This window comes from Paracoccus aurantiacus (assembly GCF_007993065.1).
Taxonomy (GTDB): Bacteria; Pseudomonadota; Alphaproteobacteria; order Rhodobacterales; family Rhodobacteraceae; genus Paracoccus; species Paracoccus aurantiacus.
The window spans coordinates 228,206-284,262 of record NZ_VOPL01000001.1 but is presented as its reverse complement, the minus strand read 5'-3'; the positions used below and the strand labels follow the sequence as shown (position 1 = coordinate 284,262).

Annotated in this window: 56 protein-coding genes and 1 tRNA gene (2 of these 57 running past the window's edge); 25 read left to right on the top strand and 32 right to left on the bottom strand. The window is 63.3% G+C overall.

All coding sequences use genetic code 11. The features are described from left to right. From FQV27_RS01405 to FQV27_RS01385, 5 genes are all read right to left on the bottom strand, one after another. Positions 1–340 carry the 5' end (the start) of an NUDIX hydrolase gene (locus tag FQV27_RS01405; protein WP_147096035.1) on the bottom strand. Its footprint begins 356 nt before the window's first position, so only the first 340 of its 696 coding nucleotides appear in the window; its start codon is at positions 338–340; its stop codon lies off the left edge, out of view. Next, positions 337–738 carry a DUF983 domain-containing protein gene (locus tag FQV27_RS01400; protein WP_147096033.1) on the bottom strand — a complete coding sequence of 134 codons (402 nt, stop codon included), beginning with the start codon at positions 736–738 and terminating at the stop codon, positions 337–339. Before FQV27_RS01400 ends, FQV27_RS01405 begins: the two co-directional genes overlap by 4 nt. 110 nt (positions 739–848) lie before the next feature. Further along, the gene (locus FQV27_RS01395) at positions 849–2,582 is read right to left on the bottom strand and encodes a SulP family inorganic anion transporter (RefSeq protein WP_147096032.1); all 1,734 of its coding nucleotides are present in this window, start codon (positions 2,580–2,582) and stop codon (positions 849–851) included. Positions 2,583–2,603: 21 nt separating this feature from the next. Then, entirely contained in the window at positions 2,604–3,488 is an 885-nt protein-coding gene (locus FQV27_RS01390; protein WP_147096029.1) for an MBL fold metallo-hydrolase, read from the bottom strand. Between the two features lie 33 nt (positions 3,489–3,521). Beyond that, on the bottom strand, positions 3,522–4,028 hold the full coding sequence (locus FQV27_RS01385) for a cell wall hydrolase (RefSeq protein ID WP_147096026.1): 507 nt from the start codon (positions 4,026–4,028) through the stop codon (positions 3,522–3,524). Between the two features lie 228 nt (positions 4,029–4,256). Here FQV27_RS01385 and FQV27_RS01380 point away from each other — a divergent pair, with 228 nt between their 5' ends. Beyond that, on the top strand, positions 4,257–6,179 hold the full coding sequence (locus FQV27_RS01380; protein ID WP_147096024.1) for an OmpA family protein: 1,923 nt from the start codon (positions 4,257–4,259) through the stop codon (positions 6,177–6,179). 77 nt (positions 6,180–6,256) lie between these two features. Here the strand turns inward: FQV27_RS01380 and FQV27_RS01375 are convergent, their stop codons facing one another. After that, entirely contained in the window at positions 6,257–6,652 is a 396-nt protein-coding gene (locus tag FQV27_RS01375) for a (R)-mandelonitrile lyase (protein WP_147096022.1), read from the bottom strand. Between the two features lie 146 nt (positions 6,653–6,798). Here FQV27_RS01375 and FQV27_RS01370 point away from each other — a divergent pair. Further along, positions 6,799–6,892, top strand: a tRNA-Sec gene (locus FQV27_RS01370). 137 nt (positions 6,893–7,029) lie between these two features. Here FQV27_RS01370 and FQV27_RS01365 read toward each other — a convergent pair. Genes FQV27_RS01365 through FQV27_RS01355 form a run of 3 tightly spaced genes read right to left on the bottom strand, consistent with a single transcriptional unit; the run spans position 7,030 to position 10,078 of the window. Next, positions 7,030–8,055 (bottom strand): ABC transporter substrate-binding protein, encoded by a 1,026-nt coding sequence (locus FQV27_RS01365; RefSeq protein WP_147096020.1) that lies wholly within the window; start codon positions 8,053–8,055, stop codon positions 7,030–7,032. Then, complete coding sequence (locus FQV27_RS01360) at positions 8,025–9,416, bottom strand: sensor histidine kinase (RefSeq protein WP_147096018.1); 1,392 nt, start codon at positions 9,414–9,416, stop codon at positions 8,025–8,027. The genes FQV27_RS01365 and FQV27_RS01360 overlap by 31 nt, the downstream gene beginning before the upstream one ends. Continuing rightward, positions 9,413–10,078 (bottom strand): response regulator transcription factor, encoded by a 666-nt coding sequence (locus FQV27_RS01355; protein WP_147096016.1) that lies wholly within the window; start codon positions 10,076–10,078, stop codon positions 9,413–9,415. The genes FQV27_RS01360 and FQV27_RS01355 overlap by 4 nt, the downstream gene beginning before the upstream one ends. A gap of 106 nt (positions 10,079–10,184) precedes the next feature. Here FQV27_RS01355 and FQV27_RS01350 point away from each other — a divergent pair, with 106 nt between their 5' ends. The 4 genes from FQV27_RS01350 to FQV27_RS01335 all read left to right on the top strand — a co-directional run bounded on the left by FQV27_RS01350 (position 10,185) and on the right by FQV27_RS01335 (position 14,808). Next, positions 10,185–11,144 carry a Bug family tripartite tricarboxylate transporter substrate binding protein gene (locus FQV27_RS01350; RefSeq protein ID WP_147096014.1) on the top strand — a complete coding sequence of 320 codons (960 nt, stop codon included), beginning with the start codon at positions 10,185–10,187 and terminating at the stop codon, positions 11,142–11,144. Beyond that, the gene (locus FQV27_RS01345; RefSeq protein ID WP_222611649.1) at positions 11,141–11,584 is read left to right on the top strand and encodes a tripartite tricarboxylate transporter TctB family protein; all 444 of its coding nucleotides are present in this window, start codon (positions 11,141–11,143) and stop codon (positions 11,582–11,584) included. Before FQV27_RS01350 ends, FQV27_RS01345 begins: the two co-directional genes overlap by 4 nt. A gap of 3 nt (positions 11,585–11,587) precedes the next feature. Further along, entirely contained in the window at positions 11,588–13,114 is a 1,527-nt protein-coding gene (locus tag FQV27_RS01340) for a tripartite tricarboxylate transporter permease (protein WP_147096012.1), read from the top strand. 266 nt (positions 13,115–13,380) lie between these two features. Beyond that, on the top strand, positions 13,381–14,808 hold the full coding sequence (locus FQV27_RS01335) for an APC family permease (protein WP_147096010.1): 1,428 nt from the start codon (positions 13,381–13,383) through the stop codon (positions 14,806–14,808). 49 nt (positions 14,809–14,857) lie between these two features. On the opposite strand, the gene FQV27_RS01330 is transcribed toward FQV27_RS01335, so the two are convergent. The 7 genes from FQV27_RS01330 to FQV27_RS01300 all read right to left on the bottom strand — a co-directional run bounded on the left by FQV27_RS01330 (position 14,858) and on the right by FQV27_RS01300 (position 22,653). Next, the gene (locus FQV27_RS01330) at positions 14,858–16,024 is read right to left on the bottom strand and encodes an iron-containing alcohol dehydrogenase (protein WP_147096008.1); all 1,167 of its coding nucleotides are present in this window, start codon (positions 16,022–16,024) and stop codon (positions 14,858–14,860) included. Beyond that, the gene (locus FQV27_RS01325; protein WP_147096005.1) at positions 16,021–17,409 is read right to left on the bottom strand and encodes an aldehyde dehydrogenase family protein; all 1,389 of its coding nucleotides are present in this window, start codon (positions 17,407–17,409) and stop codon (positions 16,021–16,023) included. Before FQV27_RS01325 ends, FQV27_RS01330 begins: the two co-directional genes overlap by 4 nt. Positions 17,410–17,420: 11 nt before the next feature. Further along, a complete protein-coding gene (locus FQV27_RS01320) occupies positions 17,421–18,782 on the bottom strand; it encodes a glutamine synthetase family protein (RefSeq protein ID WP_147096004.1) in 1,362 nt (453 codons plus the stop codon). A gap of 52 nt (positions 18,783–18,834) precedes the next feature. Continuing rightward, complete coding sequence (locus tag FQV27_RS01315; protein ID WP_222611663.1) at positions 18,835–19,875, bottom strand: twin-arginine translocation signal domain-containing protein; 1,041 nt, start codon at positions 19,873–19,875, stop codon at positions 18,835–18,837. Between the two features lie 91 nt (positions 19,876–19,966). Further along, entirely contained in the window at positions 19,967–21,304 is a 1,338-nt protein-coding gene (locus tag FQV27_RS01310; RefSeq protein ID WP_147095999.1) for a TRAP transporter large permease, read from the bottom strand. Next, positions 21,301–21,813, bottom strand: a complete 513-nt coding sequence (locus FQV27_RS01305; RefSeq protein ID WP_147095997.1) for a TRAP transporter small permease subunit — start codon at positions 21,811–21,813, stop codon at positions 21,301–21,303. The genes FQV27_RS01310 and FQV27_RS01305 overlap by 4 nt, the downstream gene beginning before the upstream one ends. A gap of 81 nt (positions 21,814–21,894) precedes the next feature. After that, complete coding sequence (locus tag FQV27_RS01300) at positions 21,895–22,653, bottom strand: DeoR/GlpR family DNA-binding transcription regulator (protein ID WP_147095994.1); 759 nt, start codon at positions 22,651–22,653, stop codon at positions 21,895–21,897. 159 nt (positions 22,654–22,812) lie between these two features. On the opposite strand from FQV27_RS01300, the gene FQV27_RS01295 reads away from it, so the two are divergent. The 5 genes from FQV27_RS01295 to FQV27_RS01275 all read left to right on the top strand — a co-directional run bounded on the left by FQV27_RS01295 (position 22,813) and on the right by FQV27_RS01275 (position 29,414). Further along, positions 22,813–24,189 (top strand): NAD(P)/FAD-dependent oxidoreductase, encoded by a 1,377-nt coding sequence (locus FQV27_RS01295; RefSeq protein ID WP_147095992.1) that lies wholly within the window; start codon positions 22,813–22,815, stop codon positions 24,187–24,189. Next, positions 24,179–25,393, top strand: coding sequence for an FAD-dependent oxidoreductase (locus FQV27_RS01290; protein ID WP_147095990.1), 1,215 nt, complete (start codon positions 24,179–24,181; stop codon positions 25,391–25,393). The genes FQV27_RS01295 and FQV27_RS01290 overlap by 11 nt, the downstream gene beginning before the upstream one ends. Further along, a complete protein-coding gene (locus FQV27_RS01285) occupies positions 25,390–26,823 on the top strand; it encodes an FGGY family carbohydrate kinase (RefSeq protein WP_147095987.1) in 1,434 nt (477 codons plus the stop codon). Before FQV27_RS01290 ends, FQV27_RS01285 begins: the two co-directional genes overlap by 4 nt. A gap of 82 nt (positions 26,824–26,905) precedes the next feature. After that, complete coding sequence (locus tag FQV27_RS01280) at positions 26,906–27,460, top strand: LemA family protein (protein ID WP_147095985.1); 555 nt, start codon at positions 26,906–26,908, stop codon at positions 27,458–27,460. Between the two features lies 1 nt (position 27,461). Continuing rightward, complete coding sequence (locus FQV27_RS01275; RefSeq protein ID WP_186827181.1) at positions 27,462–29,414, top strand: DUF2207 domain-containing protein; 1,953 nt, start codon at positions 27,462–27,464, stop codon at positions 29,412–29,414. 26 nt (positions 29,415–29,440) lie between these two features. On the opposite strand, the gene FQV27_RS01270 is transcribed toward FQV27_RS01275, so the two are convergent. The 4 genes from FQV27_RS01270 to FQV27_RS01255 form a co-directional block, all read right to left on the bottom strand. Beyond that, positions 29,441–30,310 carry a 50S ribosomal protein L11 methyltransferase gene (locus tag FQV27_RS01270; protein ID WP_147095980.1) on the bottom strand — a complete coding sequence of 290 codons (870 nt, stop codon included), beginning with the start codon at positions 30,308–30,310 and terminating at the stop codon, positions 29,441–29,443. Next, positions 30,310–30,891: a peptide-methionine (S)-S-oxide reductase MsrA gene (msrA, locus tag FQV27_RS01265; protein WP_147095977.1), complete on the bottom strand. Its 582-nt coding sequence runs from the start codon at positions 30,889–30,891 to the stop codon at positions 30,310–30,312. The genes FQV27_RS01270 and msrA overlap by 1 nt, the downstream gene beginning before the upstream one ends. Before the next feature lie 237 nt (positions 30,892–31,128). After that, a complete protein-coding gene (locus tag FQV27_RS01260) occupies positions 31,129–31,329 on the bottom strand; it encodes a DUF1127 domain-containing protein (protein ID WP_246132956.1) in 201 nt (66 codons plus the stop codon). Between the two features lie 216 nt (positions 31,330–31,545). Next, complete coding sequence (locus tag FQV27_RS01255; protein WP_147095974.1) at positions 31,546–32,262, bottom strand: 16S rRNA (uracil(1498)-N(3))-methyltransferase; 717 nt, start codon at positions 32,260–32,262, stop codon at positions 31,546–31,548. An 11-nt stretch (positions 32,263–32,273) separates the two neighbouring features. Here FQV27_RS01255 and ubiA point away from each other — a divergent pair, with 11 nt between their 5' ends. From ubiA to FQV27_RS01240, 3 genes are all read left to right on the top strand, one after another. Next, positions 32,274–33,236, top strand: coding sequence for a 4-hydroxybenzoate octaprenyltransferase (gene ubiA / locus FQV27_RS01250; RefSeq protein ID WP_147095971.1), 963 nt, complete (start codon positions 32,274–32,276; stop codon positions 33,234–33,236). Between the two features lie 82 nt (positions 33,237–33,318). Further along, positions 33,319–35,490 (top strand): OmpA family protein, encoded by a 2,172-nt coding sequence (locus FQV27_RS01245; protein ID WP_147095969.1) that lies wholly within the window; start codon positions 33,319–33,321, stop codon positions 35,488–35,490. Next, positions 35,487–35,822 (top strand): hypothetical protein, encoded by a 336-nt coding sequence (locus FQV27_RS01240; protein ID WP_147095966.1) that lies wholly within the window; start codon positions 35,487–35,489, stop codon positions 35,820–35,822. Before FQV27_RS01245 ends, FQV27_RS01240 begins: the two co-directional genes overlap by 4 nt. 79 nt (positions 35,823–35,901) lie before the next feature. Here the strand turns inward: FQV27_RS01240 and FQV27_RS01235 are convergent, their stop codons facing one another. The 4 genes from FQV27_RS01235 to FQV27_RS01220 all read right to left on the bottom strand — a co-directional run bounded on the left by FQV27_RS01235 (position 35,902) and on the right by FQV27_RS01220 (position 40,150). Beyond that, a complete protein-coding gene (locus FQV27_RS01235) occupies positions 35,902–37,083 on the bottom strand; it encodes an amino acid aminotransferase (protein ID WP_147095964.1) in 1,182 nt (393 codons plus the stop codon). Then, positions 37,083–37,943 carry a 3-mercaptopyruvate sulfurtransferase gene (gene sseA / locus FQV27_RS01230; RefSeq protein WP_186827180.1) on the bottom strand — a complete coding sequence of 287 codons (861 nt, stop codon included), beginning with the start codon at positions 37,941–37,943 and terminating at the stop codon, positions 37,083–37,085. Before sseA ends, FQV27_RS01235 begins: the two co-directional genes overlap by 1 nt. Positions 37,944–38,006: 63 nt before the next feature. Continuing rightward, the gene (locus FQV27_RS01225) at positions 38,007–39,659 is read right to left on the bottom strand and encodes a thiamine pyrophosphate-binding protein (RefSeq protein ID WP_147095960.1); all 1,653 of its coding nucleotides are present in this window, start codon (positions 39,657–39,659) and stop codon (positions 38,007–38,009) included. A 71-nt stretch (positions 39,660–39,730) separates the two neighbouring features. After that, positions 39,731–40,150: an ion channel gene (locus FQV27_RS01220; protein ID WP_147095958.1), complete on the bottom strand. Its 420-nt coding sequence runs from the start codon at positions 40,148–40,150 to the stop codon at positions 39,731–39,733. A gap of 117 nt (positions 40,151–40,267) precedes the next feature. On the opposite strand from FQV27_RS01220, the gene FQV27_RS01215 reads away from it, so the two are divergent. Further along, a complete protein-coding gene (locus FQV27_RS01215; protein ID WP_147095956.1) occupies positions 40,268–40,759 on the top strand; it encodes a low molecular weight protein-tyrosine-phosphatase in 492 nt (163 codons plus the stop codon). A 37-nt stretch (positions 40,760–40,796) separates the two neighbouring features. Here the strand turns inward: FQV27_RS01215 and FQV27_RS01210 are convergent, their stop codons facing one another. Then, entirely contained in the window at positions 40,797–41,276 is a 480-nt protein-coding gene (locus FQV27_RS01210; protein WP_147095954.1) for a DUF1579 domain-containing protein, read from the bottom strand. 206 nt (positions 41,277–41,482) lie between these two features. Here FQV27_RS01210 and smpB point away from each other — a divergent pair, with 206 nt between their 5' ends. After that, a complete protein-coding gene (gene smpB, locus FQV27_RS01205; RefSeq protein ID WP_147096813.1) occupies positions 41,483–41,956 on the top strand; it encodes an SsrA-binding protein SmpB in 474 nt (157 codons plus the stop codon). An 18-nt stretch (positions 41,957–41,974) separates the two neighbouring features. On the opposite strand, the gene FQV27_RS01200 is transcribed toward smpB, so the two are convergent. The 3 genes from FQV27_RS01200 to FQV27_RS01190 all read right to left on the bottom strand — a co-directional run bounded on the left by FQV27_RS01200 (position 41,975) and on the right by FQV27_RS01190 (position 43,903). After that, positions 41,975–42,313, bottom strand: a complete 339-nt coding sequence (locus FQV27_RS01200; RefSeq protein ID WP_147095951.1) for a hypothetical protein — start codon at positions 42,311–42,313, stop codon at positions 41,975–41,977. 3 nt (positions 42,314–42,316) lie between these two features. Then, positions 42,317–43,258: a DnaJ C-terminal domain-containing protein gene (locus FQV27_RS01195; protein ID WP_147095949.1), complete on the bottom strand. Its 942-nt coding sequence runs from the start codon at positions 43,256–43,258 to the stop codon at positions 42,317–42,319. A gap of 75 nt (positions 43,259–43,333) precedes the next feature. Further along, on the bottom strand, positions 43,334–43,903 hold the full coding sequence (locus FQV27_RS01190) for a DUF4202 domain-containing protein (protein ID WP_147095947.1): 570 nt from the start codon (positions 43,901–43,903) through the stop codon (positions 43,334–43,336). Between the two features lie 44 nt (positions 43,904–43,947). Between FQV27_RS01190 and FQV27_RS01185 the strand changes: the two genes are divergently transcribed. Further along, positions 43,948–45,087: an amidohydrolase gene (locus FQV27_RS01185; protein ID WP_147095946.1), complete on the top strand. Its 1,140-nt coding sequence runs from the start codon at positions 43,948–43,950 to the stop codon at positions 45,085–45,087. On the opposite strand, the gene FQV27_RS01180 is transcribed toward FQV27_RS01185, so the two are convergent. Further along, a complete protein-coding gene (locus FQV27_RS01180; protein ID WP_186827179.1) occupies positions 45,077–46,402 on the bottom strand; it encodes a GH1 family beta-glucosidase in 1,326 nt (441 codons plus the stop codon). The genes FQV27_RS01185 and FQV27_RS01180 overlap by 11 nt on opposite strands. A gap of 113 nt (positions 46,403–46,515) precedes the next feature. Here FQV27_RS01180 and trpA point away from each other — a divergent pair, with 113 nt between their 5' ends. The 6 genes from trpA to FQV27_RS01150 all read left to right on the top strand — a co-directional run bounded on the left by trpA (position 46,516) and on the right by FQV27_RS01150 (position 50,374). Next, on the top strand, positions 46,516–47,313 hold the full coding sequence (trpA, locus tag FQV27_RS01175) for a tryptophan synthase subunit alpha (RefSeq protein ID WP_147095944.1): 798 nt from the start codon (positions 46,516–46,518) through the stop codon (positions 47,311–47,313). A gap of 2 nt (positions 47,314–47,315) precedes the next feature. After that, entirely contained in the window at positions 47,316–47,897 is a 582-nt protein-coding gene (locus FQV27_RS01170; RefSeq protein WP_186827178.1) for a VOC family protein, read from the top strand. Then, entirely contained in the window at positions 47,894–48,385 is a 492-nt protein-coding gene (locus FQV27_RS01165; RefSeq protein WP_147095940.1) for a GNAT family N-acetyltransferase, read from the top strand. The genes FQV27_RS01170 and FQV27_RS01165 overlap by 4 nt, the downstream gene beginning before the upstream one ends. Then, the gene (locus FQV27_RS01160) at positions 48,382–48,999 is read left to right on the top strand and encodes a lysoplasmalogenase family protein (RefSeq protein ID WP_147095938.1); all 618 of its coding nucleotides are present in this window, start codon (positions 48,382–48,384) and stop codon (positions 48,997–48,999) included. The genes FQV27_RS01165 and FQV27_RS01160 overlap by 4 nt, the downstream gene beginning before the upstream one ends. A gap of 58 nt (positions 49,000–49,057) precedes the next feature. Then, positions 49,058–49,789, top strand: a complete 732-nt coding sequence (locus FQV27_RS01155) for a TerB family tellurite resistance protein (protein ID WP_147095936.1) — start codon at positions 49,058–49,060, stop codon at positions 49,787–49,789. An 84-nt stretch (positions 49,790–49,873) separates the two neighbouring features. After that, positions 49,874–50,374, top strand: coding sequence for a hypothetical protein (locus FQV27_RS01150; protein WP_147095934.1), 501 nt, complete (start codon positions 49,874–49,876; stop codon positions 50,372–50,374). Positions 50,375–50,441: 67 nt separating this feature from the next. Here the strand turns inward: FQV27_RS01150 and FQV27_RS01145 are convergent, their stop codons facing one another. From FQV27_RS01145 to FQV27_RS01135, 3 genes are all read right to left on the bottom strand, one after another. Beyond that, positions 50,442–50,867, bottom strand: coding sequence for a universal stress protein (locus FQV27_RS01145; protein ID WP_147095932.1), 426 nt, complete (start codon positions 50,865–50,867; stop codon positions 50,442–50,444). A 14-nt stretch (positions 50,868–50,881) separates the two neighbouring features. Then, positions 50,882–53,725 carry a TRAP transporter permease gene (locus FQV27_RS01140; RefSeq protein WP_147095930.1) on the bottom strand — a complete coding sequence of 948 codons (2,844 nt, stop codon included), beginning with the start codon at positions 53,723–53,725 and terminating at the stop codon, positions 50,882–50,884. A 139-nt stretch (positions 53,726–53,864) separates the two neighbouring features. Beyond that, entirely contained in the window at positions 53,865–54,845 is a 981-nt protein-coding gene (locus tag FQV27_RS01135) for a TAXI family TRAP transporter solute-binding subunit (protein WP_147095928.1), read from the bottom strand. 253 nt (positions 54,846–55,098) lie between these two features. Between FQV27_RS01135 and FQV27_RS01130 the strand changes: the two genes are divergently transcribed. Both FQV27_RS01130 and FQV27_RS01125 read left to right on the top strand, forming a co-directional pair. Next, a complete protein-coding gene (locus FQV27_RS01130; RefSeq protein WP_147095926.1) occupies positions 55,099–55,641 on the top strand; it encodes a carboxymuconolactone decarboxylase family protein in 543 nt (180 codons plus the stop codon). Beyond that, positions 55,638–56,057: the 5' end (the start) of an NAD(P)/FAD-dependent oxidoreductase gene (locus FQV27_RS01125; protein ID WP_147095924.1), read on the top strand. It continues 687 nt past the right edge of the window; 420 of the gene's 1,107 nt are visible here — the first part of the coding sequence; the start codon lies at positions 55,638–55,640; its stop codon lies off the right edge, out of view. The genes FQV27_RS01130 and FQV27_RS01125 overlap by 4 nt, the downstream gene beginning before the upstream one ends.

The following is a 56,057-nucleotide window of genomic DNA, read 5'->3' as shown; positions in this document are numbered from 1 at the left end:
CATAGCCAGTCATTCGGCTTTTTCCCGGCGCGCCGATCAGAAGCCCCGTTTCTTCGGACAACTCACGAAGCGCCGCGACCAGCAATTGACGGGCTTCCGTATCGCTTTCGGGCCGCGGCTCCAGCTCCAGCCGCGCCATCGTTATGGGATCGGCGAGGCCCGCGAGTTCTACGTCGCGATCCTCCGCATCAACAGCGCCGCCCGGAAACACATATTTCGACGGCATGAAGGCCGCATTGGCACCGCGCATTCCCATCAGGACCGCAGGCTGCGGGCCGTCACGCCGCACGAGGATCACTGTCGCCGCATCGCGCAGCGTTGCGGGGTCGCGCACGCTCATTGCGGGTCGGCCCCGACCGGACTTGCAGAGAACCCGTGCATGCGCCTTGCCCATTGCGCGCCGACCATCGCGCCCTTTATCAGCGGCAGCAGCGCAAGCGAAAGCACCACTGCGCCAATGGAAAACCCGATCAGCATGGATATCGGCGAGGGCTGATAGGTCAGAAACACCCAGAGCAGCAGCGGCGCGCCAAGATGGGACACGAACAGAATCGTCAGATATGCCGGCCCGTCATCTGCACGCTGATGGTAAAGCGCTTCGTTGCAGACCGGGCAGTGGTCGCGGACTTTCAGATAGCCGTCGAACATGCTGCCTTCGCCGCAGGCAGGGCATTTGCGCATCGCGCCACGCCGCATTGCAAGGCCTGTCGGCCGCTCTTGCTGAACTGGCTCGGTCATGGTCTGATTCCCGTATCTCGTATCCTGCCGAAGATAATGAAATGGCGCGCTCATTCCAGCACCGATTGCGCGCCGAATTGTCGCATTGGACCTGCGCGCAAGGCGTTTCCCTATTCCGCCGCTGCGCTCTGCCTTTCGTCCCGAAGGCATCGCCAGGCGTCATATTGCGACAAGAACACCTCGCCGGTCAGTTCGTCCAGAAAATGCGACCGCTTCAGCCGGTCCATGACCGGGCCCTTCACCTCCGAGAGATGCAGCCTGATGCCCATGTCGCGCAGCCTGAAATTTATCGCCTCAAGGCTTTCGAGGGCCGAATAATCGACTGCATTCACCGCCGAAAACATAAGGACGACATCCCGGATCCGGCATCCTTCAGTCACGCGCGCCTGAATCTGCGCCTCCAGAAAGCGCGCATTTGCGAAGTAAAGCGCCTCGTCCACGCGCAGGGTCAGCAGCGTCGGGTCGGTTTCGACCCGATGCCGAAGCACGTTGCGGAAATGCTGCGTGCCGGGAACCAGTCCGACCTCAGCGACATGCGGGCGCGATGTCTTGTAGATCTGCAGCATCACCGACGTCGCCACCCCGGACGCAACGCCGATTTCGACGCCAAGACACAGCGTCAGCACGATTGTCGCGGCGACCGCTGCAAAATCCGAAACCGAATAATTCCATGTCCGCCTGAGGATCGACAGATCGACTAGCCCAAGCACCGCGACGACAATCGTCGCGGCAAGTGTGGCATTGGGCAGGTCGTGGACCAGCGGCGTGAACGCCAACGCAGCAATGCCGAGCCCGATCGCGGTGAACAGCCCGGCTGCGGGCGTCTGCGCGCCGGCATCGAAATTCACCACAGACCGCGCAAATCCACCCGTCACCGGATAACCGCCGGTAAAGGCCGCGCCGACATTCGCCGCACCAAGGCCGATCAGTTCCTGATCGGGGTCGATGCGCTGACGCCGTTTCGCCGCAAGGGTCTGTGCGACCGAGACGCTTTCGACGAACCCGATCACCGAGATCAGGATCGCCGGCATCAAAAGCGCGCCAAGCAGATCGGGCGAAAGCGCGGGCAGCGTCAATGGCGGAAGTCCCTGCGGAACCTCGCCCACGATGTTAACGCCCCTTTCCGCAAGGCCGAAGACCGAAACTGCTGCAGTCGAGGCAGCGACCGCCGCGACCGGCCCCGCCTTCGTCAGGATATCGGCAAACCGCGGCGGCACGCCCATACCAAGCAGAAACGGTTTCATCCCGCGCCGCACCCAGAACAGGAAGCCAATGACGCTCATGCCAATCACAAGTGTCGCGATATTGGTCTCGCGCAGATGGGCAAGGATCGAGGCGACCATCTTGGGCAGCGTATGACCGCCCGCCTCAATTCCCAGAAGATGCTTGATCTGGCTTGTCGCGATCAGAATGCCGGACGCGGTGATGAATCCCGCGATCACAGGATGGCTCAGAAAATTGACCAGAAATCCAAGCCGCAGAAAGCCGAGAAGCAGAAGCATCAGCCCTGACATCAACGCCAGTGAAAGTGCCGCAGCCGCGTAGCCTGCGCTGCCCTGCACCGCGACCTGTCCCACCGCCGAGGCCGTCAGCAACGAGACAACCGCGACCGGCCCGACCGCCAGGGCGCGGCTGGTCCCGAAAATTGCATAAAGCACGAGCGGCGCGATCGAGGCATAAATCCCCGCCTCTGGCGGCAATCCTGCCAGAAGCGCATAGGCCAGAGATTGCGGGATCAGCATGATCGTCACGATCAGCGCCGCCAGCAGATCGCTGCTCAGGGCCGCACGGTCGTAGCGGCGGCCCCAGTCAAAGATGGGGAAATAGCGCCTCAAGCTCAGTATCCGGCACCGCCCTTGCGCTGCCTACAGCCCATTTATCGGCACTTTCAGCATCGGGCGGCCGTCTTTGTCGGTCGGCACCTCGCCTGCACGCATGTTCACCTGCAGGGACGGAATAATCAGCCGGGGCATACCGAGTGTCGCGTCGCGCTCGGTGCGGAATTTCACGAACTCGTCTTTCGTCTTGCCGCCGCCGACATGGATGTTGTGCGCCTTCTCATCTGCGACAGTACTTTCCCAGCGGATCGCACGGCCGTTCGGCGCGTAATCGTGACACATGAACAGCCGCATCTGATCCGGCAGCGAAAGCACTTTCTGAATGCTGTCGTAAAGCGTGGCCGCATCGCCGCCCGGAAAATCGGCGCGTGCGGAACCGCCATCAGGCATGAACAGCGTGTCGCCGACGAAGGCCGCGTCGCCGACAACATGAACCATGCAGGCGGGCGTGTGGCCGGGCGTGAAGATGGCGAAGGCCGGCATATTGCCGATCATATAGCTGTCACCATCCTCGAAAAGTCTGTCGAATTGCGAACCGTCGCGGCTGAACTCTGTGCCCTCGTTGAAGACCTTGCCGAAGGTGTTCTGCACGACCTGGATATTCGCGCCGATGCCGATCTTGCCGCCCAGCCGTTCCTGGATATAGGGCGCGGCTGACAGGTGATCGGCATGGACATGAGTCTCGATGATCCATTGCAGGTCCAGATTGTCAGCCCCGACCTGGCGTATCAGTTCGTCGGCATGATCGTGCATGATGCGCCCGGCGGCATAGTCGATATCCATGACGCTATCGACAATCGCGCAGGCATTCGATGTGGGATCGCGCACGATGTAACTGATCGTGTTCGTGCCCTCATCGAAAAAGGCCTGCACCTCCGGATGGATGTCCATGCGCACGGGATAATCTGACATTTCATCCTCTTTCGTTAGCGTTGGTCGCCCCGCTCAGCGTCCCGTGATGCCTTCCAGTGGCGGCGGCGGAACGGGACGGGTCACCAGATTGCTTTTGCGCTTTTCGTAGAAAGCGTTGCCGCCCGTGACCAGAACGTAGTGCATGTTATCATACGGGAAGCTGTATCCCGCAGTGTGAAAAAACGTCGCGTCCGCGATAAGAGGATGCCGCTCGCCGCGCAGAACGGACCGCGCCGCCTCGCGGACCAGCGGGACCGAGCGGTCGTTCATCTTCTTCGTCATCACGCCGCGCGCGAACTGGTTTTTCTGGCCAACCACCTCGCAAACGGTGTTCGGGAACTTGTCAGAGCGGACGCGGTTCATCACCACGCTGCCCACCGCGATCATCCCGTCCCGGCTGGAGCGGTTCGATTCGAAATACATCGCCCGTTCCATGCAGTCCTGCGCGCTGTGTCGCCGTCCCAGCGAACACCCTGCCAGCACCACCATGACCGAGATCCCGGCAACGGCGCGCCATCGCTTCGCTTGCGGAAATTTCATCCTGTATCCTCTTCACTGCCCGTTATTCTTGTTCTTGCGGCAAGGTTACCAGCAGCGCTTGCCGCCTGACAACACGAAGCGCGCAGCGATCCGGGCGCGCTTCGGTGGGAAAGCGCCGATGACCGCGCCAGAAATACGCGCTGATCACGCAGATGTTGGGAACCGTGTGCCGAACTGGCCGGTTCTGTCGTCAATCCGATCGACGTGATGCCAAACAGAGGAGATGACATGCGCCGGATCATCAACAACACCACCGCAATCGCGGCCTGCCTTTCGCTTATGGCCCCCCATCTGGCCGCGGCTCAAACCACCGCTGCGCCGGAAGCCGGGGCCGAGCAACAGCCCGCAGGGGACGGCGTGACATGTGCCGACGGCACTGCCGCGCCGTGTGAAACCTCGGCTCCGGTCGCTGCACCTGCCGAAGAGACACCTGCCGAAGAGGCACCTGCCGAGGAAGCCGCGCCAGAAGAAGCGCCCGCCGCAGACGCACCCGCAGCCGAAACACCTGCAGAGGCCGCACCTGCTGAGCCCGCCCCCGAGGCGGAAGCCGCGCCTGCGCAGCCGGAGCCGGAGCCCGAGGCTGCGCCAGAAGCTGAAGCAGAAGCTACACCCGAAGCCCCTGACGAAGAGGCTGCTGCCTCCACTGAAGCCGAACCAGAACCTGCGGCGGACGCGCCAGTCGGCGCATCTGACGCTGATGCGGACGCATCGGGTTCCGAAGTCATGGAAGCGATGACGCCGGCTGACGAGTCCACCGATGCAGCCGAGCTGGAAAAGGCGCTGGAAGCCGAGGCAGACAAAACCGACGCGCCCGAAGCAAACAGCGAAGCTCAGGCCGCACCGGCGGCCGATGCCAATGCAGACGCGAACGCGACTGCGACCGAGCCAGAGCCAAAGGCAGAAGCGACCGATGCCGAAGCTTTGAAAAAGGCGATGGAAGCAAAATCCACTGAGACGCAAGCCGAGGTAGAGCCTGCGACGCCTGCCGCTGGTAACAGCGAAGCGAGCAACGAAACCGCAACGGCTGCGCCGGAAGAAGGTGCGAAGGAAACCGAAGCCGCGAAGGAGGCTGCAGAAGTTACCGCAGCGCCCGTCGCCGCCGCCTTGAACGCAAGCGATGCCGATGCCGAAGTGACCGAGGAGACGATCACTGAGGATAACACGCGTTCTTCCGCCGAAGATTTCGCGACAAACCTTCGTGATGCGATGGCCGGAAACGGTGATGGCCAGCCTGCCGAACAGCAGGCGTCGAACGACGATGACGACGACAATAACGATCTGGTGAAGGCATTGCTGATCGGCGGCGCTGGTGTGGCCGTTGGCGCGATGCTGGCCAATAACCGTCAGGTTGCGCTCAGCTCTCCTGACCGTGTCGTCGTCACCCGTGCCGATGGCAGCCAGCAGGTTATCAAGGACGAGGTCGCGCTGCTGCGTCAGCCCGGATCGACCGTGAAGACCGAAAACTTCAGCGACGGCTCGTCGCGCACCATTGTGACGCGCGCCGATGGCAGCCAGGTCGTGACCATCCGCGACGCCGATCTGCGCGTGCTGCAGCGCACGCTGGTATCCGCCGACGGCACCACGCGCCAGCTGATCGACGATACCGCCGCCGAACCGGTCGATATCGCCAACCTTCCTGCGCCCGCGCCGACCTCTCGCGTCACCGCAAGCCAGATGGACGAGGCCGAGCTGCGCGCCGCACTGATGGCACAATCTGCCGCAGACCGCCGGTTCACGCTGGCCCAGGTCCGCGACATTGCGCAGGTCCGCTCGCTGGTTGCGCCGGTCAATATCGACTCGATCACCTTCGACACCGGATCGGCCGCGATCAAGCCCGACCAGGCAGAACAGCTTGCTGCCCTTGGCGACGTGATCCGCGGATCTATCGCGGAAAACCCGAACGAGATGTTCATGATCGAGGGCTATACCGACACCGTCGGTTCAGACGCGGCCAACCTGGCGCTTTCGGACCGCCGCGCGGAATCGGTGGCGCTTGCCCTGACCGAATATTTCGACGTTCCGCCAGAAAACATGGTGGTTCAGGGCTATGGCGAGCAGTTCCTGATGGTCAATCGCGAAGGCGATCTGCGCGAAAACCGCCGTGCATCGGTTCGCCGGATCACCGATCTGCTGCAGACTGCATCAAACTGACACCTCACCGGCAAAAGTTGCCGGACGGCGATAACAAGGAAAGCGGACGGCATCCACGCCGTCCGCTTTTGAATTGATCAGGCCCCGTAATCCGCGTCGGATACATGTTCCAGCCACGTCACTGGCGATCCGTCAACGGACTCCGCGATGGCGATATGGGTCATGGCTGTCCGGTCGGTCGCACCATGCCAATGCTTTTCGCCTGGCTCGAACCACACGATGTCGCCCGGACGAATTTCTTCTTTCGGGCCACCCTCGCGCTGCACCCAGCCAAGGCCGGACGTCACGATCAGCGTCTGTCCAAGCGGATGGGTGTGCCAGGCCGTGCGCGCACCGGGTTCGAACGTAACGGTCGCGCCGCCGGTTCGCGCAGGCTCACTCGTGCTGAACGGTGCGTCAATCCGCACATGTCCGGTGAAATAATCCGACGGGCCTTTCGCGGAATCTGCCGACCCGCCTTTCGTGATCTTCATCGCTTCTCTCCTTCGTCCGACACTGCCCGGACGATAGGCCTGCACCGGCCTGGTGAAAACAGCCGAATATCACTAGGCGATATGAGGCGGATCAATCAATTGAACCGACATTGCCCCTTCACGCCCGACCAACTACTGTCGCCAGTGGAAGAGCAACATCCCCGGTGGGGTGCCCGGACTTCAAATCCGGCGAGAGGCGCGCGGCGTCTTTGGTGGGTTCGACTCCCTCCTCTTCCGCCACGACTCCAAAGCTGCGAATAATCCAGCAAAGGCCGGCGCTATCTTCTGTGTCGAAGGGAACTTCCCGGCATCGCTACGCATCGTGTCTTGCGAAACATCGCGTGCAGCGAGGTTTACCCCGGCAACCTCGCTTCCGCTCAGGGCTGAACCATTGCGGCGTTCCATTCGGCCAGCAGCCCGTCGCGGCGCAACTGGTCGCTGTAAACCAGAAGCCCTGCATCAAGGCGGATCGGGCGCATATATACGGACGGGCGCGGCCCGGTTCCGGGGATCATCGCGACACCTGCACTTGCGGCAATGATCCGTTGCGCCTCGGGTGTCAGCATGAACGAAATCATATCCGTCGCAAGTTTCGGGTCCGGCGCGTTCACGGGAACGAGCGCGGAGCGCAGGATCGCGAAGGTATAATCCTCCAGCACCAGTCGGATCAGGTCGGGATCGTCGGGCGCGTAGCGTGCGGCATAGCTGGCCACGACATTATAGGCGATGGTGATACGCCCTGCCCTGAGATCATCGATCATCTCACCGGAACAGCAGTAAAGCTGTCCGTTCAGCCGCCCCATCACCTCTGCCAGACGCCAGAAACCCTCGGACTGGCCGCTATCCTGCGAGATGAGGAAATAGCCGACGCCAGAGCGTTGCGGGTCATATGTCGCGATACGCCCGTCGAACAGCGCGGGGTTTTCGCGCAGCATTGCGATCAGGTCGCGCCGGGTCCGCGGCGGGGGGAGATCGCCGAGGCCCCGGCGCGATGCGAGCGTCAGGACAGGCTCCAGCCCGATACCGAAAAGCTGATCGCGCCAGCGCGCCCAGTCCGGCAGGCCGCCAGGATCGGGCGAGATGGAGGCGGCATAGCCATCATTCGCAAGCTTCATCTGCAGGTCCATCGCCGAGGACATCACCAGGTCGATCTCGGCCTGTTCGTCATGGATCGCACGATACACCTCGATGCTGGATGCCTGCATATATCGGATGCGTATGTCGGGATTGGCGCTTGCAAAGGCCTCGAGCACCGGGGCAATCGCGGGCACATCGGTCGTGGACAGGATCGTCAGCTCGCGCCCGTCCGGGTCGCCGAAGATACGCTCCTGCTCGACCTCGAATGCCGGGGCGGAAAGCCCCGTCGAAAGGATCAGGCCAATGGCAAGTAGAAGATCGCGCATGCGCCTTTCTCCGCCCGTGATTGCAGGATGAAGCTGCCGCCATGGGCTGTGGCGGCTTCTTCCACGATGGTCAGCCCCAGACCCGATCCGACGACATCGCCGACATTGCTGCCGCGCCTGAACCGACCGCTCAGCCTGTCATCGCCGGGGGCGAGGCCGCGCCCCTCGTCTTCGACAAGAAGCGCCGCGCGTCCATCGCTCTGGCGCAGCGTGACCGTGATGCGGCCCTCGTCATGAGAGTATTTCAGCGCATTGTCGAGAATATTGCGGATTGCCACCTCCAGCATCCGCTCGTCGCCCTGAATCGGGCACGGCAGATCCAGCCCCGAAGAAACGATCTCGATCTCGCGCATCTCGGCAATCGGATCGACGGCGCGCAGCACGCAGGCCGTCAACTGCCCAAGATCGAGCGATGCCGGTTCGAACTGTTCGCTTCGGTAAAGAACGGTCGCATGATCGAGTATCTGGCTGGCCGAGCGGCTGCTTTCGTTAATGGCACGCAGCATCCTGCGAAGGCGGGCGCGGGTCTCTTCCTCGTCGGTTTCTGAAAGCGCGATTTCGGCTTCCACGCGCACCAGCGAAAGCGGCGTGCGAATACGGTGCGCCGCCTCGAAAATGAAGGTTTCGGTCAGTTGCAGCGTTGAATGCAGACGCGAGATGAAGCCATTCAGCGCCGCGACAAGCGGCACCAGTTCGCGCGGTGCCGGGTGACGGACCGGGCGCAGATCGCGAGGGCCGCGCCGCGTCACCGCACCTGCAAGCAGATCCACAGGCCCGATTACGGCGCGCGCCGCCCAAAGTGCCATCGGAACCGCCAGCAGCAGAAAGCCGATGCCGACCCAGGCGGCACTGCGCGCCGTTTCGCGCGCAATCGCGGCCTGTCCGTTACGGGTCTGACCAAGCACCACCGTGACTTCCTGAAGCGAGTCGTCCAGCAGCACGCGGCGCGTCACGGCGGCAAGGCGAAGCTGGCTGTCGTGATAGGGCGCGTCATAAAATACCGGCGACAGATCGCCCGGCGCGACCGGCGGCTGCGGCAGGTTCTCGTAACCCGAAACGAGACGCGGCCCGATCGCGAGGCTGTAGAAAATGCGCTCGCTGCCCATCGCACCAAGCATCGAGAATGCGGCATAGGGCAGATCGACCGACAGCCCTTCTTCGACCGGGCGGATTCCGTCACCGATGGCAATCACAGCAGCGCCCAGAACCGCGTCCTGACTGGCCCGTGACGCACGTTCGGCTGCAAGTCTGACGGCAAAGAACAGCACCACCACAAGCAGCACGGAAAGCGTGGCGAACTGCCAGACCAGACGGCGGCGCAGCGAGAAACCCGCCGGCCGCGCCGTAATCGGCCGTCTCATTCCGGGATCAGCCGATAACCGACGCCGCGCAATGTCTCCAGCTTCGCGCCCGACCCTTCAAGCTTGCGGCGAAGCCTGCCGACGTAAACCTCGATCGCGTTATCGCTGACCTCTTCGTCGAACGAGAACAGGCGGTCGATCAGGTGAGATTTCGAATAGGTCTGGCCGGGGCGCGACAGGAATATTTCCAGCAGGCGCAGCTCTCGCGCGCGAAGTTCGCGGATCTCATCGCCCACCGTCACGGTCGCGGCCAGACCGTCGAAGGTAAAGCCCGCGAAGCGCTGCCGGCTGTCGGCAGCGCCTGCATGACGACGCAGAACGGCGCGACAACGGGCCTGAAGCTCGGCGAAATCGAAGGGTTTGGTAATGTAATCGTCCGCCCCCTGATCCAGCGTGCTGATCCTGTCGCTGAGCGATGCGCTTGCCGTCATCATGATGACGGGTGTGTCGCGGCGGGCCTGCCTTTCCTTCGCCAGAAAATCGCGGCCGTCACCGTCTGGCAGTGAAATATCCAGCAATATCAGATCGTAGGGCGCCGCATCCAGATATCCGCTTGCCTCTGACAGGGTCGCTGCGCGGTCGACGCCATGCCCGTCAAGGCCCAGCCGTGACGCAACGGCCGCGGCCAGTTCGTCGCTATCTTCGACCAGCAGGAATCTCATCCGTGCAACTTTTCAACAATCCGTGACAGGTTCATGTCAGCTTTCCATCAAATTTTGTGCATCGCAAGTCCGCGCGCTTCTTGTGCGGACCCGATGGGAGGATACCATGAATAACTGGAGCCGCGCGGCCATTGCCGCGCTGATGATGACGGCCGCAGCACCCGCGATGGCAGAAGAATGCATCGCCCCCGCAAATCCGGGCGGCGGCTGGGACTTCACCTGCCGCCAGATCGGCCGCATCATGACGGAACTGAAGCTGGTGCCGAACATGGTGCAGGTCACCAACGTGACCGGCGCAGGCGGCGGCGTCGCCTATTCGCAGATCGTCGCGGATCGCAATGATGACCCGACGGTCTTCGTCGCGGCATCCTCGGCCACCACGACCCGCCTGGCTGAAAACGCCTTTGCCGGCGCCACCGCCGATCAGGTCCGCTGGGTCGGCTCGATCGCCGGCGATCCGGGCGTGATCGTCGTCGGCAAGGACAGTGAATTCCAAAGCCTGACCGATCTGGTCGATGCCGTGAAGGCGGACCCGTCAAAGGTCGCATTTGCCGGCGGCTCTGCCGTCGGGGGCTTTGACCACCTCAAGGTGCTGATGATGCTGGACAAGGCCGGCTTCAGCGATGCGCGCGCGGTCAAGTATATCGGTCTTGACGGCGGTGCTGACGCGATCACGCAGACTGTCGGCGGCTTTGCGCAGGCGATGACCGGCGACCTTTCCGAGATCACCGGCTTCATCAAATCCGGCGATGTCCGCCCGCTGGCCGTTCTGGCTGACGAGCGCATTGCGGGGTTCGAGGATGTGCCGACCGCAAAGGAACAGGGCATCGACATCACCGCGATGAACTGGCGTGGCATCTACGTTCCGAAAGGCATCAGCGACGAAGATTACAACAAGTGGGTGGACTGGCTGAAGCAGGTCGGCGACAGCGAGCAGTGGAAGCAGGAAATGGCCGCCAACGGCCTTGCCCCCTATAACGTCTACGGCGCCGATTTCGAGAAATTCGTTGCCGAGAACGTTGCCGAAATCCAGGGCATCGCCAAAGAGATCGGGTTGCTGCAATGATCCGTGGCGACCGCATCTTCGGAGCGGTCATGATCGTCATCGCGCTGGGGTATATCCTCAGCGCGCATGGCATCCAGACCAGCTTCATGTCAGATCCTGTCGGGCCGCGCCTGTTCCCCTACATGATCGCCACCGTGATGATCGTCAGCGCGTTGGTGATGGTCCTGCGCCCCGATCCCGAAGCGGAATGGCCCGCCGGACCGATGGTCCTGCAACTCGGCCTCGCGCTTGTTGTGCTGATTGCATATGCCTACGCGATCACGCCGCTTGGCTTCATCATCCCCACCGCAATCGCATCGGGCATCCTCAGCTGGCAGATCGGCGGCAACCCCATGCGTTCCGCGATCACGGGTGTCGGGCTCGGCATCGGGCTGTGGGTGATGTTCCGCCTGATCCTCGGGTTGAGCCTGCGCGGTTTTCCCGTTGGCTGGGGGTTCTAGATCATGGAAATGCTTTCAAATCTCGCGATGGGCTTCGGCATCGCGTTCACGCCTTTTACGCTTTTGCTCGCGGTGATCGGTGCTTTCGTCGGAACGATCATCGGCGCCCTGCCCGGTCTTGGCCCGTCGAATGGCGTGGCACTGCTTATTCCGATTTCCTTTTCAATGGGTCTTGATGCGATTTCCGCGCTCGTCCTGCTGACCTCGGTCTATTACGGGGCCATGTATGGTGGCCGGATTTCGTCGATTCTGCTGAACATTCCGGGCGATGAGCCTGCGATGATGACGACGCTGGACGGCTATCCCATGGCGCGCCAGGGCCTCGCGGGCGAGGCGCTTGTCGTGTCGGGTGTGGCATCCTTCGCGGGCTCTTTCCTTGCCACAATCGGGCTGATGATCTTTGCACCTTACCTTGCGGGCGTTGCCTACAAGTTCGGCCCGGCAGAATATTTCGCGCTCTACATGCTGGCCTTCTGCACGCTTGGCGGAATGGGATCGAACAACCAGGCCAAGGCCGCGATGTCGGCGGCCATAGGTCTGGCGCTGGCGATGGTCGGGCTGGACAAGTCGACCGGGATGCCGCGGTTCACCTTTGGCGAACTGCATCTGCAGGACGGTATCGACTTTCTCGTCGCGATTGTCGGCCTGTTCGCCGTTGCCGAGGTGTTCTTCTTCATCGAGACGCATGGCAAGGACAGTGCCATCGGTGTGAAACTGGGCAAGCTGACGATCCCCTGGAAGATGCTGAAGCGCACTTTCGGGGCGATGATGCGCGGCACGGGCATCGGCTTCGTCGCAGGCGTCCTGCCGGGCGCGGGTGCCTCGCTTGGCTCCTTCCTGGCCTATATGGCCGAGAAATCGGTCGCGCGTGACAAGGACAGCTTCGGCAAGGGAAACCCGAAAGGCGTCGCCGCACCCGAGGCAGGGAACAATGCCGCCGCAGGTGGCGCGCTTGTCCCGATGCTGACGCTTGGCGTTCCGGGATCGGGCACGACCGCTGTGCTGCTGGCCCTGTTGCTGACGCTGAACATCACGCCGGGTCCGCTGCTGTTCAGCGAACGCCCCGAGATCGTCTGGTCGCTGATCGCCTCGCTTCTGATCGCGAACGTCGTGCTGCTGCTGATGAACGTGCCGATGGTGAAGGTCTTCGTGCATATCCTGTCGGTGCCGGCATGGGTTCTTCTGCCGGGCGTGACCATGATCGCCTTTGTCGGCATCTACTCGTTGACAGGTTCCAGCTTCGACATGCTGATGATGGTCGGCTTCGGTGTCCTTGGCTATGTGATGCGCAAGCTGGACATGCCGACGGTTCCAGTGATCCTTGGCATCCTGCTGGGCAATGCGATGGAGGATAACCTGCGGCGCGCGATGGTGCTGTCGAACGGGGACTGGACCTATCTTTTCTCGACCCCCATCGCGATTGGTCTGTGGATCGCTGCGATCCTTGGTTTCGTTGCACCGATCTTCCTGCGCCGGCTGCTGAAAAAGCCGCCACTGCCGGAAACCGATCCGTCACTGAACGAGGACTGAGGGCGGAACGCCCGCCCCGAAGGCCCCGCCCCGCGCGGGGCCTTGTTCCGTTCCCTATCCCAAGCCGCTTGTCCGCCCCGGCGGGATGCACGAGCGTGCCGTAACGGCAACGCGCCACGGGCATGCGACTGCGACGCGGCATTTTCTGTGCGTCTTTGATCGTTCGGACACTATGATTCATGCCGGGACAGAAAATTATCTGCGGTTATTTCTCAGTAAGACGCGTTTCAAGACCGGCTACGCCACAAATTGGACATGAGGGTGTCATGGCTGACAAAAATTTCGACAGAGTATTGGATTCAAAAGAGGTTCTCGCGCTCGCATTTGGCGCGATGATCGGTTGGGGCTGGGTCGTTCTGGCGGGCGACTGGGTCAATTCGGCAGGCTCGCTCGGTGCGATGGCGGCCTTCGCGATCGGGGGCTTCGCGGTCGTCCTGATCGGGCTGACCTATGCCGAACTCGCCGCCGCCATGCCCCTGACCGGCGGCGAACATGTCTATAGCCACCGGGCTTTCGGAATGACGGGTTCGTTCATATGCACCTGGGCGATCATCCTCGGCTATATTTCGGTCGTCGCCTTCGAGGCCGTCGCCTTGCCAACGGTGATCGAGGAACTTTTCCCCGGCTACAAGCGTGGCCTGATGTGGAGCGTCGCCGGCTGGGACGTCTATTTCACCTGGGCCGCCGTTGGCGTTGCGGGGGCGGTTGTGATGACATGGGTGAACATCACCGGGATCAAGTCATCGGCGCTGCTGCAAAAGGTCGTTACGCTGTTGATCCTTGTCGTCGGAATCATGCTCGTCACCGGCTCGTTTTTCAGCGGTGAGAGCGCACATATGGAGCCGCTTTTCGCCGACGGCTACAAAGGCATCCTCGCCGTGCTGATCATGACCCCGTTCATGTTCGTGGGCTTCGACGTGATCCCGCAGGCGGCGGAAGAGATCAACCTGCCCTACAAGCAGATCGGGCGCATTCTGATTATCTCGGTGCTGATGGCGGTGGCGTGGTATATGGGGATCGTCCTTGCGGTTTCGCTGGCGCTTTCGGCCGAGGAATCTTCGGCTGCAAACCTTCCGACGGTCGATGCGATGAGCGCGGCTTTCGGGTCGCCTTGGGCGGGCAAGCTGCTGATCCTTGCCGGAATTGGCGGCATCATCACAAGCTGGAACGCTTTCCTGATCGGCGGCAGCCGGGCAATCTATGCCATGGCCCACGCCAAAATGCTGCCGCCGTTTCTTGCCAAGCTGCATCCCAGATACAAGACCCCGGTGAACGCGATCCTCATGGTCGGCGCGCTGTCCATCATCGCGCCTCTGTTCGGCCGGCAGGCCCTTGTCTGGCTGGTCGATGCGGGCGGGCTTGGCATCGTCGTTGCATATGCGGCGGTCGCGGGCGCATTCCTCGTGCTGCGTCACCGAGAGCCTGACATGCCGCGCCCGTTTCGTGTTGCGAACGGCAGCCTTGTCGGCTGGGGGGCGCTGATCCTCGCGCTTGGCATCATCGTTCTTTACATGCCCGGCAGCCCCGCCGCGCTCGTCTGGCCCTATGAATGGGCCATCGTCGGTGGCTGGTCGATCCTTGGCCTGTGTTTCTATCTGTGGAGCAGAATTCGCCACCCCGGTGCCTCGGACGCGATGATCGCAGCGGAAATCGCGACCGGGCATACCGACACCGCAGAGATGCCGGCCGAATAGGAACAGCCGCCACCCGCGATGCGGCGGCATCCGTCTCGCTGCTGCCGCTTCAGCCGGTGCCGCGCGGATTCTGCATGGCGGCCTCGAACAGCGCGCGGGTATTCTCGCGCGTCATCTCGATGGGGTTGCCGCCGCAGGACGGGTCTTCCAGCGCCATGGCGGTCAGATCGTCAAGACGGCTGTCCTCGACCCCCATGGCGGTCAGGTTTTGCGGGATGTCCAGAAGCGTGCGCAGTTCCAGCACGCGGGCATAGAAGCCGTCAAAGCCGCCCTTGATGCCAAGGTAATCCGCCGCGCGGGCGATGTGGTCTTCAATTGCGGGGCGGTTGAAATCCAGCACCATCGGCATGACCACGGCATTCGTCGTGCCATGATGCGTGCCGTAAACCGCGCCGACCGGATGGCTGAGGCTGTGGATCGCGCCCAGGCCCTTCTGGAAGGCGACGGCCCCCATGGCCGCCGCGCTCATCATATTGGCGCGGGCTTCAAGATCGGTCGGTTCGGCATAGGCGCGGGGCAGGTTCTCGTTCACGAGCCGCAGCCCTTCCAGCGCGATGCCTTGGCTCATCGGGTGGTAGAATGGGCTGCTGTAAGCCTCCAGACAATGGGCGAAGGCGTCCATGCCGGTGCCTGCAGTAATGGCGCGGGGCATGCCGACGGTCAGTTCGGGGTCGCAGATGGTGACGGTGGGCAGCAGTTTCGGGTGGAAGATGATCTTCTTCTTATGCGTCGCGCTGTTGGTCAGCACGCCTGCGCGCCCGACCTCTGACCCGGTGCCTGCGGTCGTCGGCACTGCGATGATGGGCGCGATGGTGTCGGGATTGGCGCGGGTCCACCAGTCGCCGATATCTTCCAGATCCCAGACGCTGACAGGTTGGTCGATCATCAGCGCGATCATCTTGCCCAGATCCAGCGCAGAGCCGCCGCCAAAGCAGATCACCCCGTCATGGCCACCGTCGCGATAGGCGGTCAGGCCGGCTTCCATATTGCCTTCGTTGGGGTTCGGATCGACCTCGGCAAACATCGCCCGGCCAAGGCCCGCCGCGTCCAGCATTTCCAGAACCTGCGCGGTGATCGGCAGGGTTGCAAGTGCGCGGTCGGTGACCAGCAGCGGCTTCCTGATGCCCGCCGCGCGGCATTGTTCGGGCAGTTCGGCAATGCGGCCCGCGCCGAATTTGATGGCGGTCGGATAGGACCAGTTGGCGCGCAGGCTCATTGTGTCACCTTTTTCAGATGGAAGGATTTGGGCCGCGTGACGGCGTGAAACCCAAGCGAGGACAGGCTGGCGCCCCGGCCCGTATCCTTGACGCCGGTCCAGCAAAGGGCCGGGTCCAGATAATCGCAGCGGTTCATGAAGACGGTGCCGGTCTCAAGCTGGTTGCCGATTTCCGCCGCGCGGTCGGGATCGGCCGTCCAGATGGATGCCGTCAACCCGTAGTCGCTGTCATTCATCAGCGCGATGGCTTCTGCGTCGTCCTTGACTGGCATGATACCGACGACCGGACCGAAGCTTTCCTCGCGCATCACCCGCATATCGTGGGTCACATCGACCAGCACCTGCGGGGCCAGATATGCGCCGCCGTCATCCGCCGGAAATTCGCCCGCGTCGATCAGTGGGCGGGCGCCTGCCGCCACGGCCTCGGCCACCTGATCGCGGACGACCTTGGCGAAACGGGTATTTGCCATCGGTCCCATGGTGGTTGCCGGGTCGGTCGGATCGCCCAGTTTCAGGGTGCGCGCCCAATCGGCGGCCTTGGCAACGAAATCGTCATACAGGCTTTCATGGACATAGATCCGTTCGATCCCGCAGCAGCACTGGCCGGAATTGAACATCGCCCCGTCCATCAGCCCGTTCACCGCCGCATCCAGATCGGCATCCTCGGCGACATAGCCGGGGTCTTTGCCGCCCAGTTCCAGCCCGGTTCCGGTAAAGCCACCCGCGGCTGCGCGTTCAATGGCGCGACCGCCGCCGACCGATCCGGTGAAGTTCACAAAGCCGAAGTTGCGTTCGGCAATCAGCGCCTCGGTCGTCGCATGATCCAGCACGACATTCTGGAACACATCGGCGGGGACGCCCGCCTTGTGCATGGCCTCTGCCAGCCGTTCGCCCGCCAGAAGGGTCTGGCTGGCATGTTTCAGGATGACAGCGTTCCCTGCAATCAGCGCAGGTACAATCGTGTTGATCGCCGTCAGGAATGGATAGTTCCAAGGCGCGATCACGAAGACGACGCCCACCGGGACGCGCCGCAACTCGCGGCGGAAATCGCCGCTGTCTTCGACCACATCGGGGGCGAGCACATCGGCGGCGGTGCGCGCCAGATAGTCGGTGCGTTCGCGCACGCCGCCCATTTCGCCGCCGTAGCGGACGGGGCGGCCCATCATCCGGGCGAGTTCGGGCACGATGTCGTCGTTCATCGCGATCAGCGCGTCGATGCCTGCCACGACCAGCTTGATGCGTTCGTCCAGGGGCCGTGCGGCCCATTCCGGCTGCGCGGCCTTGGCGCGGGCCACGGCATCGCGCGCGGCATCCGGCGACAGCACGTCGCGGGTGACATAGACCTTGCCATCGACCGGCGAGACCAGTTGGATTTGTCCTGACATCTTGATGTTCCCTAAGACCGTTCGAACCCGCGCATCACCTCCCAATCGGTGACAACGCGATTCTGCTCTTCTATCTCCCAAAGTGCTGCGCGGTGATAGTGTTCAACCACATCCGCACCGAAGGCAGCTTTCAGCATGTCCGATTCCATTGCCGCCTGCGCCGCCCCGCCAAGCGTGCGCGGGATTTCCGGCGCGTCCTTCGACTGGTACAGATCGCCCGCGAAGGCGGGGCCAAGGGTCATGCCCTTTTCGATCCCGTCCAGACCCGCCGCCAGCAGCGCCGCGCAGGCCATATAGGGGTTCAGATCGGCACCGCCGATCCGGCATTCGATGCGGACGCCCTTGGTGTTTTCGCCGCACAGACGGAAACCGGCGGTGCGGTTATCCACGCTCCACACCGTGCGGGTAGGGGCGAAGGTGCCTGCGACGAAGCGTTTGTAGCTGTTGATGTTAGGCGCAAGGAAAAGGGTGATTGCAGACGCATGTGCCAATTGCCCCGCGACATAGGATTTCATCACATCCGACATGCCCAGATCGTCGGCCTCATCGACAAAGACGTTCTGGCCGTCCTTCGCCAGCGATTGATGGACATGGGACGAACTGCCGACCTTGTCGTGGTTGTATTTCGCCATGAAGGTCGCCGACCGCCCGGCAGCCCGCGCAATATCCTTCGTCGCCGCCTTGATAAGAATATGCATATCGGCTGCATCCAGAGCATCCGAATACCGCGCGTTGATTTCGTGTTGGCCCCGTTCGGCTTCGCCCTTGCTGCATTCGACGGGGACGCCGGCGGCATAAAGCCCGTTGCGCAGGGCGCGCATCACCACCTCATCCCCCGAGGTTTCGGTCAGCGCATAATCCACGTTGAACCGGGCCGAGGGCGTCATGCCCTGATAACCCTGATCGAACAGGTCCTTGAAGCTTTCCTCGAACATGAAGAACTCAAGCTCGGTCGCCATCATCGGTTCGAACCCCATCTCGCGGGCGCGGGCGACCTGACGCGCCAGCACATTGCGGGGCGCGTGGGGGACGGGTTCATGGCTGTGATGGTCCAGCAGATCGGCCATGCAAAGTGCCGTGCCGGGCGCCCATGGCAGGCGGCGCAGCGTGGACAGATCAGGGCGCATGACGTAATCGCCATAGCCCTTTTCCCAACTGCTGGCCTGATAGCCGGGGACGGTGAACATCTCGTAATCCGTCGCCAACAGATAGTTGCAGCAATGGGTTTCGTCATGCGCATCAAGGAAGTGCTGGACGTGGAAGCGCTTGCCCATCATGCGGCCCTGCATGTCGATCAGGGCGACGGCCACGGTGTCGATCTCGCCCGCATCCCATGCGGCTTTCAGGGCGTCGAGCGTCAGGTTTGCGGGCATCTTGTTCTCCGGTCAGGAAAGCCGGGCGCGACGGCCGCACCCGGCAAGGATATTAGCGGTAGGGGTAGCCCGCCTTTTCCATATTCGCGGCATAGTCCTTGAACGCCTGCACGACGCGGCCCGCACGTTCGCTGGACCCGGCCACTTCGTCCCAGAAACCTTGGGCATCGGTGACGACCTGATCCCATTCCTCGGCCGGAAGGCTGGTCAGTTCCATCTTCTCGCCCTCGACCCGCAGCTTGGCCTCGCCGCCCCAATACCAGACGTTGCGATAGTAATGGGACTGGTCGATGGTCGAACGGAACAGTTGCTGCAGATGCGCGGGCACCTTGTCCCAGCTTGCCGTATTGGCGAAATAGCTGCCGAACCACGCGCCCGTGACCGAGTTCGTCAGCGCATAGTTGCAGACATCGGCCCAGCCGACCTCGTAGGCTTCGGTGAAACCGCACCATGCCACACCGTCAAGCTCGCCGGTCTGCATGGCAACCTCGACGTTATCCCACGGGATCGTCACCGGGATCAGACCATAGCGAGACAGGAAGCGCCCGGCGGTCGGCACGCCAAAGACTCGCAGCCCCTGCATGTCGGCAAGGCTTTTGATCGGTTTGTCGACGGTGAAGATATGCAGCGGGTCCCATGCGCCCGATGACAGCCAGGTGACGTTATCGACCTCGCCATAAGCTTCGGCCCAGATCTCGTTCAGACCATAATAGTTGAACAGGGCTGGCACATCCAAACTGAAGCGGGTGGCAAAGGGGAAATACCCCCCAAAGACCGCGATATCGACGGGCGAGGCCATCGTCGCCTCGTCCGACTGCACGGCGTCGATGGTGCCGTTCTGTAGCGCGCGGAACAGATCGGCGGTGGGGACAAGCTGGTCGGCATAGTAAAGCTCGATCTCCATCTCGCCATTGGCGGCGGCGTTGAAGGCGTCGATCTGCGGCTTGATGACATGGGCACCCAGGGGCGCGCCGGAATAGGTCTGCAGGCGCCACTTGATCGGGCCGCCCTGCGCCAGCACTGCGGGTGCGGCCAGCGTGGATGCCGCAGCACCGATCCCAGCCGTTTGCAGGAACTTGCGCCTGCTGGACAGGATCTTTTCGGACGGGGTTATCAGCTTCTTCGTCATGGTATCCTCTCTGTTGGGTTATGCCCTCTTGCCGGGGCTTGATGGGGTGATGCGCTCAGCCTCTCACATTCATATGCTCGGGCAGCCACAGGGCGATCTGCGGCCAGATCATCACCAGCACGATGGTCACGACCATCATCAGCGCGAAGGGCCAGATTGACCGGTAGATGTCGATCAGCGTGATTTCCTTCGGCGCGAGCGAGCGCATCAGGAACAGATTATACCCGAAAGGCGGCGTGATATACGCAATCTGGCAGGTGATCGTGTAAAGCACCCCGAACCAGATCAACTGGTTGTCAAAGCCCAGATCCAGTGTGCCGACCAGCGGGATATACAGGGGGGCGACGATAACCAGCATGGCGGTATCATCCAGAAAAATGCCCATCAGGATGAACGACAGCTGCATCATGATAAGCACCTGCCAGGGGCCGAGGTCCCACGTATTCAGGAACAGGTTTTCAATCGCCCGCACCGCGCCAAGGCCGTCGAAAACCGCCCCGAATGCCAGGGCCGCAAGGATCAGCCACAGGAACATGCAGCTGACTGAAAGCGTCTTCAGCGAGGTTTCCTTGATCAGCCGCCATGTGAAGCGTCCCTTTAGCAGCGCCGCCAATGTCGCGGCGGTGGCCCCCACGGCAGAGCTTTCGACAAGCGAGGTATAGCCCATCACGAACAGCCCGGTCATCAGGAAGAAGATCAGGAAGGGGATGATGCCCGCCCGCGCCAGTGCCAGCTTTTCCGACAGGGGCATATTCAGTTCCGCCTCGTCCACGACGGGGGCAAGGCTGGGGTTCATGCGCGCGCGGACAAGGATATAGATCACGAACATCGCCGCCATGATCAGCCCCGGCACCAGCCCGGCGAACCACAGCTTCGATACCGGCTGGCGCGCGATCATGCCGTAAAGCACCATTACGACCGAGGGCGGGATCAGGATGCCAAGCGACGATCCGCCCTGCACCACGCCAGAGATCAGGATCTTGTCATAGCCACGGCGCAGCATTTCCGGCAGCGCAATCGTGGCACCGATGGCCATGCCCGCGACCGACAGCCCGTTCATGGCCGAGATGATGACCATCAGCAGGATCGTCCCCACCGCCAGCCCGCCGCGCACCCGTCCGAACCAGACATGCAACATCTTGTACAGGTCTTCGGCGATACCCGATTCCGACAGCACATAGCCCATGTAAATGAACATCGGCAGCGTCAGCATCGCGTACCAGTTGAACAGCTTGAACACCTGATTGAACGGCAGCTCTATCGCGCCCTGCCCATACAGCAGCAGCGCCGCGCCTGATGCGACAAAGCCGATGGCGGCAAAGACCCGCTGCCCGCTGACCAGCAGCAGCACCATGGATGCGAACATCAGAAGGGCAATGGACTCGTAACTCATTCAATCGGCCTCCCGCGCAGCACGGCGACATGCTTGAACACCAACGAGAAAGCCTGCAGCAGCATCAGCACCAGACAGACCACCATCAGCGACTTGATCGGAATGACCGAAGGGTTCCACATCGAAAACCGCTTCTCATTCGTGGCAATCGCGTATTGCAGGCTGCTGATCGACCCGGCCAGCATCACGCACAGATAGAAGATCAGGCACCAGATCGTCACCAGATCCAGCCGCGCCTTGCCACGTTCGGACAGGCTGGCATACAGCAGATCCATCCGAACATGATCGTCATTCTTCAGCGTGAACGGCCCGCCAAGGAAGTAATAGGCGGCCAGCGTGAACTGCGTCAGTTCGATCGCCCAATGGACGGGGATATTCAGGACGTTGCGCGTGACCGCATCCATAAGCAGCGTCGCCACCATCACGAAAATCAGCGACGCGGCCAGCCAGCCCGCCCAGTCACTGATGCGGTCGATAACGCGCACATAGCTTCGGACCCAGTTCGGCATCCACCTCCCCCGTCATTCTTCCGGCCTGACGCCGGTTTGTCATCTCACCCCGGTCTCGCCCGGCCGCGCATTCGGGCCGCCTCAGGTCCAGACCGTGACCTTCTGCGCGATCAGCTTCTCGCGCGTCTGTGCGGTTATACCATCATCGGTAATCAGCAGGGATACCTTCACCGTCGGACAGACGGTGAAGGCGGCACGGCGATCGAGCTTGCTGCTATCGGCCAGAACGATCAGGTTCTGGGCATTGGCGAGCATCGCGCGCGCGATTTCGGCCTCTTCCTGACTGGCGTCCATTGCGCCGATCTCACTCGCGAACGCCGCGACGGTCAAAACGCAATGATCGGCCTGAAAGCCCGATATCTGGGTGATGACGGCGGGGCCAACTGTCTGCGCGTTATCGCCCCCATACCGGCCGCCCAGCAGATAGACCGCAGCATTCGAATTCGCCTGCGCCAGCGCATCGGCCAGACGGCAGGAATTCGTGATGATCGTCAGCCCCGAAATCCGGGCAAGTGCGGGGGCGGCAGCGAGGGTCGTCGATCCGGTGTCGATGAACAGGGTCGCGCCCGGTTCAATCGCGTCGGCAAGGCGACGCCCGATCTGCGACTTCTCCTCGCCAGCGCGGGTGCTGCGGACGCCCATGCTCGGCTCTGCCAGAAGGCGGGCGCTGCGCGCGCCGCCATGCACCTTCATCACCCGCCCGGCCCCGGCAAGCACGAACAGATCGCGGCGGATCGTTTCGGTCGAGACATTGAACCGGCGCGCGAGGGCTTCGACACTGGCCGAGCCTTCGTTCCGGATAATCCCCTCGATCTGCAAACGTCTGTCGCGCGGCTTCATCTGCCTTCCCTTTGTTGAAAGCCAAGCCGCCAAGGATGCCCATGTCAACAAATTTCTGGACTTTCCACGGGGGCAGGCAGCATAAATCCACATATCGTTACGCCATGTTGCCCGTTTGGTCATTTCATGGCTGAACACTCACCGCGCGCAGGAGATGGAATGTCCGGGCCGGTTTACGACATTGCGATCATCGGCGCGGGTATCGTCGGCTGCGCCATTGCGCGGCGCTTTGCGATTGACGGCGCGCGCGTCATCCTGCTGGAGAAGGCGCATGACGTGCTGGACGGCGCATCGAAGGGCAACAGCGCCATCCTTCATACCGGTTTTGACGCGCCGCCGGGGACGCTGGAACTGGACTGCATCCGCGATGGGCGCGCCGAATATCTGGCGATCCACCAGCGAATGAACCTGCCGCTTGATGCGTGCGGCGCGCTCGTCCTCGCCTGGACCGAGGATGAGGAGGCCGCCCTGCCCGCGCTGATGGCACAGGCGCGCGCGAACGGTGTCACCGACGTCGAAGCCCTGGACAAAGCTGCGCTGCTTGCGGCCGAGCCGCAGCTTTCACCGCATGTCCGGGCGGGCTTTCGCGTTCCGGGCGAGGCGTTGATTGATCCGTGGTCAGCAGCCCATGCCTATCTGTATCAGGCAATCGCGCATGGCGCAGAGCTGCGCTGCCGCGCCGAACTGACCGGGGCCGAACGGCACGCCGATCACTGGTCGCTCGCCACGACTGCCGGTCCGATCGAAGCGGGCCTCGTCGTCAACGCCGCGGGTCTGTGGGGCGATCACGTGGACAAGATACTGACGGGCAACGCAAGGTTCGACATCCGGCCGCGCAAGGGTCAGTTCGTGGTGTTCGACAAGCCCGCCGCCAGCCTTGCCCGCCATATCCTTCTGCCGGTGCCGACAAAGACCACGAAGGGCGTCGTCGTCTGCCGCACCGTGTTCGGCAATCTGCTGGTCGGTCCGACCGCAGAAGAACAGCCAGACCGTGACATCGCGGCGCTTGTACCCGAAACCCTTGAGAGGCTGCGCGAGACAGGCGCGCGAATCCTGCCGGCACTGGCCGGTCATGAGGTCACGGCCGCCTATGCCGGATTGCGTCCCGCGACGGAAGAAAAGGGCTACCGCATCGACGCCGATCTCTCTCTGGGGCGGATCACGGTCGGCGGCATCCGGTCCACCGGGCTTTCGGCGGCACTGGGGATCGCGCGCCACCTTGGCCAGCTCTGCGGTATAACGCCGGCAGAGCCGAAGCATTGGCCCGATATGCCGCCGCTGTCGCAGGACGTGACGCGCGACTGGCAGACCGCCGGACATGGCGGGATCGTCTGCCATTGCGAGCTTGTCACATCCCGAGAAATCGAGGCGGCGCTGACGGCACCCGCACCCGCACATTCGCTGGCCGGGCTGAAGCGGCGCACGCGCGTGACAATGGGGCGCTGTCAGGGGTTCGGCTGCATGGCCGCCCTTGCGCGCCTGACCGATGGCCGCTTTACCCAGCCGATGACCTGCGGGGACGGCGATGCAGACTGATGTCGCCATCATCGGTGCCGGCCCCGCTGGTCTGGCAGCTGCGGCCGAGCTTGGACGGCTGGGCGCGGGGCGCGTCGTCGTGATCGAGCGCGATGCGGTGCCGGGCGGCATCCCCCGTCATTGCGGACATTCGCCGTTCGGGATGCGAGAGTTCCGCCGCATCATGGGCGGCAGCGCCTATGCTGCGCGCCTTGCGCATGAGGCGCGCGCAGCCGGGGCCGAAATCCTGTGCAGCATGTCGGCAACCGCCCTGTTCGACGGCCCGCTGCTGGAATTGAGCGGTCCGGAGGGCCGGTTCATGCTGGATGCGCGCTGCGTGCTGCTGGCGACCGGCACCCGCGAGTCGAGCAGAATTCAACGAATGATCGGCGGCACGAAGCCCGGCGGGGTCATGCCCACAGGGGCGCTGCAGGGGATCGTCCATCTGAACCACCAGATCCCGTTCCGCCGCCCTGTCATCCTCGGCACGGAACTTGTCAGCTTTTCCGCCCTGCTGACCTGCCGGCAGGCGGGCGCGCGACCTGCCGCGATGATCGAAGCCGGTCCCGCCATTCTCGCGCGTGCCCCTGCGGCGCTGCTGCCGCGTGTGATGGGCGTGCCGGTTCACCTCGACACCCGGATCGCCGCCATTCACGGTCGGGACCGGGTCGCCGGCGTCACGCTCGACACGCCGCGGGGCATGACCGATCTGGACTGCGATGGGGTGGTTCTGACCGGGGCATTCCGATCGGAAGCCGCGCTTCTGGCGGCGGCGGGCGCGCCCCGCGATGCAGGGACGTCGGGTCCGGTGATCGACAGTTTCGGACGCTGCTTCGCGCCCGGCTACTTCGCCGCTGGCAACCTGCTTCGCCCGGTCGAGACGGCAGGTGCATGCTGGGCCGAAGGGAAACGCGCCGCCCGCGCGATCCATGCGTTTCTTGGTGGCGCGCTGCCTGATCCGGCATCGGCCCACCCCGTCCAGATTGCCAGCGACGCGATCCGCTATGCGCTGCCGCAGCTGCTGCTGGCGCCCGGTCCGGGATCGCATGACCAGCTTCAGCTTCGCGTCAGCAGGCCCGTGCGCGGCATGCTTCAACTTCGTCAGGGCGAAACCATACTGGCCAGCCGCCACATCAATGCCCGGCCAGAGCGGCGCGTCATGCTTCCCTTGCCAGCGCATGCCCTCAACGGCCCGCTGATCCTGACGATAGAGGACAGCACATGAAAGTGCTGGCGATAGACCAGGGCACGACCTCGACGCGTGCGATGATCCATGACGGGCAAGTGCTGCACCCGGTCATGCAGCGCGCGCATCGCCAGATTCTGCCTGCACCCGGCCATGTCGAGCATGATCCGGATGAACTGCTGCAAAGCCTCGATATCGCGCTGCGATGCGAGGCCGACCTTGTGGCCATCGCCAATCAGGGCGAAAGCTGCCTCGGCTGGGATGCGCGCGACGGACGCCCGGTGGGTCCGCTGATTGTCTGGCAGGACGACCGGACGGCGGCCGACTGCGACCGACTGCGACAGGGCGGCGCGGGGCCCGAGGTCATGGCCCGCGCAGGGCTGCCGCTCGACCCGTATTTCTCGGCCTCGAAGCTGGGGTGGATAATGCGGCACGTTCCGGAAGCGCAGCGCCTTGCCCGCGCCGGACACCTGCGTCTGGGAACCACCGACGCCTTTTTCCGTGACCGCCTGACCGGACGGTTCGAAACCGATATCGCGACCGCGTCGCGCACCTCATTGATGAACCTTGAAAAAGGCGAATGGGACGAAACGCTTTGCCGGATCTTCGGGGTGCCGATCAGCGCGCTGCCCGCGATCACGCCGACGGCTGGCGAGTTCGGACGCCTGCCGTCGGGCGCACGGCTGGCGGTCAGTATCGTCGATCAGCAGGCCGCGCTATACGGTCACGGCTGCCGCGCGCCCGGTGACGCGAAGATCACCTTTGGCACCGGTGCCTTCGTGCAATGCCTGACAGACGGACTGATCCGCCCCGAAAGCCCCGGTCCGCTGCCCACAATCGCCTGGCAGTTTCCGGGTGCGCCGCCCTGCCACGCACTTGATGGCGCGGTCTATGCGGCGGCGGCCGCGGTCGATTGGGCGAAATCGCTTGGCCTGTTCTCGGACTATCATGAAATCAACGCCTTTCCCGGCACATCTGCAATAGATCGGGGGCTGCTTTTCCTGCCAGCACTTGCGGGCCTTGGCTGTCCGCACTGGGACCGTGCGGCGCGGGGCGCGTGGTTCGGGATGACGCTTTCGACGGATCGACGCGACATGATGCAGGCGCTTCTGGAAGGCATTGCCCTGCGCGTGGCAGAGGCCGCACGGGCGATTGACGCGCTGCAGCCACTTCGCGCGATCTCGGTCGATGGCGGGCTGGCCCGGAACGCGTATCTGCTGCGCTTCCTGTCCGGGCTGCTGACCCAGCCGATTCGCCCTGCCCGCACGGTTGAGGCGACGGCGCTTGGCCTTGCCGATATGACATTCGCGGCCGAAGGCATTTCGCGGCCGACGACCGCGCCGCCCGACCCCATTCCCCCGATCAGCGGCGATCGCAGCAAGGCCGGGGACCGGATCGCCCGCTTTTCTCGCCTGCGTGACGCAATCGCCGCGCTCAGTGCCGAGACGCTGCCATCGGCAGACGACTAGACCAGCCCCCGTTGCATCCGGCCCTGCAGCCGCTAGGCTGCGCCAAAGTTATATTCCCGACCGCATTCCGAAAGGTTGTTTCATGGTGTGGCTACTGTTGATCCTGGCAATTGCACTGATCCTCGTGATCTGGGCGGTCCTGCTCTACAATGGCCTTGTCGCCGCGCGGCAGCGCAGCAAAGAGGCGTGGAGCGGCATCGACGTGCAGCTGAAGCGTCGCAGCGATCTTGTGCCGAACCTGATCGAGACGGTGAAGGGCTATGTCGCGCATGAAGCGGGTCTGCTGGACGCGCTCACCCGCAGCCGTGCGCAAGCCGCGACCGCCCCCGGCGTCGCCGACCGAGCCCGCGCCGAAGGCCAGCTTGGCGCGGCAATAAGCCGGCTGTTTGCGGTAGCCGAGGCGTATCCCGATCTGAAGGCCAGCAAGAACTTTCAGGACCTGCACGCCTCGCTGGATGAGATCGAAGAAGATATTCAGCATGCCCGGCGCTATTACAACGCCGCCGCGCGCGACCTGAACATCAAGATGGAAAGCTTTCCGTCAACCCTGATCGCGCAGCGTTTCGATTTTGAAAATGCAAGCTATTTCGAGCTTGAGGACCCCAGCGATCGCGCCGTTCCGCAGGTCCGGTTCTGACATGATCCGATTGAAAAGGGTTCTTGCCGCAGCAATTCTGATTGTCATCGCGGCCATACCTGCCCGCGCCGACGAACGCATCCTGAATTATCAAAGCGATGTCACGGTCGCGGCGAACGGCGATTTCACCGTCACCGAAAGCATCCGAGTCCGCGCCGAGGGCGAGCGCATCAGGCGCGGAATCTTTCGCGATTTTCCGCTTCTGTTTCGCGACGACCGGGGCAATCACCGCGTCGGCTTCGATGTCATCTCGGTCACCCGCGACGGCCAGCCCGAGCCGTTCAGCATCGAGCCTCACGCGAAATACGCGCGCCTCTATATCGGCGATGCGAACCACATGCTGTCGCAAGGAGAGCATGACTACGTCATCGAGTACAGAACCGACCGGCAGGTCAGGTTCTTTGACGATCATGACGAGATCTACTGGAACGCGACCGGCACCGAATGGCTTTTCCCGATCGACCGCGCGGTCGCGCGTATCCGCCCGCCAGAGGGCGCCGAGATTACGGGCCTCGGGGCCTGGACCGGCCCTTACGGCGCGACCGAGCGGAATTCGCAGGAATGGCAGACGCCCGACGGCACGGTGACGTTCCAGACCACCCAGCCGCTTGGTCCAAGGGAAGGGCTGACCGTCGCGGTCAGCCTGGCAAAGGGTGCCATTGCCGCGCCTAGCAGCGAACAGCGCCGGACATGGTTCATCCGCGATCATCGCGCCGGGCTTCTTGGCCTTGGCGGTGCGGCCTTGCTGGCGATTTATTTCATCACCGCCTGGTGGCTGAGCGGGCGCGATCCGAAGCCGGGCGTGATCGTGCCGGGCTGGGACCGGCCCGCAGGCATGTCGGCGGCGCTGACACAGACCGTATGGGATGGCAGCCCGCCGAACAGAACGCAGGCGCTGACGCTGTCGATGATCGAACTCGCCTCGCGCGGGCTTCTGCGAATACACCGCAGCGGCAATTCAACCGGGTTCACGCGTCTCGATACACCCGCGCCAGACGATCTTCCCGGCGAACAGCAAGAGATTCTTGCGTTGATGGACACCCATGACGGTAAGCTGAACCTGACCAAGGCCAACGGCAAGACGCTTCTGGCCCTGATGACCCGCGTTCACGACAAGATATGGGAAAGCTACAAGGCGCTGGATCTTTATCGCGCCGGCATCGCCAGCGCGACAGTCGGTGTCCTGCTGAGCGTTCCGCTGCTGATCCTGATACCGGTCATGCTGCGAACGCCGCTTCAGGGCACCATGCTGGGCTTTCTGCTGGCGCTGCTGCTGCTTGTCGTGATGCTTCGTGCGCTGATCTTCAGGGGTCCGCGTCGCCGAACGCCTGTCACGTGGCTGGCGCTGATCCTCGGCATCATCGTGATGTGCCCGCTGGCCCTCACACCGCTTGTTGCGCATTTTGCAGCGGGCGGCGAATACATGGCACCAGCAGCGATTGCCGCGATCATCCTGATGATCGTGATCTTCGTGCCGATCCTTGGCAGACCGACGCCGGAAGGTCGCCGGCGTCTGGACCAGATAGAGGGGCTTCGCCGCTATATCCGGCTCGCCGAAAAGGATCGTCTTCAATTCGGTGCGGATGCGGCGCTGTCGGAAGCGCGGTTTGAAAAGCTGCTGCCCTACGCGATCGCGCTGGATATGGAAGATGTCTGGCTGGACCGCTTTCGGGAATGGCTGTCTGCCGCAGCCGTCGGCGCGGCCGCCGGCACTGCGGCGGAGAGTATTACGCGCCTGCGCGACCGCGACGATCTGTTCAGCTTCTATGAAAGTGGCGGCGTCTCCGGTTCGGGGCTGGAACGCAGCCTGTCATCCAGCCTGACGGCATCGCTTCCCGTCAGCGAATCGTCCTCGTCCGCATTCTCCGGCTCGTCCGGGGGGTCGTCGGGGGGTGGATCTTCAGGCGGCTCGTCCGGTGGGGGCGGCGGAGGTGGCGGCGGGGGCGGCTGGTAATGCCCCCCGCGCGCGGCCTTCCACGGTCAGCCCCGCTGCATCACCAGCGCTGACCACTCGCCCAGATCATCGCGGTGTTCCAGCGCGAAACCTGCTTGTTCGTAAGCCGCGATGACCTCGTCGGCCTGCGTGCTCAGCAGGCCAGACAGCACGGCGCGGCCGCCGTGGTCGATATGGCGCGCCATGTCCGGGGCCAGGTCGATCAGGGGCTGTTTCAGGATATTGGCGAATACCAGATCGAACGGCGCGGCATCATCCAGCATGGGGTGATCGAAGCCCACCGCCTGAATGCAGACAACCCTGCCATCGAGCCCGTTCGCGATCACATTGGCTGCGGCAACATCAACCGCCACCGGGTCGATATCCGAGGCAAGGATCACGCCCGGCCAGACCCGCGCCGCCGCCATTGCCAGAACAGCCGTTCCGGCGCCTATATCGGCGACGCGATGCGGCTGCCAGCCTTCCGCAACCATCCGGTCGAGCGCCAGAAGGCAGCCGCGTGTTGTGTCGTGATGTCCGGTGCCGAATGCCATCGCGGCCTCGATCAGCAAGCCCTCGCGGCCCGGCGGCAGCTTGTCGGCATCGTGGCTGCCATAGACGAAGAAGCGACCGGCCTCGACCGGGGTCAGTTCGCGTTTGACATGGGCCACCCAGTCGACATCCGGCAATTCGCTGACGACGAACGGATTAGCGCCCTGCGCTGCAGCAAGCAGGGCAAGGCCGATTTCGTCCGGGCTTTCGGTAAAATAGACGCCGACTTCCCACCGGTCGCTGCCATCTTCGATCTCGAAAATGCCAGAGCCGACGGGTTCGGGCGTCAGGTCATCGCAAAGCTCTGCCAGGGTTTCGGCGGCATCGCGTCCCGCGATATGGGTCAGGGCGGTCCAGGTCGGCATCAGGGAAGCTCGTGTCCTTCCGGCATCGCGGCTTCGACGCCTGTGCCACGCATGTTGCAATAGCCGTCCGGCACCTTGTGCAGATACTGCTGGTGATCGGGCTCCTGCGCGGGGAAGAACTCGCTTACGGGCAGGATTTCGGTGGTGATCTTGCCTTTGCCGGCCACGGCAAGGCGGTTGTCGTAATCGGTCTTCGACGCCGTTGCCAGCGCCTTCTGGCTGTCGTTGTAATACATGATAAGCGAGCGATACTGATCGCCCACGTCATTATGCTGGCGGTTGCCCTGCGTCGGATCGTGATTGTCCCAGAACAGCTTTAACAGATGGTCATAGCTGATGCGCTCGGGGTCATAGACGATGTGGACAACCTCTGCATGGCCGGTGCCGCCTTCGCAAACCTGCTGGTAAGTCGGGTTCGGCACGGTTCCGCCCGCAAAGCCCACCTGTGTCATCCAGACGCCTTCCTGTTCCCAGAACAGCCGTTCGACACCCCAGTAGCACCCCATCCCGAAAATCGCCTGCTCAAATCCCTTCGGGACGGGCGCATCCATCGGACGGTCGAAAATCGCGTGATTGGCCATAACTTAACCTCCTGAACGTCAGCGACAACGCGGTACAAGCGGGTGTGGTTCGCGCCGGTATCGCATTCATGATGCTCATTAAGGTATTGCGCCCCCGAAAAGCCAGAGCCGTCGCGCAGATCGCATCTGCCCGAGACGGGTCCGATGCGGTCACTGCTGCACTGATGCGGCAAAGAAAAACCCCGGCCGCATTACTGCAAGGCCGGGGTTCGGTTGACAGGCGCCGTGGCGCTTGTGTCAGGCACGGTGGTTCACCACATCTTCGATATCTGCGCGGCACATGCCGATATCAGCCAGTTCACGCTCGCTCAGGCGTTCCAGTTGGGCGCGGGTTTCCATCCGGGCCAGCCAGACGCGCAGGCTTTCGGTGATACGGGCAAACAGGCCGAAGCCTTCATTGGCGGAACCGTTGGTCGCGTTCAGGGTCATCGTGGTCATTTCAACATCCTCACTTCGCTCTGCGCCGGATCAGGCGCGTTTCATCAATGACCCGAATTTAGGACCATGCTGCATCTGCAACCAGCCCCAGTTGTTGCAAAGCCGCTATGCAGTATGGGAATAAATCACGGATTTATCTGTATTTTATTCATTTTTTGACCGAAATTCTGCTTCGAAAGCGTCCGGTTTCGTGACCGCTAACGCTGCGACGCAGCGTCACCAGTCGCCCAGATGCGCCTGAAACAGCGTCAAAGCGGCAACCGCAGCGGTATCGGCGCGCAGGATGCGCGGCCCTAGGCTGACGGGAGTCACGAAATCGCAGCCCGCCAAACGCAACCGCTCGGCTTCGGAAAAGCCGCCCTCCGGCCCGATCAGCACCGCCCAGGGACCGCGCCGAAGATCGGACAACGTGTCGGCAGGCCCGACCCGCGCCTCGTCCGCCCAAAGAATGCGGCGCCCAGGGTCCCAGCCATCCAGAAGCCGCGACAAGGGGACCAGCGGCGCGACGTCCGGAACGAAGGTGCCCCCGCATTGCTCTGCCGCCTCCACCGCATGGGCCTGCAGGCGATCCTGGCGAATACGCTCGGCATTCGTGAATTCAGTCTGGATCGGCAGGATGCGCGCGACCCCCAGCTCGGTAGCCTTCTCGACGATGAAATCGGTGCGTGCCTTCTTGATCGGCGCGAAAAGCAGCCAGAGATCGGGCGGATCTTGCTGCATGGCGGTCTGTTCGCCGATGGACAACGCCCCGCCGCGCTTCGAGGCAGCAGTAATGCTGGCCTGCCACGCCCCGTCGCGACCGTTGAAGACCTCGATCTGCGAACCGGCGGGCAATCGCATGACGCCCGACAGGTAATGCGCCTGATCCGCGTTCAGCGCCACGGCTTGCCCCGAGGCAAGAGGGTGATCTATGAAAAGCCTGACATTCGACATGGGACAGTCCTATGAAACCCGCATTCCAAATACCAGATGCCGTGCGCGATGCCGTCAGCGGAAACTGGGTCGATCACCGTGCGCCTGCGCAATGGCGGCCATTTCTGCGGCTGAGCCGGCTCGACCGCCCGATCGGAACATGGCTGCTGCTTCTGCCCTGCTGGTGGGGTATCGGGCTGGCCATGATGAGCGGTGCGCCGCGCTGGTTCGATCTGTGGATCTATATCGCCTGCGCGATCGGGGCCGTGGCAATGCGCGGGGCCGGATGCACATGGAATGACATCACCGACCGCGACATTGACGGCGCGGTTGATCGCACACGCAACCGGCCGATCCCGTCGGGTCAAGTCAGGCTGCGCGGCGCCTATATCTGGATGGGGCTGCAAACCCTCACCGGGCTGGCGATGCTGCTGACGCTTGGCGGCGCGGCGATCTGGCTTGGCGTGCTGAGCTTGCTGCCGGTCGCGATCTACCCTTTCGCGAAACGCTTTACCTGGTGGCCGCAGGTGTTTCTGGGCATCGCATTCAACTGGGGAGTAATGCTGGCCTATGCCGCACATCGTGGCGGACTTGATGCCGCACCTGTCATCGCCTGGTTTGGCGGAATTGCCTGGACGGTGTTCTATGACACGATCTACGCGCATCAGGATGCCGAATATGACGCCCTGATCGGGGTACGCTCGACCGCGCGGCTGTTCGGCGACGACACCCCGCGCTGGCTTGCCGGTTTCGGGGCGCTGTCGGTCGTGTTGCTTGCCATCGCAATTTCGGCGACCGGCGTTTCCGGCGCACCTTGGGCAATTGCGATGCTCGGCCTGACCGGCTTCGCCGCGCATCTGGTCTGGCAGCTTTACCGACTGGATCTGCATGACGATCAGATTCAGCTTGTGCTGTTCCGGTCCAACCGGGATGCGGGGCTTGTGCTTGCGGTATTTCTCGGGCTGTCAGGGCTTCTGGCGGGCGCGTTGTCGTGATGCAGGCACGGCGGCGGGTTGACACAATTTTGTGTGAAACTCCATGATTTACAACGCCTCCCGCGCTGAGTAACCCGATGCCATGAACGATCAGCCGACAGATGAACAAAGCGCAGAACGCGCGCAGCCCGGCAAGCGCCGCGCGGCCGGCCTTCTTGTGTCAGTTGTTCTGCTGGCGGGTGCAGGGGTCGGCAGCTGGCAGGCGGCGACACGCATCGCCACCGGCATCGAAACCAGCACGGCCCGCCAGGTCCGCGAGGCGCTGAACGTTGAGGGTCAGGGCTGGGCGTCGGTGCGCACGGACGGGCTGAATGTCCGACTGAGCGGCACCGCACCTGACGAGGTTGCGCGCTTTCGGGTCCTGACCACCGCGAGCGGCATCGTCGATGATCGCCGGATCATCGACGAGATGCAGATCGCTCAGCGCGACATGCTCGACCCGCCCGACTTCACGCTTGAAGTGATGCGGCAGGGGAACGATACCTCGCTGATCGGTCTTGTCCCGGCACGCACGGATCGCACGGCGCTGGCGCAAAAGCTGACCTCGGGCGACATAAGCGTCGCCGATCTGACAAGCACTGCGGCTTTCCCCGCGCCCGACGAATGGCAGCCGGCGCTGGATTACGCGGTTCGCGCGGCCCAGATGATCGATCAGGGCACCATATCGGTCACGCCCGGCAGGGTGCGGATCGAGGCGAATGTGCATGGCCCGGATGACAAGACGCGTCTCGATGCCGAGCTTCGAAACTCGGCGCCGGAAGATCTCGCGACCGAAATCACCGTGACCGCCCCCTTGCCGGTTATCGCGCCCTATCTCCTGCGCATCAGCCGCGACGCCGAGGGGGTGGCGGTGCTGGAAACCTGCGCGGCCGACAGTGCGCCGGCGCGCGACACGATTCTGTCGGCTGCCAAAGCTGCCGGTGCGGGCACGGATGCCGAATGCGCGCTTGGCATCGGTGCGCCCGCGGGTTGGGTTCAAGCCGCCAGTGCCGCAATTGCGGCACTGGAACGTCTGGGCGCCGGCACGCTGGAAATCAACGACCGCAGCATTCGTATGACCGCCGCAGCCGAGGTCGCGCCCGACGCGCTGACTGGGGAAATGAACCGCCTGACATCGGCACTGCCGGACGGCTGGACGCTCAGTTCCGCGCAGGCCGAACCGGCGCCAGCAGAGGGTCCGCCGACTTTCACGGCTTCCATCGATTCGGCTGGTCAGGGCACGATTTCGGGCGTCATCCCCGATCCTACCATGCGTGAAACGGTGCAGTCGCTTGCCCGCGCGCAGCTTGGTCCGGTCGAAGGCGAGTTGAGCGTGAACCCCGCGCTGCGCGACGGCTGGGCGCTGCGCGTCATGGCGGGCCTCGACGCGGTGGGCGTGATCGACGAAGGCCTTCTGGAAGTCACCGATCAGATGATCCGTCTGAGCGGTGTCAGCGGCGACCGCGTTGCGCCCGAAAAGGCGATTGCCGCACTGGCCGCGCGGCTTGGCGAGGGTGCAGATTACGAACTCGCCATTGCCTATGACCGCTTCCGCGATCCGACGCTTGAGCTGCCAAGCGGTGCAAGCTGCGTCGACCGCCTGAACGCGGTCATGCTGCAATCCGAAATCGGGTTCGAGCCGGGCGGCGCAATCATCGCCGGCAATATCGAGCCGGTGATCGAGGAAATGCGCCCGATCCTTGCCGAATGCGGCGATTACCGGATGGAAATTGCAGGCCATACCGACGCGCAGGGTGGCGACGAATCGAACCTGCAATTGTCGCGCGCACGGGCTGATTCTGTGCTGAACGCGCTGCGCAATGCGGGCCTTGCAGTGCAGAATATGGTCGCACAGGGCTATGGCGAGACGCGCCCCATCGCCGAAAACGATACTGAGGAAGGCCGCGAGGCAAATCGTCGGATCGAGGTGACGCTGATCTCTCCCGATCCGGTTCGCGTGCCTGTCGCTTCGGTCCCCGTGATCGCGGGCAAGACACCCTCGGCCGAGGCTGCCGCTGAAACGCTGCGTCGCGCCCAACCGGCCGAAGATGCCCCCGAAGCCCTGTCGGCGACCGATCTGACCGGCGAACGCGGCATCCCCGACCCGATGGGCGACGAGGTGCAGATCCTGTCGAGCCCGCCAAGGATCGAGCCGCCTGCCACGATTCAGGAAGCCACACCCGACACGCCGCGCCCGCCCGATCGCCCCGATGACGTAAGTGCGCTGAACGACGAAACCGGCACCCAGCCACCCCCAGAGGAGGACGCGCAATGAGCCACGACAATCTGACCATTGCGATTGCGCTGACGTTGTTTGCTGCCTTTCTTCTGGGCTGGTTCGCCTGCTGGCTGGTCAGCCGCTTCACACGGCCCGGACGCGCCGAACTTGGCGTTCTCAACCGTCTTGCGGCGGATCTGCATGACGCGGAAGCGGCCCTGCAACGCGCGACCGACGAAAACCAGTCCCGAGAGGCGGCGATGCATGAACGGCTGGCATTCTCGTCTTCTGAACTCGCGACGGCGCGGGGCGCGCTGCAAGAGGCCAGCGAAGAAATCGAGGAACTGCGCGCTTATATCGAGCGGCACATCACGCCCGGCGCGAACTGACTCTGCATGACCGCTTTGTAATGATGAAAGGGGCCGCGCGGGCCCCTTTTTGTTGACTAGACTGATGTGGCGCGCTGTCTCAGACGCCCGCTTCGACAATGGCACGGGCCAGGATCGGCACGGTATCGCGGTTCAGCCCGGCGATGTTCAGTCGCGAATCCCCGACCATATAAATCCCGGCATCCTCTTTCATCCTGGCCACCTGTTCCGGCGTCGCCCCGATCCGAGAGAACATGCCGCGATGGCGCGCGATGAAGTCGAACTTGTCGCTGCCCGACAGGGTGCGCAATTCGTCCGCAAGCTGCGTGCGCAGGCCCAGCATGGTCTGGCGCACCTCTTCCAACTCGGCCTTCCAGTCGGCTTTCAGCGCGTCATCCGTCAGGATGGTGGACACGATCCGCGCGCCATGATCGGGCGGGAAGCTGTAGTTCTGACGGTTCAGATAGGCCATAGCCCCCTGCGACAGATCACGCGACTTCGCGTCATTCGTCAGCGTCATCAGAATGCCGGTGCGTTCGCGATAGATGCCGAAATTCTTGCTGCAGGACGCGGCGATCAGCACTTCCGGCAGACGTTCGGCAATCATGCGGGTGGCGGCGGCATCTTCGTCCAACCCGTCGCCAAAGCCCTGATAGGCAAGGTCGATCAGCGGCGTGGCGCCAGTCTTTTCAAGGCTTTCGGCAATGGCGTCCCACTGTTCGGCCGTCGGGTTCGCGCCGGTCGGGTTGTGACAGCAGCCGTGCAGCAGAACCACATCGCCCTTTTTGGCTTTTCCGATTCCGTCCAGCATCGCTTCGAACGCGATACCACGGGTTTCGTTATCGAAATAGGGATACATTTCATATGCCTGACCCATGAAGTTCAGGATCGAGACATGGTTAGGCCAAGTCGGGTCCGAGACATGGATCACCGCATCCGGGTTCGCCATCCGCACCAGTTCCAGCGCCTGACGGATCGCGCCCGTGCCGCCGACCGTCCCGACCGAGGCGACACGGTCGCCGCCAAGCGCGCCCAGCACCATCGACGACATGGCGTCGCGGTATTCGGGCTCGCCCGCGAGCGCAGTATAGGATTTGGTGTTCTGGGTTTCCCAGATTTTCTGCTCGGCCTTTTTCACCGCGCGCATGACTGGCGTCAGCCCGGTCGGGTCCTTGTAGACCCCGACGCCAAGGTCGATCTTGCCCTGCCGTGTGTCGGCCTTGAACTCGGCCATCAGGGACAGGATCTTGTCGGGGGCTTGCGGCTTCAGATTGCCCAGCATCATGCGTCTCCGGTTGCGATATTTGCGTTGGGTAATGCGCCCCATTCGGTCCAGGAACCGTCATAGAGCGAATGCGTCTTGTGGCCCAGCCGTTCCAGCGCCAGCGAAAGCGAGGCGGCAGTGACGCCCGATCCGCAGCTGGTGATGACAGGGCGCGACAGGTCGATGCCTGCGCCTTCGAAAAGTGCGCGCAGCGTTTTGGTGTCCTTCATGGTGCCGTCACTGTTGTATATCTGACCGAACGGCAGGTTACGCGATCCGGGGATATGCCCGCTGGCCAGCCCCGCGCGGGGTTCGGGTGCGTCACCACGGAAGCGATCGGCTGCACGCGCATCGACGATATGTTCGTCGCCGGTTGCGGATGCCGCTGCCACTTGTGCTGCGTCCCGCACCAGTTCCGCGCGACGGCTCGGGCGATAGTCTGCCGCCTCAACCTCGGTCGGGTCGGTGCTGACGTCGCGCGCCTCTTCCAGCCATTTGGCAAGGCCTCCGTCCAGAACGGCAACCTTGTCATGCCCCATCAGCCGAAAGGTCCACCACGCCCGCGCGGCACTGCGGGTGGCCGACTGGTCATAGATCACGACCTGCTGATCGGCGGAAATTCCAAGCGCCGCCATGTGCCGCGCAAATTCCTGCGCCGAGGGCGCCATATGCGGCAGATCGCTGGCCTGATCGGAAACGGCATCAATGTCGAAGAAGCGCGCGCCGGGGATGTGCCATGCCTCGAATTCAGCCTTCGCGTCGCGGCCAGCGGCGGGCATGTGCCAGCTTGCATCCAGAATGCGCAGATCGGGATCATCCAGATGCGCGGCCAGCCACGCGGTCGATACCAGCGTTTTCGGATCGTCGGTCACGCGCATCTCCTACAGCCAGGTTGCGGCCCGTCTGTAACGCTGCGGCAAACAGGGGGCAACAGAATTGCGTCAGCCTTTCTGCGCGGATGCGCGAATCTGGCTGAGTGTGGCAGAACTGGTCAGCGCCTCGGGGTCAAGCTGCAATTCGATCACCGCAAGCCGTCCAGAGGCGGCAGCGCGCGCGAAGGCATCGGGGAACTGATCCTGCGCTGTCACCACCTCGCCATGCCCACCATAGCTGCGGGCGAGTGCCGCAAAATCAGGGCTGGCAAGTGCGGTGCCCGAAACACGTTCGGGATAATGGCGTTCCTGATGCATGCGGATGGTGCCGTATTGACCGTTATTGCAGGCGATCACGATGACATTTGCGCCATGCTGGGCGGCGGTGGAAAGCTCGTTCACAGTCATCTGCAGGCAGCCGTCGCCCGCCATGCAGATGACGGTGCGATCCGGGAATTGCAGCTTGGCGGCAATCGCGGCCGGCAGGCCATAGCCCATGCTGCCCGAAGTGGGCGCGGCTTGCGTGAAAGGCCGCTTGAACCGGAAATAGCGGTGCAGGAAGGCCGCGTAATTGCCCGCGCCATTGGTAAGAATGGCGTCCTCGGGCAGGTTCGCGGACAGCCATGCCACGACCTCCTCCATCCGCACCGCGCCGGGGGTGGGCTTCGGCTGCTGCCATGCGTCGTAGCGGCTGCGCAGATCGGCGGTCCACGCGCTGAACTGCTTTGCGGCAGGACGCGCGGCCAATGCGGCAATCATTGCCTGCGGATCGGCGCAGATACCGGGATCGGCGCGCCACAGGTGCCCGATCTCATCCGGGTCGGGATGGACCATCACGATCCGCCGCCCCTGCCCCGCCGGGTTCATCAGCGCATAGCCATTGGTCAGGGTATCGCCCATGCGTGAGCCCAGCGAGATCACCAGATCCGCCTCGCGCAGTGCCGCGCCAAGCTGCGGGTTCATGCCGACGCCCAGATCGCCCACATATTGCGGCAGACGGTTGTCCATATGGTCCTGCCGCCGGAAGGGCACCGCGACAGGCGCATCCCAAGCCGCAGCCAAGCGGGCAAGATCATCCGCCGCCTTGTCCGACCAGATCGACCCGCCCGGCACGATCAGCGGACGCTCTGCCGCCGCGAGCGCTGCGATTACAGCATCAATGGCAGCATCCGAAGGCGCGTTCATCACCGGCTGTGCAGGCGGCAGATCGGTGGCATCGGTCGCAGCGCTTAGCATATCTTCGGGAAGGGCCAGCACGACCGGGCCGGGGCGGCCAGACATGGCCAGATGAAAGGCGCGGGCCATGTATTCCGGGATGCGGTCGGTATCGTCGATTTCCGCAACCCACTTCGCCAAGGGGCCGAACATGGCGCGGTAATCTACCTCCTGAAAGGCCTCTCGGTCGCGATCGGTGCGTGCGATCTGGCCGATCAGCAGGATCATCGGCGTGGAATCCTGCATCGCAACATGGACCCCCGCACTGGCATTGGTCGCACCGGGGCCGCGCGTCACGATGGCGATGCCGGGGCGACCGGTCAGCTTGCCCGTGGCCTCTGCCATCATGGCGGCCCCGCCTTCCTGACGGCAGACGACATTCTGGATGCCGCTTTCGTAAAGCCCGTCCAGCACTGCCAGAAAGCTTTCGCCGGGAACAGAAAAGACCCGGCTGACCCCGTTCGCCTTCAGCGCATCGACCAGAACCTGTCCGCCGTGCCGTGCCATTTTCGCCCCCTGCTGAAATCGTTCGCGGTCGACTGGACCAAATGCACCGCATGACTGCAAGCGCAAAGGCATCACTGCTGCTGGCGCAACTGGCGGATGGTTTCCAGCAGGATCGCCGTCAGAATGCCGATATTCAGCATCCCGTTCACTGCGGCCAGCCCGCCCAGAATGCGCAGGCCCTGCGGCAGAACCACATCGCCATAGCCAAGCGTCGTGAAGGTAACCAAGGTGAAATAGGCGGATTCCTCCATCGTGCCGAAAGCGCCGAGATGCAGAAACGTAAAGGCCCACAGCCACACCGCCAGAGTGATCGTGAAAAGTGCCCAGAGCGACATCGCCATGACCCCGAGCATCAGCTTGACGCCCGCGCGACCGCGCCGGAACCAGCCCCCGACGCGACCCATCAGGCATTCCAGCAGCCAGACCGTCAGCCCGGCCAGCACGACCGTGCCCATCATCAGCACGGACCCGAGCGCAATCTGAAACCACATGGCACACCTCGCGTTCTTTGCATCGCAGCCTAAGCCGCAGGGTCTGCCACAACAATCCTTGGCCTTTCCCGCAGCAGCACGCTAGCCTGCCCCCGACCGCGCCGCTGAAAGGAACCCATGTCCACGCCTTCCATCCTGTTTGTCTGCCTTGGCAATATCTGCCGCTCTCCCATGGCCGAGGGCGCGATGCGTGACGCAGCACGGCGCGCGGGCGTGCAGATCCGCACGGATTCGGCAGGCACCGGCAGCTGGCATATCGGCGCGCCACCCGACCGGCGGGCGCAATCGACAGCGGCGAAACATGGAACCGATATTTCTGATCTGCGCGGGCGGCAAATCGACGCTCAGGACTTCTATGATTTTGACCACATCATCGCGATGGATGCCGAAAACATGGCCGATCTGCGCAGTATCGCGCCAAGGAATGCGACCGCGCGACTGTCATTGATCCTCGATCATGTACCCGGACAGGAAGGACGTTCCGTCGCCGATCCCTATCACGGTGGGCTGGCGGAGTTCGCGGCAGCATGGCAGCAGGTCGCAGCGGGGGCAGCAGGCTTACTTGGGAAATTGGGCGAACCTAAGCACAAGAGTTCCGACGAGCCTTAGGACCCGCAAGACCGTCCCAACCAGCGCGGAAGAGTGGTCAGAGGCGCCGGAAATCCATGGTCCAATTCGTCTCCCAACTCGCACCGTTATCCGGCGACATCGCCTGCTCCCATCGAGGCGTTTCGGTATCGGTCCGCAGCCAAAGAAACCTGACAATGATCGGCTTACCGTTCAGCGTCTCGTTCGCGAAGAATGATCCCACACCATCTTCGAATTTTCCAACGACCGGCGTATCGATCTGATGAGGGTCTGTCGCCGACAGCCACCAAATCGCCCAGTTTCGATTGGTCGGATCAAAAGCACGAATGGCGACGGCGCGGTAAGGGCCGCTGGGAAATTCAAGCAGGTTATCTTCGATATTGCCGTTCCCGCCCAGCACAGGTCGGGTCTCGGACGTACCAGCAAATTCGTCCCAGTCGTCGCAGCCGACCAACCGTTCTTTCAGGCGGCGATGATGGACGCGCCATTGGCCGAACTCGAAGTCAAAATCGCGCGAAATTCCTGCCGGGTCTGACATCGATCCATCCTGAGATTGCAATCCGCCAGCCATGGTCAGCACAAGTGCGACGCTGTGGCAACTGGCATCTGCAAGCGTTGCTGCCAGTTGCCCCGGCCGAACCAACTCGAAATCCGAAGGATGCGGCCCACAGGTATATGGACGCCGCACCGCCGCGCCCTGCGCATCTTTACTTCGCCGTCCCCTGCCCCTATCTCTGCCCGACCATGGCACCGAAAACCGATCCGAATTACAAAGTCATCGCCGAGAACCGTCGGGCACGCTTCGATTACGCAATCGAAAGTGATCTGGAGGTCGGCATCATGCTGACCGGGTCCGAGGTCAAGGCCCTGCGCACGGGTCAGGCGAATATCGCCGAAAGCTATGCCAGCATCGAAAATGGCGAGCTGTGGCTGATCAACAGCTATATCTCGACCTATCTGCAGGCAGGCGTGTTCGGCCATGACGAACGCCGTCACCGCAAGCTGCTGGTTTCCAGGAAGGAACTGGCGCGGCTTTGGGCGGCGGTCGGGCGCGAAGGCATGACGCTGGTGCCGCTGGTGATGTATTTCAACCATCGCGGGCTGGTGAAGCTGAAGATCGGCGTCGCCAAGGGCAAGAAACTGGCTGACAAGCGCGAAACCTCGGCCAAGCGCGACTGGAATCGCCAGAAGCAGCGGCTGCTGAAGCAGAACCAGTAACGGCGCGTTCCGCCCCGTTCAGTCCAGCCGGCGCGCGTGACGTATCCGGGCGGCGATGCGTTGGCGGGATTCGTCAGGTTCCTCGGCCAGGGCCGTCATCATTGCCTGCACCTCGCCCCGCAGCCCGTGCATTTCGTCCAGAATCTGCATGACCAGTGACAGCGCATCGCCGTCCAGCCCGTAATCCTCGGTCAGATGACACAGAAGCTGGATGCGGGCGCGGTCGATCTCGCGGAAACTTTCGCCACCGTCGGACAGGACCGGGCGGACGGCGCGCATCTCGACATAATGGGTCAGGCGGGGCGCGGTCAGATCTTCGATCACGGCGATCAGTTCGTCAGCGGTATAGCGTGCCATGTCTTATCCCCCCTTCCGGCCGCGCGCATCATAAGCATGATCCTCGCGCCACTTGCGCATGAACTCGGCCAGTTCGTCATCGACCTGCGGCGGCAGGACCACCTTCAGCTCCACATATTGATTGCCGCCCTTGATCCCCTTACCCTTGAGGCGCAGTTTCTGACCCGAACTCGCGCCGCGCGGCAGGTTCATAGAAACCGCGCCGTCCAGCGTCGGCACCTCGACCTTGCCGCCCAAAACCGCCTCGTCAATCGTGATCGGCAGGGTGGTTGTCACGTCGTTGCCGTCCCGCCGCCAGTCCGGGTGGGGCGACACATGCAGCGTCAGATAAGCGTCGCCAGCCGCCCCCTTGCCGTAGCCGGGACCGCCCTTGCCGCGCAGACGGATGGTCTGCCCATCTTCGGCACCTTCGGGGATCTGCACTTCCAGCGCATCCCCGCCGGGCAGCACGATCCGCGTCGAGCCGCCTTTGGCCGCAGTCATGAAATCGACATCGAGATCAAAGCGCATGTCCTGACCGCGCATGTCAAAGCCCTGCCCGGCCCCGGAACGCCGGAAGCCCTCGAAGCCGCCACTCGTATTGCCGCCCATGCCGCCGCCGGCACGCCCGCCGAACAGGTCGTCGAACACGTCCGAGAAGTCGCCATATCCGGCGCTGGAATACTGGCGATAGGGATTGTCGCCGCGTTCGGCGAAGTCGCGATAGTAGCGCTGCTGCGCACGCTCCTGCCCGGTCGCATCAATCTCGCCCGCGTCAAACCGCGCGCGCTGATCGGGGTCTTTCAGCAGATCGTAAGCCGCAGAGGCCGCCTTGAAACGCTCGGCCGCGGCGGGGTCCGGGTTCAGGTCGGGGTGATCGGTCTTGGCGATCTTGCGATAGGCCTTCTTGATCTCGTCCTGACTGGCTGATTTCGTCAGGCCAAGGGCCTTGTAGGGGTCATCCATCTAAATGCCTTCTTGATTTCGAAGCAAACGCGCGCCGCGTGCAGGGTTTCACAGCGCCGCAAGGCAAGGCCGCCTTCACCCATCATCGCGGAAATAAGCGGCCAGAGGCTCTGGCACCGAAAACACCTCCAGCGCCCGCGCCCGTGCCATCGGGGACATCTTGCGTGCGGTCAGGCGGACGATCCGGTCCATCTCCTCCTCGGTCTGGGTTTCCGAGAACGGGGCCATATAGTGGCGCATGAAGGTGAATACGGCGACATCTTCCATTGCCTGCACCTCGTCATCACGCTTTATGCCTTCCTTGCGAAGCATCTTTTCGGTGTGGTCAGCCTCGGCCTCGTCATAACCGACCTCGCGCATGATTTCTGCCACGCGGGCAGCATGACGGCGGCCCTGCTCGACGCGCCAGGCCAGATAGCCCTTGCGGTCGTCCGGGTAATCCTTGCGCGGCAGCTTCCAGCGTTCGATATGCTGGCCACGGCAGGCGATCTGCAGCGGTTCGGACGCATCAGGATACAGCGCGCGCTGTTCTTCGGTCATGCGCTGACCGTAAAGCAGCTCGGCCGGCTGGCCATCTTCAAGGTGAGGATCTTCGGCATTTGCGGCGTCGATCCGGGCGAAAGCTTGGTCGAGTTTCTGTGTCATGCCCGCATCTTGCCGCGCGTCTGCGGCCGTGTCATGTCCTATTCATGCTGACCAATGCCGATATTGCCGAACTGACCGCGCTGCGCCGCGAAATTCACCAGAACCCGGAACTGTCAGGCGTGGAAGGCGCGACCGCCGCGCGGATGGCAGGTCTGATGCGTGATCTGGGCGCTGATGAGGTGCTGACCGGCATCGGCGGCACAGGTGTTGTCGCAGCCTTTCGCGGTGCCGCGCCCGGCCCGTCGGTGATGTTTCGCGCCGAGCTTGACGCGCTGCCGATCGTTGAGGCGCAGGGTTTGCCCCACCGTTCCACCACCGAAGGCATCGCCCATCTGTGCGGCCATGACGGGCATATGATCGGCCTCGTCGGGCTGGCGCGGATGCTGTCGCGTCAACGTCCCGCGCGCGGCACGGTCTGGCTGCTGTTCCAACCGGCCGAGGAGAACGGCGCGGGTTCTGCCGCGATGCTGGCCGATCCGCGACTGCCAGCGTTCGATTACGGCTTTGCGATCCACAACTATCCCGGCGTGGCGATGGGTCACGCGCTGCTGGCGCCGGGGGCGGTCAACTGCGCCTCGGTCGGGATGCGGGTGCGGCTGGCTGGCGCGACCTCTCATGCGTCAGAGCCGGAGAAGGCGCGCACCCCCACGCTTGCCATCGCGGCGATCCTGCCTGCGCTGCTGGCACTGGCGCAGGGCGGCGTCAGCGATCCCGGTTTTCGGCTGGTCACGATCACCCATCTGAACATGGGAGAGCCGGCCTTCGGCATCACCCCCGGCACCGCTGAAATCTGGGTGACGCTGCGCAGCCAGCGCGACGAGGCGATGGCCGATCTGCGGGATGAGGCGATGCGGATTGTGACCGATGCGGCGGCAATACACGATCTGAATGCAGATTTCGACTGGCAAGACGAATTCGCGGCATCCATCAACCATCCCGAAGCCACAAAGATCATGACGCGCGCCGCCGAAGCCACCGGGATAGACCTGTCCCCTGACGGCCTGCCCATGCGCGCCTCTGAAGATTTCGGCCGCTTCGCCGCTCGGGCAAAAACCGCGATGATCCTTCTGGGTGCAGGCAAGGACAACCCGCCGCTTCACGCGGAAAACTATGATTATCCGGACGATCTGATCGCGCCATCCGTCAGGCTGTTCGAACGGATCGCGCGCGAGCTTACCGGCTAAGCGCGTCCCGCAGCATCAGATACGACCCTTTGGGCGTTCGCTTCTGCGTTTCGTAATCGACATGGACAATGCCGAAGCGCGGGCCATAGCCATGCGACCATTCGTAGTTGTCCAGCAGCGACCACTGGAAAAAGCCGCGCAGATCGACACCTGCCTTGATCGCCCCAAGTGCTGCGGTCAGGTGGTCGCGGATATAGCCCTGCCGGATGTCGTCGCTGACATGGCCGTCCAGCACCCGGTCATCCCAGGCCATGCCGTTTTCCGTGACATAGACCGGCACGCCCTTTGCCTGCTGACCGACGCGCAGCAGGAATTCGAACAACCCCTCGGGGCGAATTTCCCAGCCAAGCTGCGTTTTCGGAAGCGGTCCCGGCACCGCCTCACCCGCAGGCCAGGGACCGTTCGTCGCGCGATAAAGCGCGCGGGTGTAATGGTTGACCCCGATCCAGTCGATGGGCGCGGCGATCAGGTCCATATCCGCCTCCCACCCGTCCGGCATATGCGGGCGCAGCCCTTGCAGCGCGGGACCGGGATAGCCGGCACCGGTCACTGCCTCGATGAACCAGCGGTTATAGATCGCATCCTGCCGCGCTGCCGCCGCCATGTCATCCGCGCTGCGGCTGGCGGGATGCGCGGTTTCGAAATTCAGCACGATGCCGAGGTTCTTGTGCCCATCCGCCCGCAACGCCTGAACTGCGGTGCCATGCGCCAGCAACGTGTGATGCATGGCGTGGGCCGCAGCGCGAATGTCGCGCAGGCCGGGTGCGTGGATGCCCAGAAAATGCGACAGCCAGGCCACGCACCAGGGCTCGTTCAGCGTCGCGGTCATTACCACCCGGTCCCCGATACGCGCCATGACGGCGCGGGCATAATCGGCAAAACGCGCCGCGATATCACGATTGGCCCAACCACCCTGCACCGCCAGTGCAGACGGCAAATCCCAGTGATAGAGCGTCAGCGACGGCACCAGCCCGCGCGCCACCATCCCATCGACCAGCCGGTCATAGAAATCCAGCCCTTCGGGGTTCACCGTCTCCCCATCCGGCATCACCCGCGCCCAACTTGTCGAAAAGCGATAGGCGTCGAAATTGCCATCGCGGATCAGGTCCAGATCCTGTTCCCACAGATGATAATGGTCACAGGCAACGCTGCCGCCTTCGGCATTGGTGACATTGCCGGGGGTGGCTGCGAACGTGTCCCAATGGCTGGACCCCGCACCGCCGAAACGGCTGCCCTCGATCTGATAGGCGGCGGTGGACACGCCGAACAGGAAGCCTTCGGGGAAATCGGCACGGGTGGGCATGGGGCTGGTCATGGCAAACTCCGGTTCTTTCGCCATTCCTACGCCGCGCGCGCAGCCGCGCCAATCCCCGCATTGATCCCGGCCCCCCCACGCGCTACGCCCTTCGCAACGACGGAGAGACTGACATGAGCCGAATCGACGCCACCTTCGCACGCCTTCGGGCAGATCACCGCAAGGCTTTCGTGGCCTATGTCATGGCCTGCGACCCCGACCGCGAAACCTCGGCCCAGATCCTTGCAGGACTGCCGAAAGCGGGCGTCGATATTATCGAGCTGGGCATGCCCTTCACCGATCCGATGGCCGACGGCCCGACAATCGAAGCTGCGGGCCACCGCGCCCTTGCCGCTGGTGGCAGCGTTTCGGAAACGCTGGCGATGGTGCGCGAATTCCGCAAGGGAGACGACAAGACGCCGATCGTGCTGATGGGCTATTACAACCCGATCTATGCCCGCAAGGGCGGGGTAGATCAGTTTCTGACCGATGCGGTTGACGCCGGCATCGACGGGTTGATCGTCGTCGATCTGCCGCCCGAGGAAGACGCGGAGCTGTGCCTGCCCGCGCAGGTGGCGGGGCTGAACTTCATCCGCCTTTCGACACCGACAACAGACGACAAGCGCCTGCCTGCGGTGGTCGCGAACACCTCGGGCTTCGTCTATTACGTCGCCGTCACCGGGGTAACCGGCGGCGCGTCAGCCGACGCCGCGACCGTCGCGCCTGACGTGGCGCGCATCCGCGAAGCGGCGGGGTTGCCGGTCGTGGTGGGCTTCGGCATCTCGACGCCCGAGGCGGCGCAGGCCATCGCATCGGTCGCAGACGGCGCAGTCGTCGGCAGCGCCATCGTCAAGCAGATCGGAGAGGGCCGCCCCGTGGCCGAGGTGCTGGATTTCGTCGCCTCGCTGGCCGAAGGCGCGCATCGGGGCTAGGCGTGGCGCTGTTCTTCGATCACATCGTCGTTGCCGCCCAAACACTGCCCGAAGGCGAGGGATGGCTGGCCGGCCTGCTGGGTGTCGCACCCGAACCCGGCGGCCAGCACGCCTTCATGGGCACGCATAACCGGCTGTGGCGCATGGGTGCTGGCGAATATATCGAACTGATCGCGATTGATCCGCAGGCAGACGCCCCACCCTATCCGCGCTGGTTCGGATTGGACGACTTTCGCGGCCCGCCCCGGCTGGTCGCCTGGGTCTGTCAGGCTAAGCCGCTGAAAGCGCCGCAGGGCAGCAACATCTTGCAGGCATCGCGCGGCGACCTAAACTGGCGTATCGCCATTCCCGACAGCGGGATGTCGGATGCGGGCGGGCTTGATCCCTTGCGCATCGACTGGGGCGACGGGCCGCACCCCGCGAACCGGATGCCGGATCAGGGTTTGCGCTTGCTGCGGCTGGATCTGTCGCATCCGCAGCCGCCGAAACTGCAGGACCTCAAAGACCCGCGCCTGTCGATTCAGAAGGGCGAGCCGGGGATCGCGGCCCATATCTCGACACCAAAGGGCAAGGTGACGCTGTGATCCGCGACGCACGCCCGGAAGATGCCGCAGCCATCGGCGCGATCTGGAACCCCATCGTGCGCGATACCGCCATAACCTTCTGGCCGACCGAGCGGACGGATACCGAAATCCGTGCCTATATCGCCGCTAAGCAGGATGCCGGGCACGGTTGCTTTGTGTCAGAAGATGCAGGAACCATCACCGGATTCGCCGCTTATGGCCAGTTTCGCAATGGCGGCGGCTATGCGCATACGATGGAGCATACGCTTTATACCGCACCCGATGCGCGCGGCACGGGTCTTGGCGCTGCCCTGCTGAGGCATGTCGAATCTCATGCGCGCGACGGCGGGGCGAGGTTGATGATCGGGGCCGTGACGGGATCGAACGCGTCGTCGATCGTCTTTCACCTGCGCCACGACTATCAGGAATGGGGGCGCATTCCGGCTGCAGGATACAAGTTCGGCGCATGGCATGACCTCGTGCTGTTGGGGAAGGATCTGACGGGGTGAGCGTCCTGCTGGGCCTCGCCGCGATGCTGGCGCTTGGCTACGAGATTTGGGGCGCGGCGAGCGAGCGGCCCGGTCCCCGCGCGAGCGCGGCGAAGACGGGGGCCACTGCCTTGCTTGGTCTTGCGGGACTGGCCAATGGCGCGCCGGCGCTGGTGGTGCTGGGGCTTTTCTGCGGTGCGCTTGGCGATTTCTTCCTGACCCGGCGCGGCGATCGCGCCTTTCTGGCCGGCATGGCGGCCTTTGCTGCAGGTCATCTGCTTTACACGATGTGGATGTTCACGCCCGCGAACGCCGCCCATGCGCTGTGGGCAGCGCCGCTTCTGGCGCTTGCACTCTCGACCGAGCGCTGGTTGCTGCCCCGCACCGGCGATCTGACGGGCGCGGTGCGCGCCTATATCTGGATCATCGCGGCGATGGGCGCTGCCGCCATGACGCTTTCGCCTGTGCATATACCAGCCTTGACCGGCGCCGTTCTGTTCGTCATGTCCGATCTTTTGCTGGCGCTGCGACTGTTTGTCGCAAGCGCGGTGCGCGCGCAGCGGATGCTGTCGCTGGCGCTCTGGCCGCTTTACTGGCTTGGGCAGGCGCTGATCCTGATCGGCGCATCGGGCTGACCGTGGCAGCGACCGGCCCGCCTAGCGTCCGGCACGGAAAGCCGCTAGCATTCCGCGCATGACGGATGCCCGCCTCGCCCCCGCCGCAGCGCAAGAAACGCCCGAACTTCCGCCGCCGCGCAGCTTCTGGCGGCGCATTGTCGATCGTATGGCCGCCTTTATCGGCGCGCGCCATCCCGCAAGCCCGCCGGAAAAGTCGGTAGCCTTCACCATCGCCGTCATCGCGCTTGGTGCCAAGATGGCCAAGGCGGACGGGCGCGTGGACCGCGCCGAAGTCGCGGCCTTCCGCCGTGTTTTCAGCATTCCGCGCGCCGAGGAGAAGAATGCCGCGCGCGTGTTCGACCTGGCACGGCAGGATGTCGCGGGCTTCGACGCCTGGGCGCGGCGGATCGCGCGCATGTTCAGGGCGGGCGATCCGGTGCTTGAAAACGTGATCGAGGGGCTGGTCATCGTCGGGACAGCCGATGGCGCGTTGGATCAGGCCGAACGCATGATGCTGGATGAGATTGCGCGAATCTTCGGCATAGACCCAGCGCGCATGTCCGTCATCATCGCGCGCCACGACCCCGAAAACGGCGAGGCACCGCATATCGTTCTGGGCCTGCCCCCCGGCACCCCGCTGGAGGAGGCGCGCGCACGCTGGCGCGCCCTGATCCGCGAGAACCACCCTGACCGCGCCATTGCCGCCGGCCTGCCCCGCGAGGCGATCCGTCTGGCAGAGACCCGCACGCGCATCATCAACGAGGCCTGGCAGCGTTTCCGCGAATTCCACGCCCCACAGGGCCACTGACAGCCGCAGCCTGGCCGGGAACCGATCGGGACGGCTGTTGGTTTCTGTTGGGAATGCCAGTCGTCAATGTCAGTTGGAACGCCCATGATACGCAGCAAAACGACACTCGTCGCCGCCCTCTCGCTGATGTTGAGCACGCCACTTGCCGCTCAGGAATGGCAGATGCCGCGCGCCGATGACGCCCCGCTGCCCGACCGTTCGGAGGGCAGTGACCCCTACACCACCCCCGATGACGGGGGCGATGGCGGGCTTGATGACCTCGGCCGCGATCTGGAAGGAATGATGGAAGGCATGTTCAATCGCCTGCAGCCGCATCTGGAGGATCTCGGCAACGAACTTGCCGGGACCGTCGACGAATACCGCCCGGCGCTTGGCGAATTGTCAAAGCTGATCGACGATATGTCCAATTACGAACGGCCCGAGCGCTTGCCGAATGGTGATATCGTGATCCGCCGTCGCGCCGACGCGCCGCCACCACCCCCAGTCGATGAATTGCAGCGTCTGCTGCCGAATGATCGACCGGGACGCCCGTCACCTCGTGACGGCACCACACCGACCTTTGACCTGCCACAGACGGAATTGTGACGCAGAGAACCGCGTGACGCAAAAAGGGCGGCCATGATGGCCGCCCCTTGACGTCAGTTCAGCGGGTTCAGCGCACGATCATCACGCTGACCGGCGAATGTCGGACAACGCGGTCAGCCTGACTGCTGATGCGGAAGGTCCGCAGCTCGTCAGGTGCCTGCGAGGCCATGACAATCAGGCTGGCATCGACCTTGCCGGCCATGTCGATGATCGTTTCAGCGACATGGCCATAGCCGACATGCGTGACCACATTCGCCGCGTCCGGCATTTCCCGGCGCGCGAATTCACCAAGCCGGGCCTTCATCTCTTCCAGCGCGCGCTTCTCATAGCCTTTCGGCAGATAGCTCGCGACCCAGGCATTGCCGACATCATGGACGATGCCCAGCAGATGCAATGTGCCACCCTCGGCCAGCAGATCGCGTGCGACCGGCAATGCCTTTTCCCAGCTTTCGCTGTGCTGCGTGTCGATGGGCAGAAGGATTGTACTGAACATGATTGTCTCCTTCCTCAGGTCATTGCCGGGCTGGCGGGAACGCGGTCATCCGGCTCTGCCCGGCGACGCTGCAGCCATATGACGAAGGCGAGGACCGCGAATGCCGGGATATACATCCAGTATTTCGACGGGGCAGAGGCCGGCGCACGCACGAGCAGGACCTTCTGATCCCAGTCGAGCCCTGCGGCCTGTGCCGGGCTGTCGAAGGCAACGTTGTCGATCAGCACCTCGTCACCGTTCTGGATCGTTTCCAGCCCCAATGCGGCCATCCGGTCTTCGCCGGTGGCACCTTCGGGCACCGCCATCTCGACACGGAACTCCACGGGCTGGCCGACATCGTCAAGCCCCGCAATGACCAGCCGGAACGGCTCTCCCGGTGTGCTGTCGCCAAGCGCCTGCACAAGCTCGGTCGGGGGACGGTCGTCCCACGGGGGCGAGATCATGTCCATCCAGTATCCGGGACGGAAGATCGTGAATGCCACCAGCAGCAGCAGGAAGCTTTCCACGATATTGCTGCGCGTGATGAACCAGCCCTGTGTTGCGGCCGCGAACAGAAGCATGGCCAGGGTCGCGGTGATGAACACGAATATCCCGTGCACCCAGCCCACATCAATCAGCAGCAGATCCGTGTTGAAGATGAACAGGAAGGGCAGCGCCGCCGTCCGCAGGCTGTAGAAGAAGGCCACGACCCCGGTCTTGATCGGATCGCCGCCCGACACAGCCGCGGCCGCAAAGGATGCGAGCCCGACGGGCGGCGTCACATCGGCCATGATGCCGAAGTAGAAGACGAACAGATGCACCGCGATCAGCGGCACGATCAGCCCGTTCTGCTGCCCGAGGGTCACGATGACAGGGGCAAGAAGTGCCGAGACGACGATATAGTTTGCGGTGGTCGGCAGGCCCATCCCAAGGATCAGCGACAGAACCGCCGTCAGGAACAGGATCGCCAGCAAGTGACCGCCCGACAGCACCTCGACCACATCCGCCAGCGCAGAGCCGACGCCGGTCTGGCTGACGACACCCACGATGATCCCGGCGGTCGCCGTGGCGATGCCGATCCCGATCATGTTCCGCGCGCCAGAGATCATGCCGTCGACAAGGTCATTCACGCCTGCGCGGAATGCGGTCGGGATGGTCTTGTTGCCGCCATAATCCTCGCCCCGCATCATCATCATCAGCGGACGCTGGGTCAGCAGGATGAAGATCATGAAGGCGGTTGCCCAGAAAGCCGACAGGCCGGGCGACAGACGATCGACCATCAGCGCCCAGACCAGCACCACGACCGGCAGGATATAATAGAGGCCCGAGCGCACGGTCGGACCGGGCAGCGGAAGCTCTTTCACCTCGGCATTCGGATCGTCCAGCTTCAGCGGCTCTTCGCGCGAGCCGACCCAAAGCAGTGCGATATAGACCGCGACCAGAAGCGCGAAGATCACGTAACCCGCCGCCGCGCCAAAGACCGGGCGTATCCAGCCCATGCCGTAATAGACGACCACGGAAAGGATGCACAGCACCATGACCCCGAAGACGAAACCGACCAGACGGCGCAGAAGCGGCGGCGGCTCATAGGCGCGCGGCAGCCCGCGCATGCCTGCCTTCATCGCCTCAAGATGGACGATATAGACAAGCGCAATATAGGAAATCGTCGCCGGAATAACGGCGTGCTTCACGACCTCGAAATACGGGATGCCGACATATTCGACCATCAGGAAGGCGGCAGCGCCCATCACGGGTGGCATGATCTGCCCGTTGACCGATGACGCAACCTCGACCGCGCCGGCCTTTTCAGACGAGAACCCGACCTTCTTCATCAGGGGGATGGTGAACGTACCGGTCGTCACCACGTTCGCGATCGAGGAACCCGAAATCAGGCCCGTCATGGCCGAGCTGACAACGGCGGCCTTTGCGGGCCCGCCGCGCATGTGACCCATCAGCGAGAAAGCGACCTGAATGAAGTAGTTCCCCGCACCCGCCTTATCCAGCAGCGCGCCAAACAGCACGAACAGGAACACGAAGCTGGTCGAAACCCCAAGCGCGATCCCGAATACGCCTTCCGTGGTGATCCATTGATGGTTGACCACCTCGGACAGCGAATTGCCCTTATGCGCGATGATCTCGGGCATGTAGGGGCCAAGGAAAGTGTAGATCAGAAAGACCGAGGCGACGATCATCAGCGCCGGGCCAAGCGCGCGGCGCGTGACTTCCAGCAGAAGCAGAAGCCCGATGACCGAAACCACCATATCCTGCGTGATGGGCGCGCCGATCCGCGTCGCGATATCGCGGTAGAAGACATAGATATACAGCGCCGCACCGACCGACACGATGGCCATTGCCCATTCCCAAGGTGGCACCCAGTTCTTGGGGCTGCCGGCCAGAATCGCAGCAATCACTGCAGCACCGATCAGCACGATCCACCAGGCCGAACCCGATGGCCCCGCCATGACGAACATCGCTGTCAGGACCACCGGGACGATCAGCGCGAGGCCAAGCTGCACCGGCGTGCGTTCCGCCGGATAGGCCAGATAGGCAAGGAACATTGCAAAGGCGAGGTGGACAGAGCGCGTTTCGGTATCGTTCAGAATGCCGAATTCGAACATGAACGGCAGCGGAGACGCGATCCAGACCTGAAACAGCGACCAGCAGAAAGCCACGATCAGAATCGTCTTGCCGACCCAGCCCGCAGGCGTGCGCGCGCCTGTATCGGAAGATGCAACAAGCTCATCAAGCTCGGACTGGCTCAGCCCGCCGGCGCCCGATGCAGCGTTTTCGATCGCGGCCGCTTCCATCTGGTCGCTGCTGCGGGTTCCGGTATCTGCCGGACCTCCCGCGCCACGCTTTGGATCTTCATCACTGTTCATGTCCAAATCCCTGATTCTGGCCGGTTTTGCCCGGCATCGTCTTGGTCTTTATAAGCTAACTGTCATAAAAAAGCGGCCCCGCTGCAAGAGCGGAGCCGCAATTTCCGTAGCACGGAAGCAAGATTTGCCGCGATTCAGATCACTGAATCCAGCCCTGCTCCTTATAATATTTCTCGGCACCCGGATGCAGCGGCGCAGAGTTGCCCTCTGCCACCATCGCCTCGGGGGTGAGGTTCGCGAAGGCCGGGTGCAGACCCTTGAAGCGGTCGAAATTGTCGAAGACCGCCTTGACGACTTCGTAGACAACATCGTCGGGCACGTCCGCCGAGGTCACGAAGGTCGCCTTCACGCCGAAGGTGTTGGTATCGGCATCGGTCCCGGCATACATGCCGCCCGGAATGACCGCCTTGGCGTAGTAAGGATTTTCCTCGACCAGCTTGTCGATTTCCGGACCTTCGACAGGCACCAGATTCGCCTCGACGGTAGAGGTCGCTTCCTGAATCGAACCGTTGGGATGGCCGACCGTATAGACGATCGCGTCCACCTTGTTGTCACCAAGCGCCGCCGACTGTTCCGCCGGCTTCAGTTCGGATGCGAGCGCGAAGTCACCCATCGTCCAGCCCTTGGCGTCCAGCACAACCTGCATGGTCGCAAGCTGGCCCGAACCCGGATTGCCGACATTGACGCGCTTGCCCTTCAGGTCATCGAAGGTCGCAATATTGGCATCCTTGCGGGCGACGACGGTGAAGGGTTCCGGGTGGACCGAGAAGATCGCCCGTTCCTTGTCGAACTTCTTGTCGCCTTCGAATTCCGGGGTATCACCGTTATAGGCGTGATACTGGATGTCCGACTGCGCGACGCCCATGGTCATGTCGCCGGCCTTGATGGCGTTGACATTGGCCACCGATCCGCCGGTCGAGGGCGCGGTGCATTTGATGCCCGTGGTCGCTGTATCGCGGTTCACGAGCCGGCAGATCGACTGGCCGACGACGTAATAAACGCCGGTCTGACCGCCGGTGCCGATGGTGATGAACTTTTCCTCCGGTGCCGACTGCGCTTGCACGCCGGTGGCCAGCGTGGCCAGCGTGAAGGCAGCGGTGAAGGTTTTGATGAGGTTCATCTGTAGTCTCCCCTGTTGTTTGATAGCCCTACCGTCCAATATCTGCGCCGAAAGTGCAACAGTCGAGAAGCAATCACGGAAAATGTCAGATATTGCTTGTTCGGCACTGATTCGACAGGGTTCTGCGGTTCATCGCTGGCTGTGCTGAACGGGCCGCAAGGGGCGGGCAGCGGGCCGACACCCCTTGCCAAATCGCCCCGAAGGCCCGGACATGGGCCAGGCCCACGATTCTGCCGCGAAGGATGCAGCACCCATGTCTACGCGATACCCACCCCTCGATGATGCCGCATGGCCCGAATCGCTTCGCGAGCTGCATGGCGGCTTTGCGAGCGCGCTGAATGTCTATCGCACGATGGCCCATCACCCGGCACTTCTGGCCGCGTGGGCACCGCTGCGCGCGCACATCGTCACTGCCCCTTCGCTGACGCCCGATCAAAGCGAAGTCGTGATCCTGCGCAGCGGGCATCGCCTCGGTTCTGGCTATGAATGGGCGCATCATGTGCACCGTTCACGCCGGATCGGCATGGACGATGCGCGCATCGCCTCTATCGCCGGGCCATTGGCCGGGATGTCGCCAGAGGACCGCGTGCTTGCCGGTGCCGTTGACGAATTGTTCGACGCGCGCCGTCTTGGCGCCGACACGCAGCAGGCCGTGGCCGGGCTGGTCGGAACCGAGGGGTTGTTCGATCTGATCGCGACCGTCGGCTTCTATTCGGTGCTCGGCTATATCGTCGAAAGCTTCGCCACGCCGGTTGACCCCGCAATTGCCGCGGAGCTTGAGGAGACGCCGCTGTGAAAACCGATGTGATCGTCATTGGCGGCGGCATCGCCGGCATATCGGTCGCCGCGCGGCTTGCCGATGCGGCCAGCGTCACTGTCCTTGAAAGCGAGGGCCGCATCGGCACCCAGTCTTCGGGCCGGTCAGCGGCGATCTTCGTTATGAATTACGGCGGCGAAGCGATCCGTGAGGTGAACGAGGCCGCGCGCGAATTCTTTCTGAACCCGTCCGAGATCACCGAACTGCCCCTCCTTGCCCCGCGTGGCGAGATGATGGTCGCACGCGCCGAGGATTTCACAGCGCTCGACGACTATCTGCGCACCGCCCGCGACGTCGAGGAGCTGACGACGGCTGACGCCCTTGCACTTTGCCCGATCCTGCGCCCCGAAGCCGCGCTGAGAGCGAGCATCGAGCGCGGCGCGCAGACCATCGAC

Bases quoted from the DNA above. Each gene is read 5' to 3' on its own strand.
- FQV27_RS01255 (WP_147095974.1), bottom strand. From the start codon at position 32,262: ATGTCGAATGTCAGGCTTTTCATAGATCACCCTCTTGCCTCGGGGCAA.
- FQV27_RS01295 (WP_147095992.1), top strand. From the start codon at position 22,813: ATGTCCGGGCCGGTTTACGACATTGCGATCATCGGCGCGGGTATCGTC.
- FQV27_RS01195 (WP_147095949.1), bottom strand. From the start codon at position 43,258: ATGGATGACCCCTACAAGGCCCTTGGCCTGACGAAATCAGCCAGTCAG.
- FQV27_RS01390 (WP_147096029.1), bottom strand. From the start codon at position 3,488: ATGTCAGATTATCCCGTGCGCATGGACATCCATCCGGAGGTGCAGGCC.
- FQV27_RS01300 (WP_147095994.1), bottom strand. From the start codon at position 22,653: ATGAAGCCGCGCGACAGACGTTTGCAGATCGAGGGGATTATCCGGAAC.
- msrA (WP_147095977.1), bottom strand. From the start codon at position 30,891: ATGGCCAATCACGCGATTTTCGACCGTCCGATGGATGCGCCCGTCCCG.
- FQV27_RS01260 (WP_246132956.1), bottom strand. From the start codon at position 31,329: ATGACCACGATGACCCTGAACGCGACCAACGGTTCCGCCAATGAAGGC.
- FQV27_RS01135 (WP_147095928.1), bottom strand. From the start codon at position 54,845: ATGAACCTCATCAAAACCTTCACCGCTGCCTTCACGCTGGCCACGCTG.
- FQV27_RS01310 (WP_147095999.1), bottom strand. From the start codon at position 21,304: ATGAGTTACGAGTCCATTGCCCTTCTGATGTTCGCATCCATGGTGCTG.
- FQV27_RS01155 (WP_147095936.1), top strand. From the start codon at position 49,058: ATGACGGATGCCCGCCTCGCCCCCGCCGCAGCGCAAGAAACGCCCGAA.
- FQV27_RS01130 (WP_147095926.1), top strand. From the start codon at position 55,099: ATGTCTACGCGATACCCACCCCTCGATGATGCCGCATGGCCCGAATCG.
- FQV27_RS01345 (WP_222611649.1), top strand. From the start codon at position 11,141: ATGATCCGTGGCGACCGCATCTTCGGAGCGGTCATGATCGTCATCGCG.
- trpA (WP_147095944.1), top strand. From the start codon at position 46,516: ATGAGCCGAATCGACGCCACCTTCGCACGCCTTCGGGCAGATCACCGC.
- FQV27_RS01240 (WP_147095966.1), top strand. From the start codon at position 35,487: ATGAGCCACGACAATCTGACCATTGCGATTGCGCTGACGTTGTTTGCT.
- FQV27_RS01380 (WP_147096024.1), top strand. From the start codon at position 4,257: ATGCGCCGGATCATCAACAACACCACCGCAATCGCGGCCTGCCTTTCG.
- ubiA (WP_147095971.1), top strand. From the start codon at position 32,274: ATGAAACCCGCATTCCAAATACCAGATGCCGTGCGCGATGCCGTCAGC.
- FQV27_RS01275 (WP_186827181.1), top strand. From the start codon at position 27,462: ATGATCCGATTGAAAAGGGTTCTTGCCGCAGCAATTCTGATTGTCATC.
- FQV27_RS01140 (WP_147095930.1), bottom strand. From the start codon at position 53,725: ATGAACAGTGATGAAGATCCAAAGCGTGGCGCGGGAGGTCCGGCAGAT.
- FQV27_RS01150 (WP_147095934.1), top strand. From the start codon at position 49,874: ATGATACGCAGCAAAACGACACTCGTCGCCGCCCTCTCGCTGATGTTG.
- FQV27_RS01375 (WP_147096022.1), bottom strand. From the start codon at position 6,652: ATGAAGATCACGAAAGGCGGGTCGGCAGATTCCGCGAAAGGCCCGTCG.
- FQV27_RS01190 (WP_147095947.1), bottom strand. From the start codon at position 43,903: ATGACACAGAAACTCGACCAAGCTTTCGCCCGGATCGACGCCGCAAAT.
- FQV27_RS01215 (WP_147095956.1), top strand. From the start codon at position 40,268: ATGTCCACGCCTTCCATCCTGTTTGTCTGCCTTGGCAATATCTGCCGC.
- sseA (WP_186827180.1), bottom strand. From the start codon at position 37,943: ATGCGCGTGACCGACGATCCGAAAACGCTGGTATCGACCGCGTGGCTG.
- FQV27_RS01350 (WP_147096014.1), top strand. From the start codon at position 10,185: ATGAATAACTGGAGCCGCGCGGCCATTGCCGCGCTGATGATGACGGCC.
- FQV27_RS01320 (WP_147096004.1), bottom strand. From the start codon at position 18,782: ATGCCCGCAAACCTGACGCTCGACGCCCTGAAAGCCGCATGGGATGCG.
- FQV27_RS01285 (WP_147095987.1), top strand. From the start codon at position 25,390: ATGAAAGTGCTGGCGATAGACCAGGGCACGACCTCGACGCGTGCGATG.
- FQV27_RS01330 (WP_147096008.1), bottom strand. From the start codon at position 16,024: ATGAGCCTGCGCGCCAACTGGTCCTATCCGACCGCCATCAAATTCGGC.
- FQV27_RS01235 (WP_147095964.1), bottom strand. From the start codon at position 37,083: ATGCTGGGCAATCTGAAGCCGCAAGCCCCCGACAAGATCCTGTCCCTG.
- FQV27_RS01280 (WP_147095985.1), top strand. From the start codon at position 26,906: ATGGTGTGGCTACTGTTGATCCTGGCAATTGCACTGATCCTCGTGATC.
- FQV27_RS01225 (WP_147095960.1), bottom strand. From the start codon at position 39,659: ATGGCACGGCACGGCGGACAGGTTCTGGTCGATGCGCTGAAGGCGAAC.
- FQV27_RS01185 (WP_147095946.1), top strand. From the start codon at position 43,948: ATGCTGACCAATGCCGATATTGCCGAACTGACCGCGCTGCGCCGCGAA.
- FQV27_RS01145 (WP_147095932.1), bottom strand. From the start codon at position 50,867: ATGTTCAGTACAATCCTTCTGCCCATCGACACGCAGCACAGCGAAAGC.
- FQV27_RS01385 (WP_147096026.1), bottom strand. From the start codon at position 4,028: ATGAAATTTCCGCAAGCGAAGCGATGGCGCGCCGTTGCCGGGATCTCG.
- FQV27_RS01210 (WP_147095954.1), bottom strand. From the start codon at position 41,276: ATGTCAGACCCGGCAGGAATTTCGCGCGATTTTGACTTCGAGTTCGGC.
- FQV27_RS01335 (WP_147096010.1), top strand. From the start codon at position 13,381: ATGGCTGACAAAAATTTCGACAGAGTATTGGATTCAAAAGAGGTTCTC.
- FQV27_RS01305 (WP_147095997.1), bottom strand. From the start codon at position 21,813: ATGCCGAACTGGGTCCGAAGCTATGTGCGCGTTATCGACCGCATCAGT.
- FQV27_RS01340 (WP_147096012.1), top strand. From the start codon at position 11,588: ATGGAAATGCTTTCAAATCTCGCGATGGGCTTCGGCATCGCGTTCACG.
- FQV27_RS01400 (WP_147096033.1), bottom strand. From the start codon at position 738: ATGACCGAGCCAGTTCAGCAAGAGCGGCCGACAGGCCTTGCAATGCGG.
- FQV27_RS01325 (WP_147096005.1), bottom strand. From the start codon at position 17,409: ATGTCAGGACAAATCCAACTGGTCTCGCCGGTCGATGGCAAGGTCTAT.
- FQV27_RS01360 (WP_147096018.1), bottom strand. From the start codon at position 9,416: ATGAGACGGCCGATTACGGCGCGGCCGGCGGGTTTCTCGCTGCGCCGC.
- FQV27_RS01220 (WP_147095958.1), bottom strand. From the start codon at position 40,150: ATGTGGTTTCAGATTGCGCTCGGGTCCGTGCTGATGATGGGCACGGTC.
- FQV27_RS01290 (WP_147095990.1), top strand. From the start codon at position 24,179: ATGCAGACTGATGTCGCCATCATCGGTGCCGGCCCCGCTGGTCTGGCA.
- FQV27_RS01355 (WP_147096016.1), bottom strand. From the start codon at position 10,078: ATGAGATTCCTGCTGGTCGAAGATAGCGACGAACTGGCCGCGGCCGTT.
- FQV27_RS01365 (WP_147096020.1), bottom strand. From the start codon at position 8,055: ATGCGCGATCTTCTACTTGCCATTGGCCTGATCCTTTCGACGGGGCTT.
- FQV27_RS01180 (WP_186827179.1), bottom strand. From the start codon at position 46,402: ATGACCAGCCCCATGCCCACCCGTGCCGATTTCCCCGAAGGCTTCCTG.
- smpB (WP_147096813.1), top strand. From the start codon at position 41,483: ATGGCACCGAAAACCGATCCGAATTACAAAGTCATCGCCGAGAACCGT.
- FQV27_RS01245 (WP_147095969.1), top strand. From the start codon at position 33,319: ATGAACGATCAGCCGACAGATGAACAAAGCGCAGAACGCGCGCAGCCC.
- FQV27_RS01200 (WP_147095951.1), bottom strand. From the start codon at position 42,313: ATGGCACGCTATACCGCTGACGAACTGATCGCCGTGATCGAAGATCTG.
- FQV27_RS01270 (WP_147095980.1), bottom strand. From the start codon at position 30,310: ATGCCGACCTGGACCGCCCTGACCCATATCGCGGGACGCGATGCCGCC.